Below are 57,671 nucleotides of genomic sequence, written 5' to 3'. Positions count from 1 at the left end.
ATTAACATGCAACATCTGGCGACTTACACCGCCGGTGGTCTGCCGCTGTTTATGCCGGAGAACGTCACCGATAAAGCCAGCCTGCTGAGTTATCTTCAGCAGTGGCAGCCGCAGTATGCGCCGGGCACGCAGCGGGTTTATGCCAACAGCAGCATCGGTTTATTTGCGCATCTGGCAGTGGCGGCCGGCGGCAACAGCTACGGCGAAGTTTTTCAGAAGCTTACAGCAACGCTGAAGATGCCAAACACTTATCTGCAGGTGCCTAAGGCTGCACAGGCCCAATACGCCTGGGGTTATAACGAAGGCAAGCCGGTGCATATTGGCACTGGCGTACTACTGGACGAAGCGGGCGGCGCTAAAGCCAGCGTGCGCGACTTAGCCACTTGGCTGAACGCCAACCTGCGGCCGGAACAAGTGACAGACCCATTACTGCGCGCCGGTATCGCGAAGTCGCAGCAACGTTATGCCAAATCCAAAGATATGTATCAGGGCCTGGGTTGGGAAATGCTGGATTATCCGGTGACTGTTGCGGCATTAACGGCAATGACAGCGCCTGAATTTGTCGCCGGCACTGCAGCCACTGTGTTGGCGCCACCAGCGCCTGCAGTGGCCAACAGCTGGGTACATAAAACCGGTGCTACCGGCGGTTTTGGCGCTTACGCTGCCTTTGTCCCGTCGCGTCAGGTGGGCATTGTGCTGCTTTCCAACAAGCGTTATCCAAATGCTCTGCGTGTCGAATTGGCGCACAAGGTGCTGGAAAACCTGAAATAGTCTTGGTTCCACTACCAGTTTGCCTGCCGCGGTCTGTGCCACAGTTTGTGTCACAGTGCCGCGGCAAAGTGACGGCCCAAGTGGCAACTGTTAGACTGCCGGCCATTGAATACCCGCTTCAGGAGCTGTGTGGTGACTGTATCTATGACGTTAGACGAAATTTTATTGCGCTTAAGTACCGAACAGCAGGTAGCGGCAGATTCTGAACAGTTGTTGTTCCCGGCGGAGGCTTTACTGGCCGCCAAAAGTCGGTGGGCGGAGTTCTGGCCACATATCGCCGCGTTGATGCAGCGGATGCAGGCAGACGAAGAGTTAACTGATGACGAATATCAGCTGCTGTTTTACGGCGTGATGCTATTGGCTGATATGGCAGATTTGTCAAAGGCGCCGGCTTTTATGCAGTGGGTGGACACCACAGACGGCCTGGGATCAGACCTGGAATACACCCTCGGCGATGCCATGACCGAAGATCTGCCGACTATGTTGTTTGTGCTGTCAGCCGGCCAGTCTTTGCCGTTGCAGCAACTGCTGCTCAGTGAAAAAGCCGGCATTTATGTCAAAGCGGCTGCGCTCGCGGCGTTATTTGCCCAGCTGGAACTGGCAGAGCAACAAGGCCAGACGCCCGACTCCGCAGCACTTATTCCGCTATTACAGCAAGTGATTGATGTCGCCTCCCGCCACGGCCAGAAATTTGTGCTGGGCGAACTGGCGATCTGGTGTATCAGTTTTGGCCTGCAACAACTCAAACCGGCTTTTGAGCTGCTGCTGCGGCAGAACAGAATTGATACAAAAGTGATTAGTACCCGGGAAATCAGCCGCTGGCAGCTGACCAACAGTGAAAAACCGCTGGCATCTGGCCTGGTGCGCCCAAGCTTTGACGTGATGTCATTGCAGCATTGGCTGGCGTTTCAGCCAGACAGCACCGCGGCGGCAGCTGAGCCTGAGATCCCACTCAGCACCAACAGCGCTGAAACAGCAGCTGGCACAAAAGTGTTGGCCGGTCGCAACGATGCCTGCCCTTGTGGCAGCGGTAAAAAATACAAAAAATGCTGTCTGAACTGAGCCTCCGGGCATCATGCTGACAGCACTTTTTTTATCGGCGTTGACACAGAGTACTCTGACAGTTGCTAAGGCTGGAACTGCGTCCTGTAGCAACAACATCTGCTAAAAATCACTTGACTGTGTATGTCTGTATATATACTGTATATATACGGATATGCACAGTTATGCCTGTATGAAGGGAAACGCATGACTTATGGCTTGTTTCTGTCCGCAACGGACAAGAAACCAATGTACCTGCAAATTGTGGAACAAATCACCAGCAAAGTGCTGCTGGGGGATTGGCCGGCGGATATGGCGTTGCCTTCGATCCGAGAATTGGCGGCTGCGACGCAGGTCAGTGTGATCACCGTCAAGCGCGCATACGCCGAGCTGGAACAAGCCGGCGTGATAGTAACCCAGGCAGGCCGGGGTTCTTTTGTTTCACCGCATCCGGATTTACAGCAGCAACTGAAACAGCAGGAACTGGCTCAGCTGTTGCAGGCTGCCGTGGCGCTTGCCCGCCAACTGCAGCTTACAGACGCTGAATTGGCCGCGCAGTTAGAGCAGCAACTGCAGCAGTCATCAGCACAATCATCGGCCGGTTAACCGCCTAGCAGGAAGGACCAACAGCATGCAATCATTTGCTTTTGATATGCGGGGTATCGACATCCGCTATCCACATTTTGCAATGGAAAACCTGAATTTAGCTTTGCCGCAGGGGCAAGTGATGGGGTTGGTGGGTGTTAATGGTGCCGGGAAGTCCACCACCATCCGGATGCTAATGGGGTTGGTCAAACCGGCTGCCGGTCAAATCGAAGTGCTTGGCTATCAGATGCCGGCGCAGCAAGTGCAGGCAAAATATGAGATTGGCTTTGCCTCAGACGACATGCGTTTGTACAAAAGTCAGACTTTACAATGGCATATGGATTTTGTGCACAGCATCTATCCGCAGTTTGACCAAGCCTATGCCAAAGATTTACTGAAACGCTTTGAGCTGATCGGCGAGCAGAAAATCAAAGGCCTGTCACATGGTCAGCGTGTTAAAGCCAGTTTGTTATTAGTGCTGGCCCGCCGGCCGAAATTACTGATTCTGGACGAACCCACCACCGGACTGGACCCGGTGGCGCGCGATGAAGTGATCAGTGAACTGGCGGAGGTCCTGCGCGACGATGCACGCAGTGTGTTGTTCTCGTCGCACAACACCCACGATATTGAAAAACTCTCAGATCAAATTGCCTTTTTAGATCGCGGTAAGTTATTGGCACTGCAGGATAAAGAAACTTATCTGGACAGCTGGAGCCGCTTCAGATGTCAGCTGCCGCCGGGCAGGCAGGCCGATATAACCGGAGCGGTCAGCATCCGGCAACAGGGCCAGCTGGCGGAAATTATTACCGATCAGAACAACCACGACTTCCCGCAGCGGCTGGTGCAGGCCGGTTTTACCGTGTTAGAGCAACATCGGATGTCGCTGGAAGAAATCTTTGTCGCCAACGTGAAACGCAGCAGATAGGAGCCAGCTGATGAGCAATATTTTTTCCAATGCCCGGATGATCAAACTGCTGATTGGCAAGGACTGGCAGCTGGTGAAAAAATCACTGGCGGCTTACCTGGCTGGTGGTGTGCTGGTGATTGGGCTGATGGGGATGGCTACACCGCTGTTGTTTAACACCGGCGCTATCCTGATGATCACCCTAATGATTGTGATTGGTGCCCGTTCTGCGATTGAGCTGGTGATCAATGAAAAGAAAGACCAGACGCTGGCCTTTGTGCTGAGTTTGCCGGTCACACCACAGGATTATGCCTGGGCCAAACTGGGCGCCAATCTGCTGTTGTATCTGGTGCCCTGGCTGCTGCTGGTACTGGGCATGCTGGCCGTGATTGTCAGCTCCCCGGTGTATAACGGCGTGATCCCGTTGGTGGTACTGGTCAGTGTATTTATTTTGCTTTCGTATTGCTGTTATCTGGCCACCGCTTTGCTGACCTATTCCGAAGGCTATACCACGGCCGTGATGATCATCACTAACCTTCTGCTGAACGGTTTTATTATCTGGTTGCTGCGGATGCCGGCCATTCATTTGACGCTGGAAGCGCCCACAGCCAGCTGGAACAGTACGTCGCTTGGGCTGTTAACCGGGGGCATCACATTGATAATTATCGTGTTATTGGGCACTGCTGCATTGCAACAGCGCAAAACCAGCTTTTTATAACGCTGGCGGCTAATTAAGCTGCGGACGGTAATATGATGACTGAGCCAAAACCCGGCCGCTTTGCTTATCTGGACAATCTGCGCGCTGTCGCCATGCTGGCAGGTCTGTTGTTTCATGCCGCATTGGCCTATAGCCCGAAGGCACATGGGTTTTGGCTCAGTGCCGACCCCGCGCAATATCCGTTGTTTGACGTGTTGGCCTGGGCCAGCCATTTGTTTCGTATGCCATTATTCTTCTTTATTGCCGGTTTTTTTACCGCCTTGCTGTGGCAAAAAGCCGGTGGTGTGGCCTTTGCCAAAAATCGTCTGCAACGCGTGGCATTGCCGTTATTGTTGTTTTTACCGCTGCTGACGCTGGCAATGCACGCTGTGATACACGTTGGTCTGAGTGTTGTTGAACAACCCTCTGCGTTGCTGCAGCTGATTAAACCGATGCTTGTGGCAGGCTCGCAGACCAGGCTGCCGTTGAGTACTATGCATCTGTGGTTTTTATATCATCTGCTGTTTTTGTACGTGCTGACATACTGCGCCCGGGTCTTACTGAGTGACGCGCTGCAGAAGCACTTGCTGGCGTTAAAATCTCGCAGTTTGTTATTACTACTGCTGTGCCTGCTGCTGCCGCCGCTCTGGCTGGTGCCGGCACCTGTGCCGGCGCCGGACTGGATCTTTCCGGCGCTGTGGGCTTTATGGTTTTACGGGCTGTTTTTTGCCTGCGGTTATGTGGTGTATCACCATGCCGGAGCTTTGGCCCGCTACGATGCTGACCGGCGGCTTTTGTTGATGCTAGGGGCTTTGAGCTATGCGGTGTTTTATCTGTTATTGCCAGCCGATTTGCTGGCTGCACAGCCGCTGGGCTGGGCCAAATTGCTCATGACTTTGTGCGAAGCCAGTGGTGCCCTGTGCTGGACGCTCGCCGCGTTGTTATACGCCAAACGCTATTTAAACCGCAGTAATAAAGTGCTGCGTTATCTGTCGGCGGTTAGTTATTGGGTTTATCTGGTGCATTTACCTTTGTTGTTTCTGCTGCAGTTTGGCCTCACCGATCTGTCGTGGCCGGCAGGGGTAAAGTATCTGGCGGCGGTACTGCTGACGCTCAGCGGTTGCCTGTTGAGTTATCATCTGCTCGTCGTACCGACCGTGCTTGGCAAGCTCTTCGCACCAAATCAGGGCCGTGCTGACAGCCCGGACAAGCCGTTGCACAAGCTGTTATAGTGCCAACCCAGGCTTTTAACGGCAAAACCCGATGAAAAAAATCGCTGTGTTTGTGGACGTGCAAAACATCTATTACACCTGCCGCCAGGCCTATGGCCGGCAATTTAACTACCGCCGGTTTTGGCAACAACTGCAGCATCAGGGCGATATTGTGCTGGCCACCGCTTATGCCATCGAGCGTGCCGATGACCAGCAGCGCAAGTTTCAGGACGCCCTGCGGCATATCGGTTTTCAGGTGAAATTAAAGCCTTTTATCCAGCGCAGTGACGGCAGTGCCAAAGGCGACTGGGATGTCGGCATCACCATCGACGTGCTGCAACAGGCAGAACAGGTTGATGACATTGTGCTGCTGTCCGGCGATGGCGATTTTGATTTGTTATTGCAGGCGGTGCGCCAGCGTTTTCAGTGCCGGAGTATTGTCTATGGCGTGCCCGGTCTTACTGCGCATGCGCTGATTAATAGCGCAGATCTCTATGAAAAGATTGATGAAAATTTATTGTGCTGAGTAAAAAAGCTGGCGCCTGCCGCAGGCTCTGGTGATACAGCTGGCGGTTTGCTGCGTATTGCTGTGTAACTTTCCAAGCAGATTCGAGAACTCAATGAAACTGTTATCCCTCAAAGCGCCGCTGCTGGCAGCAAGCTTGTTACTGGCCAGCTGCACCGGCATTCCGGAAGGCCTTGCACCGGTACAACCTTTTGAACTGAATCGTTATTTAGGCGAATGGCATGAAATCGCCCGTCTGGACCATTCATTTGAACGTGGCCTGACGCAAGTGACGGCCAATTACAGTCTGAACCCGGACGGCAGCGTTAAAGTACTGAACCGCGGTTTTTCGGCGCAAGAGAATGAGTGGGAAGAAGCTGAGGGCCTTGCCAAAATGAATGGCCCAGCCGACCAGGGCCGGTTAAAAGTGTCGTTTTTCGGGCCATTTTATGGCGCCTATAACATTGTGAAATTAGCGCCGGACTACAGCATGGCACTGATTGTCGGGCCGGATTTAACCTACGCCTGGCTACTGGCGCGCAGCCCCAACCCGGATAAAACTCAGTGCCAGGCCTTTTTTGATGAAGCGACCCGGATTGGCATCAAGCCGGACAGTTGGATCCGGTTGAGCCCTTGTTAACAGCGCGGCGCTGTAATTAGCTTTGCAGCGCCTGCCATTTGGCCAGGCTCACACCTTTTACCAGCATCCACAAACTGAGACTCAATTCACCGACCAGTATCGGCAAGAAAATCCATGGAAATAACAGTGGTGCAACATCAAGCGCCAGCAACATAGCGCTGCTGTTAATCAGATAACAAACGCCTGCCAGCAACAGCAGCAAGCCGATCAATCTGGGGAAAAGTTCTGATTTGATAATCAGATAACCACGGATCACACAGGCGATGCCAAAAAAGATCAGCCCGGCGGCAAAACCATAGTTATAAATCCGCACCGCCAGATAGGACCAGGCTGCCAGCTGTTCGCTGGAAAAGGCGCTGAAATAACCCGCACCGCCTAACAAAATCAGCGGCAGCAACAACACCAGTTTATTCGCTACCAGTACAGCGGTTTGGATCAGATTAAAAAATGTCGCCGCCAGATTCAGACTGGCACTGACACGCTGAAACAGCAGATACATCAGCACGATAATCGGGATATCCAGCACCTGCATCATCAGATCGGTGAAAATTCCCAAACGCCACAAAGACGCTGAAGCCTGGATATTCTGCGCTGTCGCAACTGCATCCCCACTGACAATCAAGTTGCCGCGTACATAGGACTCACCAAACAACCCCAACAGAATAATCGCCAGATAAAATAAACCGGCCAGCCGAACATAAAACTGGGGCGAACGAGCAAAAAATGCCGTCATAACAAAGCCTTGTGTAAAAAACTTAGGATGTGCAGCTTGGCTGAACCTGGCGCGAAGGAGCAGGGGAAATCCGCTCACTGCAAATTGTTGTAAATCAGCGCTGTGGCCGGTGCAAGCGGTTCTTTGTAAGCAAAAGCGCGGGACAGTGAAAGAGGCTGCGCAGAGGGGGCCGCCATAGCGTTGTTATGATGCGTTTGCAGACTCCGGCCGATACGCACAGCTGCGGATTAAGCCGCTGTAATATCAGGCAATGCCGTTAAAACAGAATCGCTGCGCGGCAGCACGTTGTGCCAGCAGGGCTTGATAAGCTTGCAAGTGTGGCAGCTGCAGGCGGTCAGTGAGCGGTGTTTGCAACCAGCGGTTCAGTGATAACCCGAGCACAATATCAGCCAGAGTGAAATCTGCCCCGCAGATATAAGCGCCGCTTTGCGCCAGTGCATTGTCCAGAATGTGCAGTTTTTGCTGCCACTGCTGAGTGCTTTGGGTAATGGCTACCGGGTCGGTGAAAGCCGAATGCTGGCGCACCAGCGCCATAAAGGCATAACGCCAGGCCGGGTTTAATTCACAAGCTTGCCAGCCCATCCATTGTTCCACTTTGGCCATTTGCTGCAAATCGCCGCCTGATAGCGTCGGATGGCCATATTTTCGCACCAGATAACGGCAAATGCTGTTGGATTCCCACAGCACAAAATCACCGTCGACCAGCACCGGCACTAAAGCATTCGGGTTGAGCTGGCGGAACTCCGCCGTATCAATAGGCGCAAAACCGCTGCCGCAGGGGATGAAGTCGGCCTCGATGTTCAGCTCAGCCAAAGTCCATAACACTTTGCGCACATTGATGGAGGTGGGTTTGCCGTAAAGTTGCATTATTGAGTTCCTCTCAGGTGCTTTTACTGGCCGGTGCCGATATTGCGCGCCGCCATATATGCCGCCAACAGTTGGCTATGCGGATCGGCGCTTTGTTGCAGCTGTTGCCAGACGCCGGCCTGCGCCGGGGCGGGTTGATGTTGCCCCAGTTTCTCTTTGCCTTGCCACTGCTGCATGTGAATCTTAAAACCGACCACGGCGTGGCGCAGTTTCTGTTGATATTCGGCGGGCATCAGCTGTTCGTCCTGCAGCAAATCCGGCTCATATTGCGCGACTAACAACGCCATAGCACGAGCGTTCTCTGTATCATCTAGCACAGTCACGGTGCCTGTCCCATGCACAGCCGCATAGTTCCAGGTTGGCACCATCGGCGCTTTGCCATACCAGCGCGGCGAAATGTAGGCATGTGGCCCAGTAAAAATCGCCAGCACTGTGCTGTGGTGCAGCGTGGCTGCCTGCGGGTTGGCGCGGGCCAGATGACCATACAAAGTGCCAAATTCGCCTTCGTTTTCATCCAGATAAAGCGGCAGGTGCGTCACCTGAAAGTCGGCACTGATTAAAGTGGCAAAACCATACCGGCGGACAAACTGCATGATGTCGGCTTGATTATGCATGGCAAAACGGCTGGGGACGTACATCGATAGTCCTTGTCTTGAAATCAATATGGCTAGCTTTACAGCATAAAGAAGCGCTTGCCGCAGATAAAGCGGCTGGCAGTAACACATTGTTTCTGCGGGGGAGGTAAATGCTTTATCAAGGATTGCTAATCTACAGGCGCTGGCTTGCCCGGGCAGGAAATAGTGGATATAACCTTCTTTCACGTCCCAGCGATCGGTACTTTTATTGCTAGTTTGTTGAAGTTGCTGCAGTTATCGGGCGTTGGGGAAAACTGGATTAGTGAGATAAAAGGGATAACGCACTGTTTAAAGCGTGGTTTTTCCTTTTGATCAATATGTTAGGCTCAATCATGAATAGAGATAATGATGTAATTCGGGCAGTGGGTTATGTGACTATTCAAGCTTCACATCTTGAAGGGGTTATCGAAGAGATTGCAGAATGGCTTGGAGCGGCTGTAGAGCGCCCTCAACATCACGAGACAGCTAGAATCAGTGAAAAAATCAAATGGTGCAAATCGGCAATAAAGCAATTGAACTCTGCAGAGCTTACTAACTTAGTGAGGTCCTTAGATAAAGCGGAAAACCTTTTCATCAAAAGAAATGAGCTTGTACATGGTAGAATTTACTTTGATGATGAGCTGCCGGAAATATTAGTTCCAACGAAGGCAGGAAAAAGAGAAAAACATATAGCTGCTCCTGAACTTTATGATTTAGCGGAAAATATTTATAACTTGCACATACGCATTCTTTCAGAAAATTCGTTTAAGTTAGTTGCAGCTTTGTCAAAAGTAATAGAAGCCTAACAAATCGCTCAAGCATAGCCACTTCGTGGCTGGACAGTTTTTAAGTCGCGCTTTTGTGGTTTTGCTACGCAAAAGTATTCCACAAAATCACAACTTAAAAACTGCCGCTTAGCTCGGCGTTATAACCCTTAAGGAGTGATATGGACATTCCCGAAAAGCTTGGTATTCCAGAGTATGAGTTTCGGCTCGTATTTGGTGTTACCAAAATTGAATATGACAAGAGCAAGGAAGATGTTAACCGAACTAAACATGGCTACTCTCTGGAAAGTGCAGTTTATTATTTTGAACGCCTGCTTTTACCTTTAAACCGTAAACCATTTATGACCAGTGATTCGTTTGTCGAAAACGGAGAGATTCGGCACATGCACATGGGCGTAGATGATTCTGGATATGTGGTACTTTTTGTAACCACGATGCGAGATGAAGAGACCGTAAGAATTATATCTTTCCGTCGCGCAAGTGAGGCTGAATGCAAAGAGTTTCATGAGCATACGGGTTATAACAAACAAATTTTATCGCCAGAAAAAAGCGCTGGCTGCGACATCAACCCGCTGCGCGGTTTTCCGCGCTAAATTTGGGCGTTATGCAAAGGAAGAAGTCTAGTGAGCGACAACATTAAACCCCTGAATGAAAATGATCTTGAGCTACTTGCAGAATATAGAAGTTGGCTCTTTGGCCATTTCGACGATCCTCAACAATATGAAGCGCTCTCATTCAAGCTAGAACTAATCCAAACCATTATTGACAATAAATGGGTTTCAAAAGAGGAAACGTTCAAGCTTCAAGCTTTAGGAATTTGTTTCGGTGATGCGCTAGAGCAAGAAATAAAAGAATTGAGTTGGGTTGCAGTAGATGATGAGTTTGGCCGTGATCCGGCTCTGCGCTTCCTCAGCACAAGCACAGTAGTTTTTCCAAGAACAGCGGTGTCAAAACGTATTGAAGACGATGTAGAAATTGATATTTATGAAATGTTTGCTGGGTTTCAAAAGGCAATAAAGATTGCGTTGGAAAATCAAGCATAACAAACGCCAGCACAACGCGCCTGCGGCGCTGGACTAGTAACAAGTTGCTCGCCGTTTAGGCGATAGTTCGAAGAGTAATCATGAATCAAACAGTATCCTTGAGGCGTTGTTTTAGAGAACCAATTCCTGAGATATTTGATGCAGCCCGGTATTTGGATGCTGCCGTTTCTGCTCATCTTAATGGTAAAAATAATCTTGCTAATGAATTATTTTTGTTGGCAAATGACCCCAAAATTTGGGAATGGACAGATTCAGTTTGGGGGAAAAGAGGTTTTTATGTAACAGTAAATAAGCTCCCAAATAAACTCGTAACAGAGAAAGTTCCGTCTCGCATGCCTACAACAAAACAAAAATATGAATTGCACAAAAGAGATGGTTATCATTGCCGCTATTGCGGCATACCAGTAATTCGTGCAGATATCAGGAAAAAATTGAAAAAGCTTTATCCTGAATCTGTTGTGTGGGAAAAAACCAATGCATCGCAACATGCTGCATTCCAATGTATGTGGGCTCAGTATGACCATGTTGTTCCGCATTCATACGGCGGAACCAATGAGCTTGAAAACCTTGTAGTTTCATGTGCAGCCTGCAATTTCGGTAAAATGGAATACTCTCTTGAAGAACTTGGCTTAATTGATCCTAGAAATTTCCCTATCGTCCAATCGTTATGGGACGGCCTTGAAAGGCTTAACTCTTAACATGTCGTTGCACCGTGCACGGTTCGCGTTTTGGACTGTATTTAAATTGCGGTTTTGTAGTTTTGCTGCGCAAAAGCCTCCTACAAGACCACAACTTAAATACTGCCGCTAAAAACTCTGCTTTAGCCCTTAACCGTTCTTCCAGTCTTCGCCGCTCTGATGTTTTTAAAATCAGTTGCCGCGATCTTTGGTTAACTTACCAGATGGTGTCCTTTGCAAACAGCTGGCTTAGCCCTGTCAGTGAATGCAGAGGAAAACGACTCGTCACTCAGTACACCACGAGCCCATAAGTATCGCCACAGCAGTATTCCAACTTTTTTGACCAGATAGTTGGTGTGTATTTCTCTGCGACTGAGTGGCTCTGATGCCGTTCAGTAAGCCCTTTTTACCATTCAGGTGATGATTTCTACAGCTCAGTGAATTGTTGCTTGAGCGAGTAGATTGCATGGGTTATGTTGCGTGCATGTAACTGCGGTGAGAAATTATGACGTTCACTTTAAAAGAAAAAATAAGCGTCACAGTGTTACTGTTTCTAACTTATTTAATTCCGGCAGTGCCTGACTGGCTCAATCATTCGTCAAATTATTTTGAAATAATCATGATTAGCGCGCCGATTTGGCTTCTTTGTTTTTATATAGGGCCGTTCTGGCTTCACTATTGGCTGATGCAATATTCATTTTTGAATAAACTGCATGTGGTGATAAAAGGCATTGTATTTGTCACCTTGATGTTCTTAGGTGCAATGCTGGTGAATGAATTACATCTTCTGGCATCTCCGTACTTTCGATTTAGTTTGGCTGAGCAAGTGACTTCTGCAGTGCTGTGGGGAGTGTTTTTCTTCTCGATGACACAGTTGTATATGATGTACCTGCGTTTGGCGCAGGAGCGCAGGTTGCGTGAACAAGTGCAATGGATAAACCTGAATAACCGTTTAAATCCGCACTTTTTATTTAATGCACTGAATACAATTTCTGCATTGATGTACCAATCAACCGAGCAAGCTGATGAGGTGCTGCATAAACTTTCTGATATTTTGCGTTACTCACTGGATAAGCAAACCGAGCAAGTGCGTTTTGATTATGAGCTGGCTATCTGTAAAACCTATTTAGCGATTGAAAAAGCGCGTTTTACCGACAACCTGGAAATTACCTGGTTATACAATGAAGCGCAGTTCAGTGCGATTAAAGTGCCACCATTGTTACTACAGCCGTTAATAGAAAACGCGATTAAACATGTAAAAATTAGGCCGATCAAAATAACCATTAGTGCTGAAGTTAAACAATCCAATTTAGTCTGTGAAGTGGCTGACAATGGTCAGGGCTTTAGCCAGCAACAGCTTGCGCCCATGCTGAGTGATAAACCAGAAACGCACCAAGGTCATGGTTTGGACATCGCAGCGCAACGGCTTTCTTTAGTGGGCGGAAGTTTAACTTTATTTAACCGTGAGGGGGCAAGATGTCAGGTGATATTGCCAATCAAAGCTTGCGAATAGTCATTGTTGAAGATGAAGCGCCAGCCAGACAGAAGCTCAAAATGCAGCTTGCCCAAGTGGCTGGAGTTGAATTAGTTGCTGAATGCGACAATCCACAAATGGCGATACAAACCATTGAACAGTACCGGCCCGATGTTGTTTTGCTTGATATTGAATTAGGTGAACTCAACGGTTTTGACGTGCTTGATGCTATCTCGCACCCTTGCCATATTATTTTTACAACCGCTTATGGCGAATACGCCATTCGGGCATTTGAAAGTCGCGCTTTAGACTACTTGCTGAAGCCATTTAATATCGCGCGTTTGCGGGAGGCATTATCGCGGGTGCAAGTCACACAACATCATCAGAATAACCCGTTCCAAATGCTCGGTGAAAAACCATTAATTTCCAAAGTTGGCGATAAAATGCGGGTATTGGATTATCACGATATTGTGTACATCACCACCAGTCATGGTATATGTCGCGCGGTGGAGGCTACTTCTGAATATCATTTAGAAGGCACGCTGGAATCTTTGCTGGCAATTTTACCTGGTCATTACCTGCGGGTTCATCGCAACTGTATTGTGAATGCAAAAAAGGTGTGGCAAATCGAAAAGTGGCAAAATGGCAGTTATTTGCTGCGCTTCAGAGATCATCCTCACCCGGTAACAACCAGCCGTAGCGGCGCTGGTTTAATTAAACAAGCATTTAATCTCTAATAATATTTAAAACTATCATTTAAAAATAACACCGTTCACTCGGTAGGGCTTTTTTCGGCCTGAATTTAGGGGAATATATGAAAATTGTACTTTTTTGTTTGTTGAATATGATAGCTGCGATGTGTTTTGCCAATGCGCAATCCCAGAGCTTTGTGTTAAACAATGTATTGTTACCCAACTTTAAAACGCAACAATTGGAAGCTGTGAATGTTGCCGTTGAAAATGGCAAGATAGCTAACATAGTGCCGCTTCATACACCTTTGCAGCATCGTGATTTCCGCGATGGGCAAGGCAAAGTGCTGATGCCTGCAATGATTGATATGCATTCGCACAGTATGGGCAATTCATCGCTTGATCGCTCGGACTATCAGTATATTGGTATCCGTGGCACAGCGAACGCCATGCTCTATGCCGGAGTGCATGGCTGGCTCGACTTATACAGTGATGAAAAGGATATCTTAAGCTACCGGGATAACCGCTATGGCAATAGCCGTAACGAAGCATTTGTATTTGCAGCCGGGCCCTGTTTTACCGTGCCTGGTGGGCATTGCGACTTTGGCGCGCGAAATCGGTTGATCAATTCACCAGAACAAGCCCGAAGCGAGTTAATTGAACTGAGTAAATCAAAGCCGAATGTGGTGAAAGTCGTGTATGACCACAACCAGAAAAAGCCAACGCTTGATGAAGCAACCTTTAAAGCATTTATCGACAAAGCAAATGAGCTTGGCATCAAGTCTGTGGTGCATGTGGGCACCTGGCAAGATATAAAAACAGCCAGTGAATTTGGTGCCAGTGCAGTGACCCATTTACCAGATGATAAAATGCCGGAGGGCATGGAAGATTTATTGGCAAAAAATGGCACCGTTGTGATCCCGGCGGTCGCAGTCATGACTGAACTTCTATATATGCACCAGGCATCTGAGCAAAAATTGCAAACTTCGGTCGTGGGTTTACCCTTGACGAAGACGCTGGTGGACGAATCGTTACTGCAGGATTATCCGGTTTCAGCACGTCATCCCCGCTTTTTAGCTTATCTGGAAAAATCAGCAGAACAGCAGCTTGAGAGCAATATGCTAGATGCCGTATTGCGGCTGCATGCACGCGGCGTGACCTTGTTAATCGGGTCAGACGCTGCCAACTTAGCCATGTTTCAGGGTGTTGGTTTTCATCGTGAGCTGTTTCATTTAGCCCGGTTTGGATTATCGCCCTGGCAATTATTCAAAGCTGCGACCTTAGATGCCTATGAATTTTTGGGGATTGACTGGCAAATCAAAGTAGGTGCGGATGCACATTTCACTTTGCAGGACCCGGCAATTTTTACCGACGTTGCCAAATCAACGGAAGTGCAGCAGGTGTATCTTTATGGGCGCTTAGTCGAGCGGGAAGCATTATTAGATTATGCAAAACCCGGTTTCATTCAATACGCCAAATTATTTTTAGGTTTTGAGCGCTAGTTTTTGTACGATTTTCTTTTTACTTAGGTTCGCATGATGTTGGTATAGTTGTTTAGCGCATCAGGTGCGGCCACTGTAGCGCCAAATCGCGACAGGCCTGGCCGCACTTGCGCTAATCACTAACAGATACTCGGTTTAAAGTGCTCGGCAGGATTAGCCGTCAATAGGGGTTGCGGGCGTGAGCTCATAGGGAGTTGTCAGGAGGATTATGCTCAGTTTAATGTTCGCGGTAATTCTATCGACAGCAAATATGGTTTATGCCGCCGTAATATATCTGTCATTACATGGTTGGCTGGTTGCACATGAACCAAGTGGTATGCAACTGCTTCTTCATTTAATCATTACCGCGCCCATTGTTGTAATAACTACTGCCTGGTTGTTTTATCTAAAAATGGCAAAAAACTACAGTCCAAATTTTTGGCGGTTGAACCTGGCCGGGCTTTTTATTCCGATACTCAGTATGCAAACAGGAGTGATCCATTTTCACTATGACAAGATTGGTCTCGTGATTTCTGTCCTGGTGGCACTTGGTTTGTCTTCGTTATTTTTTATAGCGCTTTGGCGAAACGCCCGCAGCGAAAAAGGCAATTACAATCGCTCATAAAAAGTTTGGGCTGAACTCGCTGCTGCTCGCCTTTGATTGTGGAGGGATAGATGGTGTCTGCAGTTGCCATTGCCAAGTTGTCCGCCGTTCAGGCGATAGCGAGGTCAATCATTTGATAAAAAAGCAGCAGTATTGGGTATCCGTGTATCGCCCGCATGGATTTGACCACTCCGCGTCGCTTGATGCGACTGCGCGGCATAATATAGACAAGCTGAATGACGAGATGGTCGCTGCAGGTGTGCGGGTATTTGTTGGCGGTTTGCGTCCTGTATCCGAAGCCAAATCCGTCATGTTAACTGACGATGGTACTTTTAATGTCGCAGACGGTGAATATCTGAAGGCCGACACCTACGTTGATGGTTTCTGGATTTTGAACTGCCAGGACATCGAAGAAGCCTTGGAGTGGGGACGTAAAGCAGCCGCGGCCTGCCGGGCAGCCGTCGAAGTGCGGCCATTCTATGGCTGAAAAGGACTTATGAGACCAGCTGCTTTTATTGCTTCCAGCGCTTTGCCATCATGGATTGACAGGGCGACTTCGGCATTGCCACTGGTTATTACCAAGGAAATCTTATGCTGCGCGGACTAAACCATATCACTATTGCAGTCAGTGACTTAGACCGTTCGCTGCGTTTTTACACCGATATTCTTGGCATGCAGGGCCATGTGCGCTGGGAGCGTGGTGCTTATTTGAGCCTGGGAGATGTCTGGTTTTGTCTGTCCGTTGATAAAGCCGCGCCGGCGCAGGATTATTCGCATATTGCTTTTGATATCGACGAAAGCGACTTTTTGCCATTTGCGGATAAATTAAGGACCGCAGGCGTGATGGAATGGAAGCAAAATACCAGTGAAGGGCAATCCATCTACTTTTTAGACCCGGACGGGCATCGGTTTGAAGCTCATAGCGGCAGCCTGCAAACCCGTTTAAATTCTTTAGCTCAGGCTCCATATTCAGGCTTGGTCTGGTTGTAGCTGCGTGCTGTGCAGGCGCCAGGCAAGCAGAGTCTGATAGGTATGCAGATGGTGTAATAAAAAATGTGCAGTCAGCTGTGTCTGTAATCAAGAAATTGAGAAGCAGTTTTACAGTATTTGAATAAGGTTCAAAATCAATTGGCAGGCATGAATCAATAAGTTCCTCGAAAACACACTGATTTTTGCAAAGTTTTTAGTCATATTTTTTGTCTTGTAGCAGCACAGAAGTGTTCAATAAAATCGCCACCTCACAACTAGTCGCCCAGATCGACGTAAACGTTAAATGGAGCAATATCAAGAGACTGTAAAAATTTTTGTCAGCCAAGCATAAATGTGTCAGCATTTTTTTCACTTTTTGAGCGCCCTCCCTGAAATCATCTGAAAAACATATAAAATACAGTGACTTGAGTGCGTGGCACTCTTTTTGCTAAAGCTGTGGTGTATTTAATGCTGTTATAAATTTTGGAATGGAAATGAAAAGTCTATTTGCTTGCTTACTTGTCTGTTTGTTTTCTAGCTTTGCTAGTGCTGACGTTATTACCTTTGATACTCAATCTGAGCAATATTTTGTATCCTCGGTCATAGAAGGGGATTATGTTTTTAAGAATAATTTTGACGGATTTGGCACTAATAACAACTTATTATGGCCAACTAACGGTACCCAGCATTTGATGTCGTGGACCAATAATGGTAGCTATTCCGGGTTTACCTTAACCTCTCTGGCGGGCTTATTTAACATAAAATCATTTGATTTTGTAGGTGGCTATGTAAACGGCGGAAATCCAGTATTTACTTTAAAAGTTACTGGCTGGCTAGGTGGCTCACTGATAAATTCATATATCTTTCAATCTGGTACAGATTTTTTGAACGCTACTTCCTATACGACATTGAGTACCATCTTCACTGGAATCGATTCGTTCAAAGTGGAAGCGGTTGGCAATTTGAACAGAGCTAGCTTCGATAATTTTTTGGTTAATACTGAAACAAATCCGGTACCTGAGCCAGTATCAATCGCGTTGCTTGGTCTTGGATTGGCTGGAATTAGGCTCTCGCGCTGGAAAGCAAAAGCCTAACATATGTATTGAGGTATAAATAAAAACGGGCTGTATAGCCCGTTTTTATTTTCTGGTCATGAAGGCGTTCAGTTTCACAAACAGATAATACAAGCCTGCCCCCATACTACTTCTGCAAAAGATGTCTTGCTGCCAAATCCGAACTGGGGGCTTAGACACTAGCAACTGTCATCGCCTGTTCTCTTGTGTTGTACGTTATTTAGAGCATGTTCCGCCAGACATACCGTGCCAGCGGATGCTGCCTGGCTTTTAAGTCGCGGATAAACAGCTGGGCTATCCAGCTGGCGCCTTGCACGGACAAGTGCGTGTTGTCGATTTTGCCTTCCGGGAATTGTTGGTAAAGGCCGGCTGGCACCTGGATAAAATAGGCCTGGCTGGCAGCGGCGCCAATGCGGGTTAAATCAGCGCAGCTATGTGCGTTTAAATCAAAGAGTTCTACTTTTTCACTGGCGGCAACTTTACGGGCAGCTTCGGCGTAGTCGGCGAGTTTGTTTTCGAGCACGCCTTGATCGTTAAAACTGCGCCGGCAAATTGAGGTGGCGAGCATAGGAATAGCGCCTTTGCTGCGCACTTCGCTGATAAAACGGCGTAGCAGTTGTGGGTAGGTGGAATCAACGGCGGCGTAGCGCGCCGGGTCGTCTTGTTTCTGGTCATTGTGGCCAAACTGGATCAGCACATAATCACCCTGGCCTAAATCACTGATTAATAACTGCCAGCGGCCTTCGTTGAGAAAACGTAAGGTGCTGCGGCCATTGGCGGCATGATTGATGATCGACAGTTCCGGCAACATAAAAGCGCGCAGTAACTGACCCCAGCCGCGTTCCGGATAGTTCAGGTTAGTCTTGTCGGCCATGGTGGAATCGCCGACCAGGTGCAGGCGTGGGGCCGGCATCGAGGTACTGGTGCCACTTGGAATGCCGGTGGCTTGGGTGGATACAGGCAACATCAGAAGTCCCATCAGGAAAAGAAATACAGTAGCGAATTTGGTCATTGCGGTCATCCGGTTGTTGAGTTCAAAGCAGAGGCGTTTAGCAAGTCCGTAAGGCGGCAACATTTACGGCGACGATATGTACGCCACGTGGTGGCCAGCGTGTGACGCCCAGCGGGCTTCGTTTGCCGATACCTACGCGATTTTTCTATTTGGTGTTGAGCCATTGCCGGCTGCGGGCTAATTCGGTCAGTGGTTGCCAACGCTCACCGAATACCGTTGTGCTGGCACTTTGCGCGTCAGCGTAAGCTGTAGTTTGTGCCGCATTGAAATTGTCGCTGAGCCATTGATACGCAGGCCCCTGATTTTGATAATAGAAGTTCCGGTCGCCGTAACGGTTTGGCTGGTCGCGCTGCGGCTCGTCCGGATAGGTGCGGCGGAAAATCGGCTGGTTTGCCAGCGCGCTGCTGAATCTGTTGCCAGCGAGCACAAACTGGCCATCGTAATGGCGCCGGCCGAGCTGAAAATCAGTGACGCCGTGAAAACTTGAGTTCAGCACCACCAGCTGCTGCGAGGCGGCCAGTTCGCCGTCGTGCCACAGGGTTGCCGCCTTATTGTGATTGACAAAATCACTGTCGAGTACCAGCGCGCTGCCACGTGGGCACAGCATATCGACGCGGCCGCTGAAAAAACTCTGCCGGTGCAGATACATGCCATTTTGTTTATTCCACAGGCTCATGGTATCAGCGCCGTTACTGGCAAACTGGCTTTGGTCGGTGATGATACGGGTCGCTTTGGCAAAACCGCGCACGGCAAACTGATGTTCAAACCGCGCCGGGTCATGTGGGTTTTCTAAGGCGTAGCTGTTGTGTACTGCCAAATCCAGCAATTGAATATCGCTGGCGTTGATATTGACCACCGCCGCACCCCAGTCTTTTTCCAGATCAGCACCGGAGGGGAGTGTCGCAGTCTGGCGTGCCGCCAGAAAATGCTGCCGAAGTTCCGGGTATTGGATGATAGTGCGGTTTAAACCACCGCCGGCCAGCACCACTTTATCGCGCCGAAGGAACAGCTTTTCGCGATAAAGGCCAGGTGCGATGCGGACAATGGCCCAGCGGTTGGCGTCCGGTCCTGCGGTCGGCAGGCTGTCGAGCGCCGCCTGAATAGTGCGGAAGCTATTCGGGGCGCTGCTTGCATTCACCTGCAGCCACAGCGGTGGCTCATCTGTATCTGCTGCGATAGCGCTGCTGACAAACCACAGCGCAATGCAGCAGAAAAGTACGTTATTGTAACAGCCGCGCAACTTGCACCCCGGCCATGATAAAAGGCCCGACGCCTTTGGCGTCATTGCGGATCACCGGCTCGTTTTGGTAGTAGTCATAGCTGCCGTCGCGGCCAAAACCCAGGCCAGCTACTTGCACCATTTGCGTCAGATGTGCGGTGCCGTTGGCGTCGAGCAGCACAAACTGGTTCAACAGGCCCTGATAGGCTGCAAGCGTAAAGTCTTGATAGCTTTGGTCGATCAGGCCCTGATTCAGCGCCTTGGCGTAAAAATATACAAACATACTGCTGGCGCTGGATTCCAGATAATTGCCAGCGACGCCGGGTTTATTCGGGATTTGGTACCAAACCTTGGATGCCGGGTCGACATGGGCTTTTAACGCCACCGCCAGTTCCCGTACCATTTGTTCCAGCGGCGCGCGTAAATCAGCGCGTTCGCGCGGGATATAGTCCAGCGTATCGACTACCGCCATCGCTAACCAGCCGATGCCGCGGCTCCAGAATTCTGGCGATAACCCTGTGGTTTTGTTAGCCCAGACCTGCTGCTTTTTTTCATCCCAGCCATGGAAATACAGGCCGGTAGCCGGGTCGCGTAATTTGTCGCGCACGGCGACAAATTCATGCACCACTTCTTCTAACCCCTGACCATTGTTAAACAGCTGGTTGTAGTGGGCCAGAAACGGGATGCCCATATAAACGCCGTCGAGCCAGACCTGATGCGGATAGATTTTTTTGTGCCAAAAGGCGCCATTGCTGGTTTTCGGGTGGTCTTTGAGCTGGTCGCGCAATAACGCGGCGGCTTTTTGGTATTTCGCTTCACCGGTTTGTTCATAAGCGCGCAGCAACACATTGCCGCTGTTGATGCTGTCGATGTTGAATTTTTCGCGCTGATAGCTGTGAATACTGCCATCGGCCGCGACAAAAGAGTCGGCCATTTTCAGCATGGCCTGGTTGTAGGCCGGGTTTGGCGCCAGCTGATGCAAGTCATCATAGGCCTGCAACAGCAGGCCTGTGGTGTATTCAAAAGTGGTCGGGCGTTCGCGCTCAAAATCCCAGCCGCCCCAGACATAATGCGGTGCCTGCAACTGTAAACCGGCATAGGCCAGCTGCTGGCTCCAGTACAGCGCCTGCTGCGCTGTTAACGGCTTGCTGATGGCCGCTGTGGTGGCGGCGTTGCTGATTTTGACCCGAATTGGCCGGTCGAGGATTTCCAGGTGCTGCTGTAAATAGGCGACAAAATCCGCCTGATTGGTGATGCCGTTTTTCTCGCCTTGCCAGGCAGCCAGCAGGTAATAATCCAGCTTGCGCGCCGGATTCATCTCACCCATTTTGGCAGGCGCCAGCCCGGTTAATTCCATCACCGCCACGTGGCTGTTGGCATCTGCGGTCAGTTTTTGCAGTTTGCCGCGTTTAAACACCACGGCCATGCCGAGCAAATCGTTGTTCAGGCTTTGTTTGCCATAAGTCGCGAGGTAGGTGTACTGATGACCGGAAACCTCCAGCGTGCCTTGCAAGAGTTCGGTGCCTTGGTGTTTCACCAGACCAATCGCCAGATTATCCAGAGGCTTAGCATTAGCGTCTGGCGCTTTGAGTTCCAGCTGGTTTCTCAGCAAGCGGCTGCCCGCCTGCATGCTCAAATGCGCGCGCACATCCAGCGTGCGGCCGGCGATTTGCCAGTCGTGATAATCAATGCTGAGTGAGGAAAACAACGGGCCGGACTGGTGAATCGTCGCGCTGTGGCCTTTTAACACCGACACGCCTTGTGCTGCGCTGCCGTCCCAGTAACCAAAACCACCGGCGCCTAACGACTTGCCAACTTTAAGTAAATCCAGGCCCCACGGCTGCATACTGTGATAAGAGCTGTATCCGTCCTGGCCGACCTGATGCAGCACCGGGCTGCCGGTAATATTGCCGAAAATATCAAAGCCGTTGCGCCAGTCGAGATAAATACGGTATGCCACGCGGTCCGACTCGATGCCCGGGCCTTCGTAGCGGATAAATTCTGAATGATCAGTGTATTGTGGTGGCGGCGTCAGGCTTTGTACGTTCTCAAAAGTACCGCCTTTGTAGACTTTGCCATCCCATTGCCCACCGGTTTTTTGCGAAATTTCCGCGGCAGTGCGTTTTGCGCTGGTGCTGGCCGGGGTCGGTTTCACTTGCCATTGCTGCTGCTCGCCGGCAGCAAAATCTGCCATCGCTAACAGACTGTCGAGGCTGCCATTGCCGTCGCTGTCGATGAGCTGGCTGGGGATTTCTCTGGTGCCTGACCAGACTGAGGCTGAACCAGGAATGCCAACGATGCCTAAATCAGTGAAAGTCACAGTTACCGGCGAATCTGGCCGGGCAAAAGCCGACGGATTGGTGACAGTTAAGGTTGCCAGACCGGCAGGGGCCGTTGCCATGGCTGAATTCGCAGGCGTCACTGGCTTAGCGCAGCCACTGAACAACACACCGGCACAGACGCCACCAATCAACAATGCCAATGGCTGGCGGACCAAATAAACAACTCGGGGATTTTTAAGCACAGCAAATACCGTCCAAAAAAGGCAGCGGGCAAACAGACCCGCTGCAAACATCCAGGGCGTAGGGCAACGGGAACAAGCGTCGCACCACGCCATGCCGGGAGAACTCAGGCACTGGTTTGCACCAGCGCCGTTTTTAAACATCAATACTTGTACTGCACGCCCAGGTAATACTGCCGGCCTGTCTCATGGTAATAAGTCAGGCGGTCACCGGCGCTGTCGACCCACTGGTCATCGACTTCATTGGTCAGGTTCAGCGCTTCGAAGCTGATTTTCCACTGTTCAGTGAAGGCATAACTCATCGACGCATCGACGTTGGTGGTGGCGTTGGTGCCTTCCATGTCGTTGTTTTCACGGCCAATGGCGGTGGTTAAGTACTTGTCGCGTTTGGCAAGACTTACGCGGGCATTGAGTTTTTCATGCTCGTAATACAGCGTAGCGGCAACTGTATTGCGCGACAGACCAGTCAGATCACGTGTGGCCTGCACCACACCTGCGGTGTTGATGTAGTCCATCTGCGCTGACACATGAGTCAGGTTGCCGATAAAACCAAAACGGTTCCAGAAATCCGGCAGGAAGGTAAATGGCAGCTGATAGCTGACTTCATAACCTTTTAAATCACCGCCTGGGCCGTTTAACGGCGTGGTCACGGACCAGTCGACGTTTTCGTTACAACCGGTCGCTTCACCATACCCTGGGCCTGCAGTACAGGCGGCAACGGCGGCTGATACAGGTAAGCCGGTTTCAGTGAAGGCTTTAGTTTCACGCAGCGTCTGCACGTGGCTGTCGATATCTTTCTGGAACAGTGCAATGCCAAGCATCGATTCGTCGCTGAAGTACATTTCCAGGCCTAAATCGTAAGTTTTGGCGCGGGTTGGTTCCAGGTATGGGTTACCGCCGGCGACTGAACGCGCGCTACCTGATACTGACACCGACACGTTTGGACGGATGGCTCCGAGGCCAGCACGAGCCATTACTTCGGCATAACCAAAGCGCAGCACTACATCTTCCCACGGCTCGTAGTTCAGGTTCAGCGACGGCAGCAGCTCGTCGTATTTATGCTCGACTGTGACCTGGGTTGGCGTGACGCCCACTGTGGCCCAGGCGGTGGAGCTTTGTTCGGTCTCAACGCGGCGCACACCAGCGTTACCCCAGAACGGCGCGTCGTTTAAGTAAGTGTTAAACGATGACATTAACCAGATGCCGGTGGTGTTTTCCTCAGCCGAGTAGTTGTCGTCACGGCGGAAATCTTTGCTGACAGTGAATACACCGGTATTGCTATACAGGCCATATTTGGCGTCGATGGCAGCAAAATCCGGCACCAGCCAGTTTGGATTTGGCCCTAAGCCAGAGTTATAGGTCTTGATTAAATCCGGCGTGTAGACAATGCCTGCGCCGTTTTCAGTCTGGCGACGCGCTTCGTAACTTTCAAAGCTGAAGTCTTTTTTGTGCAGACCACCTTTGATCACCCAGACGTCGTTGACGGTCCAGGTCAGATTTAATTCAGCGCTGTCGAACTGGTTTTCCGCACCGAGCGGGCGCAGGCGCACTGAGTTTGACGTCCAGCCGGTGGGTTGGAATATGCTGTCGCCGAAGGTCAGGATCGGGCTTTGCCGTGCGCCATCGCGATAGTCATAGCTAAAAGCTGCGCCGGTTTTTTCCATTACCAAAGTGGTTTGCACCGGGTTGTCGAATTTCGACACTGCAGTCCCAACCATCGCATCAAATTTTAAGCTGTCATTGATGTGGTGGGCGAAGTTCAGGTTGATCTGATGGAAGTCGGTGCCCAGTTCGTCAAAGCGGTTTTCCGCCCGCACCGTGGCGTTGTCGAACTTGCCGTACGTCATCGTATTAGTGTCGTCGATGAAATACTCCAGCACGTTCATGTTGCCGGTAGCGCCGCTCGCTGCTGTTGCAGTGGTAGGGCGGTTGGCGCCGGCGTTTAAGATGCCTTGCAGGAAAATTTCATTGCGCGTTGCATCAGTGCTGGCATACAGCATATCCAAATCGACTTTGGTGTCGTCGTTTGGCCGGTACTGGAAGGCAGCGCTGGCACCGACCCGCTCCATTTCGTGGGTGTAGGAATCGTAACGCGGCAAGCGCGGCCGGAAGGCGTTGTTGATAGTGTTCAGTTCTGTGGCGGTTTTTGAGCCTTGATAGCTGCCGAAGTCATTGACGTTGGCCCAGCGCACGGTACTGGCGCCCTGGTCTTTTAAGCTGCGCTCAGAGAACGAGCCGGAAATTAACGCACCAAATTTGCCGTCAGCGAAGTGGTCGCTGATCAGGAAGGATGCTTTCGGGTCGTTTTTCTCCGATAAATCGTTGTAGCCAAGCTGGCCGGATGCGGAGAAAGTAAAGCCGTCGTAGTCAAAAGGCCGGGCAGCGCGCAGGTCGACGGTAGAGCCTAATGAGCCTTCTTCGACGTCGGCGCTGGCGGTTTTACGTACGGTCAGCGAGCTGAATAAGTCGGATGAGAAGGTGTTAAAGTCAAAGCCCCGACCGCGGTTGGCGCCACCAATCTGGTCAGTACCGCCCGAAGTGGAGATCGCTTCCATACCGTTGATGCGGACCCGGGTAAAATCTGGGCCTAAACCGCGTACGGTGATCTGGCGTCCTTCACCGGCGGCGCGGCTGATGGCCACACCCGGAATACGCTGCAGCGATTCAGCCAGGTTTAAATCCGGAAAATCAGCGATGTCTTCCGCCATGATGGCGTCGATGGCGCTGTCAGACTGGCGTTTGACGTTCAGTGCATTGGACAGACTGTCGCGGAAGCTGCCGGTGACTTCAATGACTTCGATGTCTTTATCTGCTTTGGCTTTTTCTGCGGCGGTTTGTGGCGTGGCTTGCTGAGCGGCGTCTTGTGCGGCCAGTGCAGAAGCACTGAAGCTGCCGGTGAGTGCAATGGCCATTGCCAGAGTCAGCGGTTGCAGGCGCCATGCCTGTTTGTGAGCTGCCATGATGTCTTCCTCGTCGGGTTTGTTCTTATGGTGCCATACGACCTTCGCCGTTGACGCTTTTTTATCTGGCCCGTCTTAAAGACAAGCCCTGTTGATTCGTTTTTTGTTTTTGTCTATCGGTGGCAAAATTCGCTTGCGTTTTTTTGCCACCGATGGCAAAAAGCTAACACCAAGCCATAATCACTGTCAAACCCAGTACAAAAAAACTGCAAAAAAAATGTGGATTTGCTGGGGGGATAGGGTAAAAACGGCGGTACATATCCATAAAAATTGTTTATTTTCATATGGATAAAAATTTGTAATCGATAGTGACAACAGCACGCCAGGCCCGACAACATTAAGGCCGGCCACAGGAGAGACGGATGCAACTGCAACAATTGTTTGGCCTGACCGGCAAAAAAGCCTTAGTGACGGGTGCCAGCCGTGGCCTGGGTCAGGCTATTGCCATAGCGCTGGCCGATGCCGGTGCTGAAGTCCTGTGCGCCAGCTCCGGCAGTGGCGGCAGCGACGCGACTGTTGCGGCTATTCGCCAGCAAGGTGGCTTAGCCCAGGCGTTTTCTGCCGATTTGGCCGACAGTAATGCCGTGGTGCAGCTCGCCGAAAAAGCACTGGATTACGCCGGTCAGATAGACATTCTGGTCAACTGTGGCGGCACTATCAGTCGCACGCCGGCGGTGGATTTCGCCTTTAGCGACTGGCAACAAAATTTAGCGGTGAACCTCGACGCCACTTTCCTGCTGAGCCAACGCTTAGGCGCGGCGATGATTGAACGCAGAAGCGGCAAAATTATTAATATTGCCTCGATGCTGTCTTACAGCGGCGGTATCACAGTGCCGGCCTACACCGCCAGTAAACATGCGGTAGTTGGCCTGACGCGGGCGCTGGCCAATGAATGGGCTGGCTTTGGCGTCAATGTGAACGCCATTGCGCCGGGCTATTTTAAAACCGACAACACGGCGGCGCTGCAGGCCAACGCTGACCGCAATCAACAAATTTTAAGCCGCTTGCCGGCTGGTCGTTGGGGGGAACCGGCGGATTTGGCCGGTGCGGCGATATTCCTCGCCTCCAGCGCCAGTGACTATGTCCACGGCCATGTACTCGCCGTCGATGGCGGCTGGCTGGCGCGATAGATTAATTTCAGTCGAATTTTTTGGAGTTTTTATGAGCATTGTGTTTACCAACCGCTACGCCACCCACCCGGATGATGTGAAACATTACGATACCGACAAACTGCGTCAGCATTTTCTGCTGGATAACCTGATGCAGCCCGACACGCTGGTGCTGAACTACACCCACTATGAGCGGCTGATTGTTGGCAGCGCGGTGCCGGTCAAAGGCCCGGTGTTGCTGCAAACGGTGGATGCGCTGAAAGCCGAATATTTTTTAGAGCGGCGTGAGCTTGGCGTGATCAATACCGGCGGCGCCGGGGTGGTCGAAGTCGATGGCACGGCTTATCCGCTCAATTTTCGTGAAGCGCTGTATGTGGGTAAAGGTGCGCGCGAGGTACGCTTTATCTCCAACGACGCAGCGGTTCCTGCCAAGTTTTATCTGAATTCAACGCCGGCGCATCACCAATACCCGAACCGGCATATCACCATGGCCGACTGTAATGTGCTGCACATGGGCGCGCTGGAGACCAGCAATAAACGCGATATTTATCAGCTGATGATTAAAGGCGTGGTCGATACTTGCCAGCTGCAAATGGGCTTGACCGTGCTGCATCCGGGCAGTGTCTGGAACACGATGCCGGCACATCAGCATGACCGGCGGATGGAAGCTTACTTTTATTTTGGTCTCAGTGAAGGCCAGCAGGTTTGCCACTTTATGGGCGAGCCACAACAAACCCGGCATATTTTCACCGGCAACGATCAGGCGGTGGTGTCGCCGCCCTGGTCTATTCACAGCGGTTGCGGTACCGGCAGTTACACCTTTATCTGGGGTATGGCCGGCGAAAACCACGATTACAACGATATGGATAAATTCCCGGCCAGCGCGCTGCGTTAACTATTGATTTAGCGCTATAAACCGGTGCCGGCACCCTATAACACTACAGCCGGCGCCTTTTCTCGACAGGGGAGACAACATGAAGAGCTTGTTGCGCCGCAGCGGCGTGCTGGCGCTGAGTTTCATACTCAGTGTCCTGCTTAGCAGCTGCAGCAAACCAGAAGAACAAGTGCTGACCTTGCGCATGGCCCATACGCTGGACCAGGAGCATGTGGTGCACAAAGCGATGGTGAAACTGGCCGAACGGCTGGACCACTATTCACATGGCGCCATGAAGATCCGCATTTACAGCGGTGGCCAGCTTGGTTCTGAGCGCGAACTGATCGAGTTGCTGCAGATTGGCTCACTGGCGCTGACCAAAGTATCCGCCGCACCGCTGGAAGGTTTTGCGCCTAATATGCAGCTGTTCAGCGTGCCATATGTGTTTCGCGACGAACAGCAGCTGTGGCAGGTGCTGGAAGGTGAAATTGGTCAGCAGTTGCTGGCAGAGCTTTCGCCGGTGCGGCTTAAGGGCCTCGGTTATTACGATGCCGGCAGCCGCAGTTTTTATAGCACCAACAAAAAAATCAGCACTCCAGCCGATTTAGCCGGGCTGAAATTTCGCGTACCAAATAGCCAGACTGCCGTGCAGATGGTGCAAACCTTAGGCGGCGCTGCCACGCCGGTCGACTGGGGTGAACTGTACACCGCACTGCAACAAGGCGTGGTTGATGGTGCGGAAAACAACCCGCCAAGTTTTTACCTGTCGCGCCACTATGAATTATCCAAATATTACGTGCTGGATGAACATACCTCGGTGCCGGATGTGATTCTGATGAGTCAGCATATATGGAACACTTTAACGGCGGAGCAACAAGGCTGGTTAGAGCAGGCCTTTGCTGATTCTGTTGTCTGGCAACGCGAAGCCTGGCAGGCGCAAACCCGTGATGCGCTTGAAAAAGTCAAAGCTGCCGGTGTCGAAGTGATTTATCCGGATAAACAGCCCTTTATTGACGCGGTGCAACCGCTGCATCAGGCGTTAAAAAACACCCCGGTTGGCGCTTTGATGGTAAAAGTTGCTGCTTTGCCGCCAGTGACGGCGCCTGCAGTCGCGGTTCCGGCTGCAGAGGAGAAACCCCATGAATAAAACTGTGTTTTGGCTGGATGAGGCTTTAAAACGCCTGCTGATTGGCCTGATGGCGGCCATTGTGCTGGTGGTGTGCTGGCAGGTGGTGTCGCGTTTTATTCTTGGTGAACCAAGCTCAATGACCGAGGAAATTTCCCGCACGCTGTTGCTGTGGATTGGCATGCTCGGCGCGGCGCTGGCCTATCGTACCGGCCAGCATCTTGGCCTGGATATCGTGACATCAAAATTTACGCCGCAGTGGCAACGCCGGGTGGCTATTTTACTGACCGCATTGGTGGTGTTGTTTGCGCTGGCGGTGATGGTCGGTGGCGGTGGCGCTTTGGTGCAGCTGACCTTTGAGCTGAACCAGATGTCGGCGGCCTTAGGCATTCGCGTGGCCTGGATTTATCTGGCGATCCCGCTGGCTGGCTTTCTGATTGCTTTTTACGGCATCTGCCAACTGATTTGTTTATGGCGGGGCCAGACGCTGGCACCAACCGGAGGCTGCGAATAATGGAAATGTCTGCATTGGTGCTCCTTGGCATCTTTTTTATCCTGCTGTTTTTAAACGTACCGATTTCGTTTTGTATTGGCCTCGCCACACTCGGCACTATGTTGCTGAGCATGGATTTATTGCCGGCGTTGACCACATTGGCGCAGCGCATGGCCGGTGGCCTGAATAGTTTTGCCTTGCTCGCTATCCCGTTTTTTGTGTTGTCGGGATTATTGATGGGGCGCGGTGGCATCGCCAAGCGGCTGATTGAATGTGCGATGGCGCTGGTCGGCGCGCTGCCAGGCGGCCTCGCTTTGGTGAACGTGTTGTCCTGTATGTTATTTGGCGCCATTTCCGGTTCAGCGGTCGCTGCTACATCCGCAATCGGTAGCTTTATGCTGCCGGAGATGAAAAAACAAGGCTACGACGATTCATACAGCGCGGCGGTGACTGCAGCAGCTGCCACTACGGGCCTTTTGATCCCTCCGTCGAACATCATGATTGTCTACGCCATCGCCAGCGGCGGTGTGTCTATTGCTGCGCTTTTTGTTGCCGGTTATCTGCCTGGCATTTTGTTAGGCGCGGCGCTGATGATTGTCTGTGCCGGTTATGCCCGCAAAAAAGGTTATCCGGTTGGCGCGCGTTTACCGCTCAAATTAGTGCTCAGCAAAATCGCTGCGGCTGTGCCGAGTTTGCTGATGATAGTTGTCGTTATCGGCGGCATTATCAAAGGCGCTTTTACCGCGACCGAAGCCGGCGCTATCGCTGTGGTCTATTCGTTTGTGCTGGCGGTGCTGGTGTATAAAGAAGTGGCCTGGGCCGATTTGGGTAAAATTCTGCTGAAATCAACCGAAACCACCGCCATTGTGCTGGCGCTGATTGCCACGTCGGCGGCGATGTCGTGGATTTTGTCTTATGAAAACATCCCGCAAAGCATCAGTAGTGGTTTGATGGCCTTGAGTGAAAACCCGATTATTATCCTGCTTATCATCAACCTGATTTTGTTAGTGGTTGGCGCTTTTATGGATATGACGCCGGCTGTGCTGATCTTTACGCCGATTTTCCTGCCGGTGGCGGTGGAGCTGGGTGTATCGCCGCTGCATTTTGGCATCATGATGATCCTGAACCTGTCGATTGGTCTGGTGTCGCCGCCGGTCGGCAGCGTGCTCTTTGTCGCTTGTGCTGTGGCGAAGGTGAAGCTGGAACAGATGATCAAGCCGTTGTTACCAATGTATGCCGCGATGATTGTGGTGTTGTTGCTGGTGACTTATGTACCGGCCATCAGCGAATGGCTGCCGTCTGTTGTGGGTTTATAGCAAGGCAATTGGATGGACCAGGAACAAAGTGGGTTGGTATGGCACTTCCACCGCTTGTTCATTAGAATGGCGCTGCTGGCCCTTTGACCGCACAGGCACAGGCCGGCAGCACATCAGCTCAGACCGCCCGGGAGAACTATCATCTACACGCTCAAATCATCCACTATTAATGACGTGGCCCGCTTAGCCGGAGTGTCCAAACGCACGGTGTCGCGGGTGATTAATGGCTCGCTGGCGGTCGGTGAATCGACGCGGGTCAAAGTGGAAAAAGTGATAGCAGAGCTGAATTATTCGCCAAGCCCGCAAGCACGCGGTCTGGCGTCCAGCCGTTCTTACCTGCTCGGGCTGATTTACGACAACCCGGATGCCTTGTATCTCGATGACGTGCAGCGTGGTGTGCTGGAAGTTTGCAGCCAGCTGGGTTACGAGCTGGTAGTGCACCCGTGCCGCTATCGCAGCGAGACCCTGGTGCAGGACTGTTTTGCTTTTATCAACCGCTCTAAACTCGACGGCGTGATTTTGCTGCCGCCGGTGTCGGAGCTGGATCATCTGGCCAGCGCGCTGAAACAGGCGGAACGGCCTTATGTGCGGTTAACGTCAGTGTTACTGGATGAAACTTATCATTCGGTGGTGTCGGACGACCGCGCCGCTGCCGCCGAAATGGCGCGCTATTTTGCTCAGCTTGGCCATCAGAATATTGCTTTTATCAGCGGGCCGCAGCGCTATAAATCTTCTACCGAACGGATGGAAGGTTTTCAGCTTGGGCTGTCGGCCTACGGCATCAAACTGCGGCCGGACTGGATTGTCGAAGGTAACAACAGTTTTGAAACTGGTATCGAATGTGCGCAGCAATTGCTGAGCGGTGCAGAAAAACCGACGGCGATTTTCGCCAACAACGACCAGATGGCCGCCGGTGTACTCAAAGCCGCGCACGAGCTTGGCATCAAAGTGCCGGACCAGCTGTCGGTCGCCGGCTTTGATGACAACTTACTGGCCAGCCGGATCATTCCGGCGCTGACCACTATCCGCCGCCCGGTGCGGCAAATGGCGCAGCTCGCCGCCACCAAAATCATTATGGATATTGAAGATAATCGCCACGGCGCCGGCCATGTCGCGGCCAAAGTCGCGCCGACGCTGGTGGTGCGGGAATCGACTAAACGGCTCTGATATGTTGCGCCGACGGTTGGCGGCTTCGGGCAGCGTAGCGGTTGCTACTTTGCTTGTGGCGCCGCCCTGAGCGCTGACCAGCTGTTTTTCCTGACAAATTCCAGTTTATCCCATTTACTTCTGCTTAATTTTTCTGCAGTCTTTTTCTATGCACCTGCGGCAACACAGCAAAGGATAAGCAGCATGATGGCAGACAGAGCAAGCGGATTGTGGTTCAGCATAGCGCCGCTGTTGGCCGGCTTTGCCGTGCTGGCACTGGCGGGCGTGGCGCCGCAGCTGTATCTGGTGCAGGCCGGCAGTTTGTTCGTAGCGGCTCTGCTTATCTGGCTTGGAGCCCGCAGCGAAGGTGATGTGATGCCCGGTACTTTGCAGGCGCTGGCCTGTTTATTGGTATTGCTGCTTGGCGCGCCGTTGCTGACGGAGTTCAGCGGAGCCTCAGTAAATCAGCCGCAGCGCTGGTTGCTCTTTGGTACTCTGCAGCTTTATAGCGGTGGTTTGTTATTGCCGGCCATTCTGGTGCTGGTAGCGGTGTTGTTCCAACAACCGCAAAGCCGCGCCGCAGCCTGTGGCATCTTGCTGGCTGGCGCTTTGTTTCTGGCGTTGCAGCCGGACGCAGCGCAGCTGTTGGCGCTGACTATCGCTTTCCCCTTGTTATATTTGCAGGCCTGCCGGCCCGGTGTCAGTGCCGGCTGGTTGCCGCTAAGTTGTTTTGTGCCGTTGCTGGCCTTGTGTTATTGGGCTCTACAGCAACAAGACGGCCTGCAAAGTGTGCCTTATGTCGAAGGCGTGTTTGCGCTGGCGTTTAGTGTGGCCTGGTGGTGCGGCGCTTTAGTCATTGGCGCGGCCATTCTGTTATTACTGGTCCTTTACCGGCAAAGCCTGCTGGACCAGCCCTGGCTGGCCGCGGTGGCGGTTTATTATGCCGTGTTATACGGTGGCTCAGTCGCCGGCGCCACGCCAGCGCCGCTGTTAGGCTACGGCGCTGCACCAGTGCTGGGTTTTGGCCTGATGCTGGGGCTGTCGCTATGGTTACGGCAGCGGGTCTGACCTGCGGAGTTCCTGATGTCCCACGATTTTTTTGCTGCCAAAGCAGCTATTTATGAGCAAAACCCGCAGCGGGTCGACAATGTGGTGGCGATTGGCCAGGCCATCAAAGCGCAAGTGGCGCTGCAACGCGACATGCAACTACTCGACTTTGGCTCCGGCACAGGTTTGTTATTGCAGCAAATCGCGCCATTGGTGGCGAAAATCACTGCCGTGGATGTCTCACCCTCGATGAATGCGCAGCTGCGCGCCAAAGCGCCAGACATCGGCTGCCAGCTGGAAGTGCTGGAACAGGACCTGCTGAAAACCCCGTTAAACCGCCAGTTTGACGGCATTATCTCTTCCATGACACTGCATCATATTGCTGATATTCCGGCGTTATTGCGTGAGTTTCACCGAATGCTCAAACCCGGTGGTTTTATCGCTCTGGCCGATTTAGATATTGAGGATGGCAGTTTTCACACTGAAGACACCGGGGTATTCCATTGTGGTTTTGACCGTGCCGACATCACTGCAAAAGCGCAAGCCGCTGGTTTTACTCAGGTACAGGTGGTGGACGCCAGTGTGGTGCAAAAACCGCAGGGCCAGTATCCGGTGTTTTTGTTGACGGGTAGACGATGAGCCCAGGAAGGATGATGCAGAAACACAGTGTTACCGGTAAACCCCTCGCGTTATCGTCGCCGAAACAGCATTATCAAAGACTTTGCAGTACCTTAGTTGTGCTGATGTTGAGTGGCTGTACCTATGGCCACTTAGAATATGTAACACCACAAGGCGAACATAAAACAGGTTGTCGTACTGAATACAGCTGGGCGCCTGCGGTCGATAGGCATGCGGTTGATTATGTTTTGGCGTACTGTGCCAAAGGGGCAGTGGCACAAGGTCATCATGTGAAAGACCAGGCTTTGCTGCGTTTAGATTTAACGATTCCGGCAGCACCTGCTGGCCAGCGTTGGAGCCATCAACTCGCGGCGAGCCAACACCGGGCCGGTCATCTATCAGACCAGCAATATGGCTACATTGTCGCCTTTCTGGATTTGGGATTAGCGCAAAAACCGACAGAACAGCAGGAGCCTTAGATGAGCCAAACACCAACGCCACAAACTGACGGTCAAGTGGCCGTCGTGGCACAAGACGTCGCCCCCCGGCAAAAACCATCGATTTATCCGGCGCCTTTCGCCGCCATGATGCAGGGCCGGCAGAAGCGGGTACTTGGCGATTTGTTTGGCCTGCAAAATTTTGGCGTGAATCTGACTGAGCTGGCGCCCGGCGCGATGTCGGCGCTGCGTCATCATCACCAAACACAGGACGAATTTATTTATATCCTCGAAGGCACACCGACGCTTATCACCGATGCCGGCGAGACTTTGCTTGGGCCCGGCATGTGCGCCGGTTTTGCCGCTGGTAATGGCGATGGTCACCAGCTGATTAACCGAAGTGACGCTGTGGTGCGCTATCTGGAAGTCGGCGATCGCAGTGCCGGCGATGCTGTGACTTACCCGGATAATGATCTGCGCGCCGACTTCGTCGTCGGGCAGTGGCAGTTTAGCCACAAAGATGGCACGCCTTATTAGTTTTAAGGCAGACTGCGTTATACCCTCAGAAAAACTGATACCCCCATCTGAAATGACAATTAGACGGCGCCGGCCCGGCGCTGCACACTATGCACATCGCCGGTTCCTGTGCTGACAACTACGCGGAAACCGGCAGCAAGCTAACTGAAATCCGAATAAGGTGCCGTTGCAGGCGCCAGGAGTAACCAATGATCGCACGCAAACATACCCCTTATGTGTTCTCGTTTTTTATGTCGCTATTGATGTCGGGCATCATGTCCTTTGTCATCACGCTGCTGAATCTGGGGCCGGTCGAAGGCCTGGCCGGCATCTGGTTACATGCCTGGGGCATGGCCTTTATTGTCGCTTTCCCGACTATCGTTGCCGTCACGCCGCTGGTGCGGATGTTGGTCAATGCCGTCGTGGATAAAGAAGCTTGAAGCGATCAATAGCCACTAAGGCAGGAGATGACAATGGATACTTTATGGCAACTGACCGGCGCTGCGCTGGTGTTGGGGATAGGGGCGACGGCGCTGCTGGATCTGTGGTCGCTGCTGCTGAATAAAGGTTTTGGCATTAAATCGCTGAGTTTTTGTCTGGTCGGGCGTTGGTTTGCCCTAATGCGTCATGGCCAGTTCCGCCATAATGGCATTGGCAAAGCACCGGCGCAGAGTGGTGAATGTGCGCTCGGCTGGACAGCACATTATGCCATTGGCGTGGTATTCGCAGTGCCTTTGCTCTGGTGGCAGGGTGGACAATGGCTGGCAGCGCCAACCCTGGCACCGGCGTTAATACTGGGCGCCGCCACAGTACTGATGCCATTTCTGCTGATGCAGCCAGCTTTTGGCTTAGGGGTTGCGGCGGCTAAAACACCGGCGCCCTGGGCGGCCCGGCTGAAAAGCCTCAGTAGCCATCTGGTATTTGGTGTTGGATTGTATCTGTCGGCGTTGCTGTATCACGGCTGGTCTGTGGCCTTATTGCCGGTCTGATTTTGTTTACAGAGGACTCTGTATGGAACTCTATCAGTTAAAGATTTTTGTCACTGTTGCCAAAACTGGCGCTGTGACCAAAGCGTCTGAGCTGCTGTACTTAAGCCAGCCGGCGGTCAGTGCCCAAATCAAAGCGCTGGAGGAAGAGTTAGGCCTGACGCTGTTTGACCGCACCGTGCGCGGTATGAGCCTGACACCCCATGGCGTGGTGATCCTGAGTAAAGCTGAGCAGTTGCTGGCGCAGCAGCGCGAATTACTGGACGAAGCAAGGCGCCTGCGCGGTGGCCTCAGTGGCCGGCTGCGGCTGGGGTCGAATCGTGGGGCCAGCGCGGGGTTGCTCGGTAAGTTATTGGCACAGCTCAGCGAAAATGCGCCGGAACTGGATGTCAGCTTAGAGTTTGGCAGCCCGGCTGAAATTGCGACGGCGCTGCGCGAAGGCCGGCTCGACGCTGGTTTTTACACCGAATATGAACAGCATGAGCTGCTGTACACTGCGCCGGTGGACAGTTTTGGTATTCAGCTGGCGGTGTCGCCACAGCTGTTACCGGCGGCTTTCAGAGCGGAGCCGGAACCGGATTGGCAGTGGCTGGCATTGTTGCCGTGGATCAGCGCACCGGCTGGTAGCTGTTGTGGCCGCGCCGCGGAAATTTTGTTTCGTCAGCAGCAGTTCCGGCCAGCGAAAATGATTGAAGCCGATCAGGAGCATCTGGTGCGGGCGCTGATTAGCAGTGGTGTTGGCATCGGTCTGCTGCATACGCCCACGGCGCGGGAAGCTGCCGCCAAAGGCGAAGTGCGCTTAATCGGGCCTGTGCTGCAGCAAGTACAACTGGTGTTTGGTTGTCTGGCGCGTCGACAGCAGGAACCATTGTTAGTGCTGGTGATGCAGCTGATGGCGCAAATTGCCGACGAGACAGCGACTGGCAGCGCCAGCTAAACGGCTGCCTGGGCTTTCTGCCACACAGAAAACCCAGCTGCTGGTCTGATTTCTGTCCTGCGGTGGCAAAATTTTTTGTCTTGCTATTGCCACCGGTGGCAGCTTGTCTTATGCTGCTTTTTAATTCAGGCTGCAAATCAACCTTGGTCAAGGCTTATCTGCGGGCCGCCAGTTCAAGTAGGGGTCACCGATGCCGAATATGCCTAAACGCCAATTTCTTCAAGCTGGCCTTGCTGCCGCGCTGCCATTGGCTTTATGGCGTTGCAGTTCAACTGCAGGCACCATAGATGCCATCAGCTATCCGCCACGCACAGCGCTGGACTTGTTGTGGGATCAGGTTGATGCGATTGAACGTGATTTAGCCCGCACCAGTTTTTCTTCCAGAGTATTTAACGTCAGCGCTTTTGCTGCCCACACCGGTCAGCCCGGCGATTTAAATACTGCCCGCCACAACAGAGCCGCCTTTCAGCGTGCCATCGATGCCTGTCATCATGCCGGTGGCGGCAGGGTGTTGGTGCCGGCAGGTGTTTGGCCCTGCGGTGCATTAACGCTGAAATCCAATGTTGAACTGCATGTCGCAAAAGATGCTTTATTAGCTTTTCATCCGGCGACAGAACTCTATCTGCCGTTAGTGTTTACCCGTTGGGAAGGCATGGAGCTGATGGGCTATCAGCCACTGATTTATGCATTTGGTGCGCAGAATATTGGCCTGACCGGCGAAGGCACTATTGATGGTGGTGGCAGTAACAGCGCCTGGTGGCCATGGAAAGGGCAGTGGAAACACACGCCATGGCAGGTAGACGACAGCAAAGTGCAACATGCTGGCCGCAATTTATTAATGCAGTGGGTGGAGCAGGGCAAACCTGTGGCCGAACGGGTGTTACCGCAAAATTTCCTACGCCCGCCGCTGTTTCAGGTGTATCAGTGTAAACAAGTGCTGGTGGCAGGCCTGACGTTACAGAATTCACCGTTTTGGGTGCTCAACCCGGTGTTGTCGGAAGATGTGCTGATTAGCCGCGTGAAAGTCGTGTCACACGGGCCCAATTCCGATGGCTGCGATCCGGAATCCTGCCGCCGTGTGCTGATAGAACAATGCCTGTTTGATACCGGCGATGACTGTATCGCACTGAAATCTGGCCGCAACGCCGATGGCCGGCGCCTGAATCGTCCGGTCGAGCAGGTGCTTATTCAGGATTGCACAATGAAAGCCGGTCACGGTGGTGTGGTCATCGGCAGCGAAATCTCTGGTGGCGCTAACCATATTTTTGCGAGACGTTTGTTGATGAGTAGCCCGGAATTAGACCGTGGCCTGCGTATCAAAACCAACGCGCTGCGCGGCGGCCTGATTGATACTGTGGCACTGCGCGACATCGTCATCGGTGAAGTCAAAGACGTCATCGTCGTGAACTATTTTTACGAAGAAGGCCGGGATGGCGCGTTTTTGCCGACGGTGCGCAATATTTCTGTGCACAACTTACAGGTCGACAAGGCTGATCGGTTATTTGAATTACGCGGTTTCCCCGAAGCACAAATCGGCCCGCTGCAGTTATCCAGCGTACGGGTGAACTGCCAGAGTGTCGGTGTGCTGGACGCGGTTGGCCAGCTGGATTGTCAACAGGTGCTGGTCAATGGTCAGCCGTGGCGTTTTCAGGGCTAAAAGGCCAGACGCTGATTTTTTTACTGTCTTATTGCTACCGATAGACAGTATATGCATTTAAATGAATGAATCGGTCGCAGCTGACCCGCTGCGACTAACCAAGAACACAGGTGCTGATGCAATGGCAATCGAAGCAAACCCAAACTCAAGCTGCAGTGCGCCGCTGCTGCAAACGCCGGACATCCTGCAGTGGCAGGTACACGCGCGCGACAATGTCGCTGTCGCCTTGCAGCAGCTCGACGCAGGTCTGGTATTAAGCACCGCCAGCGGCGACATCTGCTTGCCGGCGGAAGTGCCGGCCGGTCACAAATTTGCGCTGAAGGCGTTAAAGGCCGGCGACAGCGTGATCAAATATGGTTATGCCATCGGCGTGCTGACACAGGACGTGCCGGCCGGTGGTCATATCCATAGCCATAACTTAAAAACCGCGCTGGATGGCGAACTGGCTTATCAGTACAGTGGTTTAACAACAGACAACGGCAGCTATCCTGCGGATTTACCAACCGAGTTTATGGGTTACCCACGCGCCAACGGCGATGTCGGTACCCGCAACGAGCTGTGGATTCTAAACACCGTCGGTTGTGTCAATCAGGCGGCCAGCCGCATCGCCAAAGCCGCGCAGCAGTATGTAGAAAGCGCCGGACTTGCCAATATCGACGGCGTGTTTGCTTATACCCATCCGTTTGGCTGTTCACAGCTTGGCGACGATTTAGCCCATACCCGCAGCGTATTGGCTGGCCTTGCACAAAACCCCAATGCCGGCGCCGTGCTGATCATCGGTCTTGGCTGTGAAAACAATCAGCTGGCGACCTTATTAACGGGGCTGGAGCATCTGGACCCGGCGCGCATCCGCGCATTTAACGCCCAGCAAGTGACAGACGAAGACGAAGAAGGCCACAAAGCCGCGATTGAATTGCTGCAGTTGATGGCCGGTGATAAGCGCCAGCCATGCCCCATCAGCAAACTCAGCTTTGGCATGAAATGCGGCGGCTCTGATGGCTTTTCTGGCCTGACGGCCAACCCGCTGGTCGGCCAAATCGCTGACCTTGCCGCCAGTGCCGGCGCCAAAGTCATTCTGACTGAAACGCCGGAAATGTTCGGCGCTGAACAAGTGTTAATGGCACGGGCGCGCACAGAGGAAGTATTTGGCGATATCGTCAGCTTAGTGAATGAATTTAAACAGTATTTCATCGCCAATAACCAGCCTGTGTATGAAAACCCAAGTCCCGGTAATAAAGCCGGTGGCCTGACTACGCTGGAAGAAAAATCCTTAGGCGCCATTCAAAAAGGCGGCAGTGCTGTGGTCGAGCAAGTGATTGGCTATGGCGAGCGCGCCAAAGTGCCGGGCCTGACCTTGTTACAAGGGCCGGGCAATGACGCGGTGTCGTCTACGGCCTTAACCGCCGCCGGTGCGACCTTGTTGTTATTCACGACAGGCCGCGGCACGCCACTCGGTTTTCCGGTGCCGACTGTCAAAATCAGTTCCAACACCGCCTTGTCAGTACGCAAGCCGACCTGGATTGACTATGACGCCGGCGCCATGTTGCAGCCTGGCGTGCAACCATCTGAATTTGCCAAAGAATTTTTCCGTTATCTGGTTGCGGTGGCATCCGGCGAGCGGACACGGAACGAGATTTATCAGAACAAAGAGATCGCCATCTGGAAAAACGGCGTGACGCTTTAACAGCACTTTACAGGCCGCAACGGCAGAAATTAATTGGCCCTTGAATAAATACGGGCAAACAGCGAAGAGAACAAAGATGAGCGCAGAGAGCAATATCGCATCAAGTAAAGTTTTAGCCTTACACCCCGACCGGCTGTTTGCCGCCGATCCGCTGCAACGCGATATCGCCCGGCGTTTATATGCGCGGATTAAAGATTTGCCGATCGTCAGCCCGCACGGTCACACTGACCCGCGTTGGTTTGCCGACAACCAGAACTGGGACAATGCCACCAGCCTGCTGTTGCTGCCGGACCACTATGTATTCCGCATGTTGTACAGCCAGGGCATCACGCTGGAGCAACTTGGCATCCGCCGGCGCGACGGCGTGGCGGTGGAAACTGACTACCGCAAAATCTTCCATATTTTCGCCGCGCATTATCATCTGTTCCGCGGGACACCGTCGCGGATGTGGCTGGATTCAGTATTTCATGACGTGTTTGGCCTGCGCGAAAGTCTGAGCCCGGCCACGGCGGATCTGTTTTACGACCATATCAATGCCGCACTTGCGACCGAAGCCTTTAAACCGCGTGCGCTGTTAGACCGCTTTAATATCGAAGTGATCGCCACCACCGAAGGCGCGCTGAACGACTTAAAACACCACGCCAAACTCAAAGGCACTGGTTTTGAAAAACGCGTGATCACCACGTTCCGGCCGGACGATGTGGTCGATGCCGACCGCGCTGATTTTGCCGCGAACGTGCAAAAACTGGGCGAGATCACCGGTGAAGATACAAGTAACTGGCAAGGTTACTTGCAAGCGCTTCGCATTCGCCGCGCCTTTTTCCGCGACCATGGCGCGACGGCAACAGATCACGGCCATCCAACCGCTAATACCGCAGATTTGCCGCTGGTCGAAGCCGAAGCCTTATTCGCCCGTTGCCTCAAAGGCGCCAGCGCCGCCGATGCCGAGCTGTTCCGCGGCCAGATGCTGACCGAAATGGCCGGCATGAGCCTCGAAGATGGCATGACAATGCAAATTCACCCAGGCGCGCACCGCAACCACAACGCGGTCATTTTTGAACGGTTTGGGCCAGACAAAGGCGCTGATATTCCAAGCCCGACCGAATATGTGCAGGCGTTAAAACCGCTGCTGCAAAAATACGGCAACGAAGCGCGCCTGAATATCATCCTGTTTACGCTGGACGAAACCACCTACGCCCGCGAACTAGCGCCGCTGGCCGGCCATTATCCGGCGTTAAAACTAGGCCCGGCCTGGTGGTTCCACGATTCGCCAGAAGGCATGCTGCGCTTCCGCCATCAGGTGACTGAAACCGCCGGTTTCTACAACACTTGTGGTTTTAACGACGACACACGAGCCTTTTTGTCCATTCCGGCACGGCATGACGTGGCGCGGCGTATCGACTGCCGGTTCCTCGCCCAGCTGGTGGCTGAACACCGCTTAAACGAAGACGAAGCGCACGAACTTGCCTACGACCTGACGTACCGCTTAGCAAAACAGGCGTATCAGTTATGAAGCGGTTAAATCTGGAGAATGCCGGCGCTCTGTTACCGGCTTATTTGAAAAACGGCAATAGTCCGCAAATCGGTATTGTGCATTTAGGCCCGGGCGCATTTTTCCGTGGCCATCAGGCGTTTTATACCGATGCGGCGATGGCCAAAGCCGGCGGCAATTGGCGGATTTGTGCGGTGTCGATGCGAAGCAAAGATGTGGCCGAAGCGTTGAACCCGCAGGATGGTTTGTATGCTTTGGCGGAGATGGAACAAGACACGCAGTTATCGTTGATTGGCAGCATCGCTGAAGTGCTGGTGGCGCCTGTGGATTACGCCAAAGTGCAGGCGCGCTTAACGGCAGCCAGCTGCAAATATGTGACGATGACCATCACCGAAAAAGGTTATTGCCTGAGTAGCAGCGGTGAGCTGGACTTAAATCATGCCGACATCGCCGCCGATTTGCAGCTGCCGGATGCGGTCTCACAAGCCAAATCAGCCATTGGTTTGCTGACGCAGGCGCTGTGGCTGCGTCATCGCGCCGGTTTGCCGCTGCTGACGCTGATGAGCTGCGACAACCTGACCGACAACGGCCACAAGTTAAAAGCAGCCGTGCGTAGTTTCGCTGCCAATGCTGCAGTTTTTGCCAAAGATGTCGACTTTTTACTGCAACTCACTGACCTGATTTGCCCATGTTCGATGGTCGACAGTATTACGCCAGCCACTGACGACGCGCTGCGTGATTTGGTCTCTACGCGCTTGGGTGTGCAGGACGCCTGGCCGGTCAAGCGCGAAGCCTTTTGTCAGTGGGTGGTGGAAGATATTCTGCCGGCCGACCAGCCAGCCTGGCGCGAGGTTGGGGTGATTTTCACTAAAGACGTCACTGCCTTTGAAAAGGCCAAATTACGCTTATTAAATGCGCCGCATTCAACGCTGGCCTATCTCGGCTCGCTGCTTGGCATTGAAACAGTATTTGATGCGATGGCGCAGCCACAGTTAAGTAAGCTGGTGCAGGCGCTGGTCAACAACGAAATTCTGCCGTCGGTGCCTTTGGTTGATGGCTTAAATTTGGCGCAGTACAGCGCCGATATTTTCCGCCGTTTTGAAAACCCGTCCGTGCGGCATTTGCTGGCGCAAATTGCCTGGGACGGTTCGCAAAAACTGCAAATGCGCTTGTTGCCGGTGATCCGCGACAACCTGGCCGCTGGCCGCTCTGTGCAGCTATTGGCGCTGGCGATCGCCAGCTGGCTGCAGTTTATTCGTTTACGCGCCCAGCAGGCGCAGCAGCTGGGTGAGCAGGCGCCGGCGCTGGTTGACCCGCTGGCACCGCTGTTACTGGCCACCGCCGCACAGTGCACCGGCGACGCCCGCACTGACGTGCCGCTGTGGCTGGCGCTCGACAGCATTTTTGCTGCAGACCTGATTAATCAGACCGCTTTTGTCTCTGCGCTCTGGCAGGCCTATCAGCAGCTGAGCCCATTCCTGAACGGCGCCAGCGCCGATTTATCGCAGTTTTTATCCGGAGTTGATGCATGAAGGCCTTATCGACCTTATTAAACGGCAGCCCGTTGCTGCCTATTATTCAGACCGAACAGCCGGAGCAGGCGGTCGCCATCGCCCGCGCCATGCAGGAAGGTGGTGTCAAAGCCGTCGAAGTGGTGCTGCGCACCCCCAAAGCCTTAGCCGCAATTTCCGCAATTCGGACTGCGTTGCCGGAGCTGCTGGTCGGTGCCGGTACTGTGCTTAACGCTGAACAGGCGCAAGCCTGCCAATGGGCTGGCGCGCAGTTTCTGGTGAGTCCGGCTGCGACCACTAAATTACTGGAAGCGATGTTATCGACCGGCTTGCCGTTAGCGCCAGGCGTGCAGACTGTGACTGAAATGGCTGCGGCGCATGAAATGGGCTTAAACGAGCTGAAGTTTTTCCCTGCGCATCTCAGTGGCGGCCCAGGGCTGTTGTCGGCCGTACGCACTATTCTGCCCAAAGTGCAGTTCTGCCCGACCGGCGGCATCGGTATTAACAATCTGGCCGATTATCTGGCACTGCCGAACGTATTTGTCGTCGGTGGCAGCTGGCTGACGCCGGCCGCTGCGCTGCAAAACGCTGACTATGACGCGGTGCGCCGGCTGACCGAACAGTCGCTGCAAATCGCCGCCGATGTATTAGCCGATAAACAAGCACCACAACTGAAAAAAACGGCCTGACAGGAGCCTGCTGATGGCAACAACGCAACAACAGCAATCGCAACGTGTGGTGATTTTCGGCGAATGTATGGTCGAGCTGTATCAGCTCGTGGAAAACGTCTACCACCAGAATTTTGCCGGCGACGTGTTTAACACCGCGGTGTACCTCAAACGCGTTAATCCGGCGCTTCAGGTCGATTTTTTCTCGGCGATTGGCACCGACCTTATCAGCGATAAATTGCTGGCGGCGGTGGAAAGCGAAAAACTCGGCAGCAGTTTGTTGCTGCGTAGCAAAACTGCGCGCCCTGGTTTGTACATGATCAATACCGACGCTTTTGGCGAGCGTAGTTTTGTTTATTGGCGTGACAGTTCGGCCGCCAAACAAACGCTGCAGCTGTTTCGCGCCCGCAACGACAGCAGCCCACTGACCAGTGCCGACTGGTTTTATTTCTCCGGTATTAGCCTGGCGATTTTATCTGAAGCGGATCGTGAGGACCTGTTTGCCTTGGTGGCGGAGTTAAAAGCCGCCGGCGTCAAGATTGGCTTTGACCCGAATTACCGTCCGGTGCTGTGGCAAAGCGTGCAGCAATGCCGTGACGCTTTTGAGCGTGCTTATGCACTGTCTGACATCGCCTTACCTGGTCTCGATGACCATAAAGTGCTGTTTAACGCCCAAAATTGCGACGATGTGATCACCCAGCTCAAAGCGCTTGGCACTGGCGAAATTATCGTGAAAAACGGCAAAGACGGCGCTGTGGTCTGGGCCGGCGGCGAGCGGTTTGTGATGCCGGCAGTCACAGTCAAGAAAGTAGTAGATACCACAGCCGCGGGTGATTCTTTTAATGGCGGTTACCTGGCGGCGCGGCTTGCCGGGCAATCACCTAAAGCGGCGGCACAACTGGCGGCGGCGCTGGCGGGTTTTGTCGTTGAACATACCGGCGCTATTGTCAGTATGGACAATTTTCGTGCTTTTAAGGCGCATTACAGTTTGTAAAGCACTGATTTAAAAACAAGAGCTGCGGGAAACGCAGCCAGTTTTCCTCAACCACGGACACAGCGCAATTTAATCAAAGGAGCTGTTATGTCTGAGTTAGCTTTGTTATTCCCGACCGCCGCGCAAGTCGCGGCGGAATTTCCGGCGCCGGTTTATCTGGCGCAGCGTCACTATCTGATTGATGGTGAGCTCTGCCATTGGTCCGGCGAGCTGGCGGAAGTGTTGAGTCCGGTGCAAATCCGCGCTGAAACCAGCGGCGACATCGCGCCGGCGCGGCTTGGCGCTACGCCATTATTGGACAGCGCTGCGGCACTGACTGCGCTGGATGCAGCGGTGCGCGCTTATGATTTGGGCCGTGGTGAATGGCCGACGATGCCGTTGTTTGAGCGTATCCGCCATGTCGAACAATTCCTCGCAGCAATGCAGCAAAAACGGACTGAAGTGGTGCAGCTGTTGATGTGGGAAATCGGTAAAAACGCCGCGGACGCCGCCAAAGAATTTGACCGGACCTGCGATTACATTCGCGATACGATTCAGGCGCTGAAGCAACAAGACCGCGCCGACAGCCATTTTATTACCGAACAGGGTGTGCTCGGCAAAATCCGCCGCGTACCGCTGGGTGTGGCGCTTTGTATGGGGCCTTTTAACTATCCGCTGAATGAAACCTTCACCACGCTGATCCCGGCGCTGATGATGGGCAACACTGTAGTGTTTAAGCCAGCGAAATACGGCGTGCTGTTGATTGAACCTTTGCTGGAAGCCTTTCGCACTTGTTTTCCGGCCGGTGTTATTAACGTGATTTATGGTCGTGGCCGTGAAACGGTTGGCGCATTAATGCAAAGCGGCAAAGTTGATGTGTTGGCTTTTATCGGCACTAACAAAGGCGCCAGTGATTTAAAACGACTGCACCCAAAACCGCACCGGTTAAAAGCCGTGCTGGGTCTTGATGCAAAAAACCCGGCGATAGTGCTGCCGTGCGCAGACCTTCCCGCCAGTGCCAAAGAAATTATTGCCGGCGCCTTAGCCTTTAACGGTCAGCGCTGTACCGCATTAAAAATTATCTTTGTACCACGCGCTCAGGCTACAGCTTTATTGCCGTTATTGGCAGCGCAAATCGACGCACTGAAACTGGCGATGCCGTGGCAGAGCGGCGCGCAAATCACGCCATTGCCGGAACCGGGCAAAACCGAAGCGATGGCAGCCTTGATTGCTGATGCTCGCGATCACGGTGCAAAAGTGGTCAATCCCGGCGGCGGCGATTTTGCTGGCAGTCTGATGCGCCCGGCGCTGCTGTATCCGGTATCACCCGCGATGCGGTTGTATCAGGAAGAGCAATTCGGGCCTTTAGTGCCGGTGGTGCCATATGACGATATTTCGGAAGTTATCGACTATGTCATTCACAGCAACTTCGGCCAGCAATTAAGTATTTTCGGCACCGATGGCCGCGCGATAGGCCCATTAATTGATATGTTCGCCAATCAGGTTGGTCGCATCAATATCAACAGCCAATGCCAGCGCAGCCCGGACAGTTTTCCGTTTACCGGCCGCAAAGATTCGGCGGAAGGCACTTTGTCGGTGCAGGATGCCTTGCATCAGTTTTCGATCCCGACCTTGGTCGCGACCAAAGGCAATGAAGCCGGCATTAATTTAGTGCGCGACATGGTGCAGCAACGCGATTCGGCGTTTTTGGCGACGGACTTTTTGTTCTAGGCGTTGTTTGATTTTGCCGTACCGGTTTACTGGTGATTTGCCACCGGTGGCAGTTTGCTGGACTGTCGCCTCTATCAGAATAACAGCAACACCCCGCTGCTGCAGTTGCCTGTCGCAGCAGCGGGGGAACGCAGGACGTAGAAAGAAAAAACAATATAAATCAACAAGAAAGGACGACAGGGTATGACACACAATAAAAAGAACCAATTAACACCACATTTTAACCGGCAAGCGCTTAGCCACGCCATTTGGCTGGGGCTTGGCCTAATCGCCGCGCCTGCGCTGGCACAGCAAGCGGCAACTGCAACAACCACCAGCGTCGAAACAACCAGCGCGCAAAAAGCCGATAAAGCCGGCAAAGCCGACGAGATTGAAGTGATTGAAGTCTCAGGCTTTCGCGGCAGTCTCAATGTAGCTTTGGCGGCGAAACGCGAAGCGGTCGGTAGTAAAGAAACTATTCTGGCGGAAGATTTAGGCAAATTTCCGGATTTAAATATCGCCGACAGCTTAGCGCGGGTGCCGGGTATTGCGATTGAACAGGACGCCGGCGAAGGCCGCCAAATCAGCTTGCGCGGTTTGGGCGCGACTTTTGTCAAAACGACGATTAACGGCATGGAATCAGCATCCGCCGGCGCGGCCACTGACGCCTCGGGCGGCGCCAATAAAAGCCGCGCTTTTGACTTTAACGTCTTTGCCTCCGAGTTATTTACCCAGATTGATGTGAACAAAACCGCCGCGGCAGAACTGGAAGACGGTGGTATCTCCGGTAACGTCAATCTGCAAACGGCGCGGCCATTTCAATATCAGGACGACAAGTTCGCTTATAACCTCAATGCGCGTTACAACGATGTCGCGTCTGAAGTGACGCCGCGCGCTTCGCTGATGTTCAGCAAAAACTGGGACAATACCTTTGGTTTGCTGCTCTCCGCCGCTTATTCCGAGGGCCTGGTGCAAAGCGAAGGTGCCACCACAGTGCGCTGGAGCGTGAATAACCCGTCGTGGAAAACCGGCAACGCCGGCAATAAATTAACCGCTGCGCCGGTGACGCAATTAGACCCGAAAGGTGCCTACACTAACGCCAATATGGAAGGGCTGTGGATCCCGCGTATTCCGCGGTATTCGATTTTTAATAAGCAGCAGGACCGGCTGGGCTTAACCGCCGCGGCGCAGTACCGGCCGCATGACAATCTGCTGCTGAACTTTGATCTGCTGCATGCCAAGCTCGACAGCACCATGGATGAATTCCAGTATTCAGCGTTGCTGCGCGGCAACGTCTCGAGCAAAACCAAAATCTACGCCGAAAATCTGGTGGTGGACGCCAACAATACTGTAGTGGCCGGCACTTTATCCGGAGTACCGATCCGCTCTGAAGCGCGGCAGGACGTGTCGACTTCCGACTTTAATCAGGCGACTTTTTCCGGTGACTGGCAAATCAGCGATGCCTTACAGATGACTTTCCTCGCCGGGATTGGCAAATCCGATTTGGACATCCCGTATCAGCGCACTTTTGCGTTGGATGCCAACAACTCGACCTTTGCCTATAGCTATGACAGCAATATTGACCCGATCAGCCTCATCGGTACTAAAGGCACCGCCATTGGCAGCGGTAGCATGAATATGGATATGCCGGCTTTTGCCTTTGCGCCGGGTCAGGCCTTTGGCAAAACTTATACTCAGGCCGAATTACAGGCGCTGATGCTCAATCCTGATTTATATAAAGTTGGCCTGGTTCGTAACCGTAACCAGCAAATTAACAGCGAAAACACCAATTTTACCGTCAATTTTAAGTATGAGCTGAACGACGAACTGACGTTGAAATGGGGCCTGAATCAACGCGAATTCACCACTTACAACGTGCAATATGACAACGGCTGGAAAGTGCTGAATACCGCCACCAATAAAACCAGCGGTGATGCCGCGGAATCGTTGGTGCTGGGCTTACCGGCGGCGCGCACGGCAGGTGCCTTGTATGGCATTTCACTGGATGCGGCCGGCCAGCATTTTGGCAAAGCGGCGGATGTGCCGGGGAATTCCACCCTGACCGCCGGCAGCTGGCTCACCACCGACTATCAAAAAGTGATGGCAGCCTTTTCCGGCGAAAGCTTCTTTGAAGCCAAACAACGCTATAACGCCACTTATGACATTGAAGAAAAAGTCACAGGTGCTTTTGTCCAGCTGGATTTTCGTTATGAATTAGCCGGACGTGAGCTGCGCGGGAACATTGGTGGCCGGTATATCGATAACACCAATACCTCAGGTATTGTGAATCTGGACCATATCTATGCCGATGGTTATACCGCCGGGCGTGGCGCCGGTGCTGCGTTAGCCGCCGGTCACGACTGGCGTTATACCGAAAGTAACGGCAAAGATTTCCTGCCAAGCTTAAACCTGGCTTATGACCTGACCGAAGAACTGGTCGGCCGCCTGAGCCTGTCGCGTGCCATTACCCGCCCGGCCATTGCTGATTTAGCTTCGGCGATTAAAGTGAACACGCCGGATGATAAAGATCCGACTGCCACTATTGAAATGGGCGCAGGCCCGACGCTGCGGCCTTATGAATCCGACCAGGTTGACCTTGCGCTCGAGTGGTATTTTGACGAAGAAGCGCTGCTGGCCTTAGCGGTGTTTTACAAAGACATCACCGGTCTCAGTAAAGGCTCACGGCAGGAAGTGTTAGATGCAGACCAGCTGAAGAACCTCGGCATCGACCTGGGCTCACGCGACCCGGCGACTGTGACCTGGGATGTGACCCAGCTGCTGAACACCCCGGCTGAAGGTGTGCGCGGCGCCGAGCTGATTTACCAACAGCCGTTCAGCTTTTTGCCAGCGCCATGGAACCGCTTTGGCGTCACCACCAACTTAACCTGGATTGATTACAACCGCGATGTAGCTGACCCTATGACCAAAAACGTCATTAGCCTGCTGGCGGAAGAAACCTCAAGGCTCAACTACAACTGGACGCTGTACTATGAGCACAATGATTTCAGCGCGCGCTTGTCGTACAACTTCCGCGAACGCTATATCAAAGAATATCTGGATAAATACAAAGACGAAGGTAACTGGGGCCGTGGTTATGAAGACAAAGGTCAGCTGAATATTTCGTCGCGCTACAAAATTAACAGCAATTTGTCTGTGAGCTTTGAAGCCATTAACTTAACCAATGCTGCGACTGAGCAATGGAGTGACGTGTATACGGCAAGACCAGTGGAATACCTGCTGACCGGCCGGCAATATCTGGTTGGGATCCGGGGGAATTTCTGATGCAAAAAACAGCTCTGGCTATGCTCCTGATGTGTCAGGGGCTGGCCGGCCTGTCCTTGCCGGTCGCAGCGCAGGCCGCCGCTGCGGTTGATTTCTGGCAGAGCGCGCCGCAGCAGCCGTTGAATGCGCAGTGGCAGGACTATCGGCGCCAGTCTGAGGCTGATGCGGCTTTGCTGCAGCAACAGCTTAAGGCTGAACTGAACGCCGCTGGCCTTACCAGGCCATTGCCGGCAGTCAAAGCGAAAAACTTTGGCCTGGACGGTATCAGTAATGCAGATCAGCTGCAGGCAGTGCTGAGTTACCAAACCGTGCTCGGCGGCTGGAGTAAACGCACCGATATGCAGCAACCGCGCAAACCCGGCCAGCTGGCCGGCAGTGAGCCTGCGTATATTCCGACTTTTGACAATGGCGCCACCAGCACACATATGCGCTGGCTGGCGGCTTATTATCCAAAAGCTGCAGCAGCTGATCAGGCCAGGATCCGTAGTGCGCTGACTTTGGCCGTACAGTTTGTGCTGCGGGCACAATTTCCAAATGGCGGTTTTCCACAGTCCTATCCGCTGCGTGGTAGTTACCATGATGCGGTGACGCTGAACGATAACGTGATGACCGAGCTGCTGAACCTGCTGTGGGATATCGCCAATGCGCCTGAATATCAGTGGCTGAGTGCGAACCTTCGCAGCAATGCGCAGGACGGTTTTGCCAAAGGCGTGGCCTGGCTGGTAGCGGCACAGGTCAGCGTGAATGGTCAACCTACGGTCTGGACAGCGCAACATCATCCGCTGAGCGGCGCACCGGTCGCGGCGCGCAAGTTTGAGCAAATCAGTCTGGTCAGTAGTGAAAGCGCCGCTGTGCTGCAATTGCTGCTGGATAAAGCGCCGGAACTGCCGGGAGTGCTACCGGCGCTGTGCAGTGGTGTGGCCTGGCTGCAACAGCACCAGATCCGCGACAAAGCCTGGCTCCGTGATGATACAGGTTCAACACTGGTAGAGAAAAAAGGTGCGCAAATCTGGGCACGGTTTTACAGCCTGCCCGCACAACAGCCGGTATTTTTCGACCGCGACGGCAAGGTTTACCACGACGTCAATCAGCTGTCGCTGGAACGCCAACAAGGTTATGGCTGGTATCAAAGTAACGCCAAAAGCGTACTGAAAGCCTGGAAAAAGCGGCCGGAACTGCAGGCTCAGTGCGGTAAAAACGCACACTGACGGTGATGAACAGGCCGCCGTGTCAGGCGCAGCACCAGAAGCTGCACCAGGAGCAGCCGCGTCAGGCGACGTCGCTGCTGGCGGGGGGCATATCTGCCACGCTTTGCTGCAACATCACACTGCGTACTGCCGGAATGAGCCGGCGACTGACCGGCACTTGCTGACCACTGGCCAGAATTAACACGGCGCCACTGCCGCTGTCGGTGTCTATCGTGGTGCGAAATTGCCGGACCTGATGGACATTCACCAGATAAGAACGGTGCACCCGCAGAAAAAAGCCGGGTAATTCCTGTTCCAGCGCGCGGAGTGTGCCGCTGTACAGCAGTTGACGCCCGTCCGCCAGCCAGAGGTCGCTGTAGTCGCGGGCGGCCTGGCAATACGCGATGCTGTCGGCCGGAATTCGCTGGATTTGGCCGGCACTGGTTAAGGTCAGACTGGCCTGGGGTGCAATGGCGCTGTTTTGTTGTAGTTGCAGCAGCAGCTGCAGGATCAACTGTTGGTCAGCCAGCTGTTGTTGCATTTGTTGCTGTCGTTGCTGCGCCTGCTCAATAAACAGGCCACATAACAGCAGTGTCACCAGCAAAAACGCCAAAATCTCCTGAAAAATACCATTGAGGACTATCGCCAGTATCACATAAAGCAACAACAACGCGGTGCTGGTGCCGGCACCTGCCGACTCGGCCGGCTCGGTCTTATCCGCCTGATACCAGCGCCGTCCGGCGATAAGCGCAGCTATGCCTGCTGGCAATAACGTGGCGATAGCAATGCGATCGTCAAATGCGGGCAGCCACCACAGCATCGGCAATAACAGCAGCGCAGTGACCAGGGTCCACAGTCGCCAGTACTGACGCTGATAGCGCAGTGCAGTTAACCACAATAAACACAAGCCAAAGCCAGCGGCGCATAACAAAATGCCACAGAGCCTCAGCTCGTGCATTGGATAGTGGTAACCCAGTAGCCCTCTGCTCATTTCCAGCCATAATTGCGCACCGGCGAACAGGCACAACAAGGCCAGCAAGGCTTCCTGCCCGGCAGGACCGGCTTCCGGCGTCTCATGGCGCGACGTCCGCAGTGCCAGCGCACTGAAATACAACAGGCCGGTGCATAACACACCCAGCAGGAATAAACCCAGCTCCGCGTGTTGCTGCAAATAGGTCCGCACGTCGCCATAAGGGCCAATGCCAATAAAATGGATCGGTTGTGCCAGCCTGAACCAGCCACGTTGGGCGGACATTTGCAGTACCAATTGGTTCACACCGGGGCGCAGCTGTGCCGCTGGCAAATAAATATGGCTGTCCATTTGTCCCGGAATTTCGCTGGCAGCAAGGCCTGGCTGGCCATTCTGGCCGATCTGCCGGCCGTTTAAATACACGGCACTGGAGGCTTTGGCAAAGATAAACAGCGCTAAGGGCTGCTCAGTGCCAGCGCCGGGTAAAGTAAATGACAGTTGCAGCCACAATAAGCGGCCTTGTGGATCGGCCGGCACTGCGCTGGCCTGCTGGCAGCCGGCGGCGCTGAAATCAGTTGGTAAGGTTCTGATCTGCTCTGCATCACACCAGGCGTTGATGGTTAATTGTTGCAGCTGCGGCAGCGCCGGTGGCTGCTGCAATACCAGCGTCAGACACCCCAGCAGCAAAAGCAGCAAAAACAGCGCGATCCCGCCGCGGGTGTGGCGAAACCGGTTCAGGGCAAACATCTGCATGCTTCACTCCGATGGCAATAGGGTGGCAATGGTGCTCTGCCGTTGAGCGGAAAGATCACTACCGTTCAGCGCGGTAGCCGCGATAGTCGATACCGCTGGCAGATCAATGCTCGTCAGACAGGAACAGCCTTGTTTTACTGGATTGAAGTTAACCAGGGAGAGCATGTTATGTTATTGAAATGTATCGAGACAAGTGGTTTATCACAACGCACAGCAGGGCGCAGCTGGATGCAGGCCATCAGCCTGGCTGTGCTGGTCGGTCTGAGCCCGCAAAGCCTCGCCGCGGCCGGTAAAGCCTACCCTTATGCCAATGAAACGGCATTTCGTTTCACCGCCGCCAGTGGCGAAAGTACCGACGCGTTTCGCGGTTTCTTTTTAGTGCCGGAGAATCGGCAGCGCGCCGGCAGCCGGTTGCTGAAACTGCATTATGTGCGTTTTCCGGCAACAACAGCACAACCCGGCGCGCCAATTGTCTATCTGGCGGGCGGGCCTGGTGGTTCTGGCATCCACACCGCCAAAGGCCGGCGTTATCCACTGTTTACCGGCCTGACCGCGCAGGCTGATGTGATTGCATTGGATCAGCGCGGCACCGGTTTGTCGGCAGATATGCCCGTTTGTCAGTCGAAGGTGGCAGTGCCTACTAAGCAGCGCATTGATGAGCAGCAGTTTGCTGCATTACATCGTCAGGCCGCCGCTGAGTGTCAGCAATTCTGGCAGCAACAGGGTGCAGACCTGCTGGGCTATACCACGGTGCAGAATGCGCTGGATCTGGATGCCTTACGTCAGCATCTTGGCGCCGACAAACTGACATTATGGGGCATTTCTTACGGTACCCATTTGGCGCTGGCCGCCAGTAAACTGATGCCGGAGCGGCTGGATAAATTGGTACTGGCCAGTGTTGAAGGCTTGGATCAGACGGTAAAATTGCCGGCAGAAACGGTGCTGTATCTGCAGCGTGTGCAGCAGCTGATTGCGTTGGATCCGGCGTTGCAGGCCCGCTTTGGCGATATCACGGTGTTAATGCAACAAGTGCTGACCGGGCTGGATCGCCAGCCGCTGCAGCTGCGTCTGGCACAGGCCGACGGCAGCAGTCGCAGTTTTTTATTCCAGCGGCTGCACTTACAAATCCTGACCTCGATGTCGCTGGCAGATCCGAATCCACGTCTGGGGCAATTGCTGCAGTTGTATTATGGCTTAAAAACGCAATCGGCAGAAACCAAAACTGCGCTGCTGGAACTGCTGCAAAGCGGCGTGCTGGATGGTTTCGCTGCCGGACCTATTGCGCTGCAAATGATGCCGCTGCTGACTGATATCGCCTCCGGCATCTCGGAAACACGGCTGGCGCAATACCAACAGCAGCACAGCACGGCGTTATTGGGCGGCATGCTGAATTTCCCGATGCCGCAGCTCAACAACACGGTAGCCGGCCTTGACCTTGGCGCAGCATTTCGCCAGGAAGCCACGCATGCCATCCCAACGTTAGTACTGAGCGGGACGCTGGATGGCCGGACTTATCTGGCCGAACAGCAGCAGGCCGTTGCTGGTCTCAGCGCCCGGCAGCAGGTGACAGTGCGTTATGCCGGTCACAATCTGCTGGAAAGTTCACCGCAGGTGCTGGCGACTATTCAGCAATTCCTCAGTACCGGCAAGGTCAAGCAGCCACTGATTGAACTGCCGGTGCCGCAGTTGGGCTTGTAAATACGCCAGCGCGGCTGGCCGGTGCATCCGGTGCAAACTTTGTCTGTGTTGGCTATGCTGAGGCAAACCGACCGAAGGGAATGCGCCGGATGTTATGTGTGACTTTGCTCCGCCAGTCAGTGAGGCATTACTGCACCACTTGCTTGATGTTGTTCATCTTATTGCCATTGTCGGTGTCAGCTCAGGCGATCTGGCCGGCGAAAGTCATCGCCGACGGTCAGCCACAGGACTATCAGCCACTGGTGAAGGCCGCAAAACAATGGCGGCTTTGCGCGTTGTTGCCGCACGGAAAAGATCATTATTGGTGGGGCGTGGCCTGGGGGCTGTCAGAGCAGGCAGCAGCCATCGGTGTGGAGCTGGGGATCTATGAAGCCGGCGGCTATGAGTTTGGCTGGAAGCAGCAACAACAACTGCAGCAGTGCCGGCAAAAACAAGCGGATGCTTATATCATCGCGGCTATCCACGCGACGGGCCTGAATGCCGAGATCAAAACGCTGAAAGCAGAAGGTAAGCCGGTGATTGACCTGATTAACGGCATCGACAGCCCGGATGTCACTGCGCATTCCGCTGTGTCTTTTGCCGATATGGCGCGGCTGTCCTTGCAGTTTATTCGTCAGCAAAACGTACAGCCAGGCCGGATTGGCTGGTTACCAGGCCCAAGAGGCGCTGGTTGGGTGCAGGACGCGGAGCAGGCCGTTAATCAGTTACAACAACGCTATCAGCTACAATGGTTTCACGGCGGGTATGGCCCGCCGGATGCTTTTCATCAGACCAGTCTGGCACGGGATTTAATCGAGCAGCAGCCGCAGCTGGATTGGGTGTTGGCCAATGCGGTGGCGATCCGCGCATTAGCGCAATTACAGGTGCGCACAAAGGGCCCGGTCCCGCAGCTGGTGGCTTATTACAGCAATCCGGATGTAGTGGAGTTGCTGCGGGAAGGTCGTATTGCTGCAGCGGCAACAGATTCGCCGGTGTTGCAGGCGCGGATTGCGGTAGACCTCGCGATCCGGTTGTTGCAGCAGCAACAGGTGCCTGCGCAGGTTGGGCCAAGCATTCAAATCCTGACGCCGGATAACCTGTCCCAATACAATTTACAGCAGCTGTTACCCCCGGACGAACAATGGATCATCCGGCGCGAACTGCTGCAGAAAGACACAGGCAACCAGCCATTATAAAAGCATGTCAGTTCAGCGAAATTGTCCTTGTATCGCCGCATACTTTCGATATATTAGTCCCTGATAATGTAACAAGATGCAGGGAATCGCATGATCAAATTCTGGCTGGCGTTGTTGTTGTTCTGTTGTACACAGGTCAGCGCAATCGACTGGTATGTCCGAGACTGGCCGCCGTTTAATATCCAGCAAGGGCCGGATGCCGGCCAGGGTTCTTATGATTTGATGCTGACACAACTGACAGCGGCGCTGCCGCAGTATTCGCACCAACTGCAGTTTGCCACCTTGTCGAAACGTCAGCAGCTGATGCAGCAGAATGTGCCGCATTGTTTATTCGGTGTACTGAAATCGCCGGAGCGGCAAAAAAAGATGCTGTTTTCGGATATCGCCTTTTATTCACCGGCGCTGCGGGTGGCAGCGTTGGCCGACCATCCGTTATGGCAGTCCACTCAGGCCGGCGCCAATATTGAATTAGCTGCATTGCTACAACAGGCCTGGCGCGGCATGGTCGAATACAAAAGACTGTATCCGCAGAATGTGCAGCGATATACCGGTGAACTGTTGCAAGTGTCTGATAGCTCAACAGATTTAGTCGCGATGCTGAAAGCGGGCCGGGCGGATTATGTGGTGGAATATCCGGACCGGCTGCATTATCTGGCGCAAAGCCATCCGAGAGTCGCTTTGCGGTATGCCCGCTTACAGGGCGAACCACCGGTAGTGCCGGTGTATGTCGCCTGTCAGAACACACCGGAGGCGCCGGCACAAATTCAGGCGATTAACCTGGCGCTGCAACAACTGCGCAGCAATGCGGACTATCAACAAGCCTGGCTGCATTTGCTCAGCGAGCAGTCGCGGCAGGAATTGCGGTTGTCGATGGCGCAGGACCCGTTGTTTCAGGCCGCTGCGCCACAGCAATGCAGTTTGCTGAAAACTAAGGCTTGTTGAACACTAAGGTTTGCTGAACACGAGGGTGAATCGGTCTGTCTTGCCGCGGATCGCCGGATCAAACACCATCAGGCTATGATCATCAGCGCTGTTGTGCAGCACATCACTTTGTTGTTTCAGCACAAAACCGGCAGCGGTTAATTCAGCAATCACATCCTGTTTGTCGATCCGGTGCAATTCCTGCGCGGCGCTGTGACCAGAACCAGCTTTGGCCTGATGGTCGACAATCAGCAAATAACCGCCTGGTTTTAATGCGGTTTTAATCTGGTTTAACACCTGGTCGCGTGAGACTGCCCAACCTTCGGATTTATGGTAAAAATCGTGGTAACCCATCACAAACAACACACCATCGAGACTATCCGGTGTCAGGCCCAATGCATCGGATTCACGGTCATAGCGGACGACGTTCGGTAAACGGCCGTCTTTTAAGCGCTGCGGCAGCGCGTCGCCGACAAACTTCAGATAAGCCTGATTATTGTGCAGCAGCACCTTGCCGGACGGACCAACTAACTGCGCTATCAGTTCGCTGTAATATCCATTGCCACCGAATAAATCCAGCACTTGCTGGCCTGGTTGCACAGGCAACAGCGCCAGCGTTTCAGCCGGTTTGCTGGTCAGGTCACGCTTTAAATCAGCGGCACTACGGCCACTGAGGACCAGCTCGGCGGCAGTCAGTTGCAGGCTGAGCCCTGCCAACAGACCCAGCATCATCAGTTTGCAGCGGGAGAATTTCATCGGGATATCCTTTTTAGCAGAGTGGAGGGGCATCCATCGGTTCTGATGGCAGTGCCAGATTTGGCCAGGCCGGTTCAGCACTGAGCCTGTCACAGCTGTGTCAAAACACTGCCAACTTGGGGCCAGCGGGGATAAAAGCGTTATCGGGGGCTTGACCTGCTGTCAGCCAGCCCGCTTAATACGCGTCAGCGTGAAAAACAGGGATTGGTGATGAAATTATTCGGAATATTGTTGTGCTGTTGGGTCTTTGCGGTCGGGGCGACGCCGGTATTAACCACAGTCCACAGTGGCCAAAGTCAGCACTGGACGCTGGCGCAGTTGCAACAGCAACTGCCGGTGCAGCAAGTCAGTCTGGATGACCCCTCTTATAACCAGCGCAAAAATTACCGCGGTTTCAACTTTAGCAAATTACTGGAAAAAACCGGCTTTCCGCCGCTGCAGGAGGACGACACGCTGGTGCTGACCGCCAGCGACGGCTATGCCCCAACGCTTGCCGCGGCGCAGCTGCAGCAACAGCAGGCGATGCTGGTATTTGCTGAGGCCGGCAAGCCGGACTTTGAGTTCACGCCGCTGCAGCAAGGTAAAGGTTTAATATCGCCGGCGCCGTTTTATCTGGTCTGGCCCGGTGCCGCTAAAGCCGCAGAACATTTCGCCTGGCCCTATCAGCTGGTCAAGATTGAATTAATCCGTTTTCGCGACCGGTACGCGCAGGTGATCCCGGCGGCAGGCGCGTCAGCACAGGTACAGCAGGGTTTTGCGCTGTTTAAACAACATTGTTTGAAATGCCATTCGATCAATCTGCAGGGCGGGGTGCTTGGGCCAGAACTGAACGCGCCGAAGAACGTCACTGAGTACTGGCAACAGCATGATTTAAAAGCCTTCATCAAAAAACCGGAATCCTACCGTTATCAGTCAAAAATGCCGGCCTTTCATTTTTTCAGTGACGCCGAGATTGATGCGGTGCTGGCTTATCTGCAACAGATGAAACAACAGAAGATCAGTCGCTGAAGCGAAAGTCGGGCTTTATCGTCACAGAAAACTGTGTATGCTTTGTATACAGCAAGACAATAATAAAGAGGCTGACATGTACAGGCTGGGTGTATGGTTGTTTGGGTTACTGGCGATTGCGCACAGTGCCCTGGCTGACACCATGGACTGGTTTATCCGGGATTGGCCACCGGTGAATATTCTGCAGGGACCGCAACAGGGGCAAGGCGCATATGATGTGATGCTGAACCGGCTGATTGCGGCGTTGCCACAATACGACCATCAGCTGCATATCTCGACGCTGACGATGCGTCAGCAAATGATGCAACAGCAAAAATCACATTGTTTATTTGGTTTGCTGAAAACCCCGCAGCGCCAGACGTTTTTGCAATTCTCTGAACCTGTCGCAGTGATCCCGAATCTGCAGTTGGTGGCCAGAGCTGACCACCCGTTGTGGCGTCAGCTGGAAGGGAAAAATGCGGTTGACCTGAGCTGGCTGTTTGGCCAAGCCTGGCGGGGTATGGTGGAGCAGCACCGTACTTACCCGGCACCTATTTCAGAGCATCT

The 57,671-nt window shown here is 53.1% G+C and carries 55 protein-coding genes (2 of these 55 running past the window's edge); 46 read left to right on the top strand and 9 right to left on the bottom strand.

Annotated elements, in window-relative coordinates; genetic code table 11:
* The 8 genes from ampC to Q399_RS0115000 form a co-directional block, all read left to right on the top strand.
* A protein-coding gene (gene ampC, locus Q399_RS0115035) for a class C beta-lactamase (protein ID WP_031569796.1) crosses the window boundary here: on the top strand, positions 1-771 show its 3' portion. It extends 378 nt beyond the left edge of the window; only the last 771 of its 1,149 coding nucleotides appear in the window; the start codon falls outside the window, past its left edge; it ends in the stop codon at positions 769-771.
* Positions 772-903: 132 nt separating this feature from the next.
* Positions 904-1,833: a DUF1186 domain-containing protein gene (locus tag Q399_RS0115030; protein ID WP_157836322.1), complete on the top strand. Its 930-nt coding sequence runs from the start codon at positions 904-906 to the stop codon at positions 1,831-1,833.
* A gap of 228 nt (positions 1,834-2,061) precedes the next feature.
* Complete coding sequence (locus Q399_RS0115025) at positions 2,062-2,418, top strand: GntR family transcriptional regulator (RefSeq protein WP_051686131.1); 357 nt, start codon at positions 2,062-2,064, stop codon at positions 2,416-2,418.
* A gap of 25 nt (positions 2,419-2,443) precedes the next feature.
* Entirely contained in the window at positions 2,444-3,322 is an 879-nt protein-coding gene (locus tag Q399_RS0115020) for an ABC transporter ATP-binding protein (protein ID WP_031569792.1), read from the top strand.
* 10 nt (positions 3,323-3,332) lie between these two features.
* Entirely contained in the window at positions 3,333-4,019 is a 687-nt protein-coding gene (locus Q399_RS0115015; protein ID WP_031569789.1) for an ABC-2 transporter permease, read from the top strand.
* Positions 4,020-4,051: 32 nt separating this feature from the next.
* Positions 4,052-5,230: an acyltransferase family protein gene (locus Q399_RS0115010; protein ID WP_031569787.1), complete on the top strand. Its 1,179-nt coding sequence runs from the start codon at positions 4,052-4,054 to the stop codon at positions 5,228-5,230.
* 31 nt (positions 5,231-5,261) lie between these two features.
* A complete protein-coding gene (locus Q399_RS0115005) occupies positions 5,262-5,735 on the top strand; it encodes a LabA-like NYN domain-containing protein (protein ID WP_031569785.1) in 474 nt (157 codons plus the stop codon).
* Positions 5,736-5,829: 94 nt separating this feature from the next.
* A complete protein-coding gene (locus Q399_RS0115000; RefSeq protein ID WP_031569782.1) occupies positions 5,830-6,354 on the top strand; it encodes a lipocalin family protein in 525 nt (174 codons plus the stop codon).
* 16 nt (positions 6,355-6,370) lie between these two features.
* On the opposite strand, the gene Q399_RS0114995 is transcribed toward Q399_RS0115000, so the two are convergent.
* From Q399_RS0114995 to Q399_RS0114980, 3 genes are all read right to left on the bottom strand, one after another.
* Positions 6,371-7,087, bottom strand: coding sequence for a DUF4386 domain-containing protein (locus tag Q399_RS0114995; protein ID WP_031569780.1), 717 nt, complete (start codon positions 7,085-7,087; stop codon positions 6,371-6,373).
* Between the two features lie 243 nt (positions 7,088-7,330).
* A complete protein-coding gene (locus Q399_RS0114985; protein ID WP_211253348.1) occupies positions 7,331-7,954 on the bottom strand; it encodes a glutathione S-transferase family protein in 624 nt (207 codons plus the stop codon).
* Positions 7,955-7,977: 23 nt separating this feature from the next.
* On the bottom strand, positions 7,978-8,592 hold the full coding sequence (locus Q399_RS0114980; RefSeq protein WP_031569776.1) for an FMN-binding negative transcriptional regulator: 615 nt from the start codon (positions 8,590-8,592) through the stop codon (positions 7,978-7,980).
* Positions 8,593-8,921: 329 nt separating this feature from the next.
* On the opposite strand from Q399_RS0114980, the gene Q399_RS0114975 reads away from it, so the two are divergent.
* The 11 genes from Q399_RS0114975 (at position 8,922) to Q399_RS0114915 (ending at position 17,384) form a co-directional block, all read left to right on the top strand.
* Positions 8,922-9,374 (top strand): hypothetical protein, encoded by a 453-nt coding sequence (locus tag Q399_RS0114975; protein WP_157836321.1) that lies wholly within the window; start codon positions 8,922-8,924, stop codon positions 9,372-9,374.
* Between the two features lie 140 nt (positions 9,375-9,514).
* Positions 9,515-9,946 (top strand): BrnT family toxin, encoded by a 432-nt coding sequence (locus Q399_RS0114970; RefSeq protein WP_084164377.1) that lies wholly within the window; start codon positions 9,515-9,517, stop codon positions 9,944-9,946.
* A 30-nt stretch (positions 9,947-9,976) separates the two neighbouring features.
* Positions 9,977-10,396, top strand: coding sequence for a DUF3806 domain-containing protein (locus tag Q399_RS0114965; protein ID WP_051686039.1), 420 nt, complete (start codon positions 9,977-9,979; stop codon positions 10,394-10,396).
* 80 nt (positions 10,397-10,476) lie between these two features.
* Positions 10,477-11,094 carry an HNH endonuclease gene (locus tag Q399_RS21950; RefSeq protein WP_084164373.1) on the top strand — a complete coding sequence of 206 codons (618 nt, stop codon included), beginning with the start codon at positions 10,477-10,479 and terminating at the stop codon, positions 11,092-11,094.
* Positions 11,095-11,578: 484 nt separating this feature from the next.
* On the top strand, positions 11,579-12,586 hold the full coding sequence (locus Q399_RS0114950) for a sensor histidine kinase (RefSeq protein WP_031569766.1): 1,008 nt from the start codon (positions 11,579-11,581) through the stop codon (positions 12,584-12,586).
* Positions 12,550-13,284 (top strand): LytR/AlgR family response regulator transcription factor, encoded by a 735-nt coding sequence (locus Q399_RS0114945; protein ID WP_031569764.1) that lies wholly within the window; start codon positions 12,550-12,552, stop codon positions 13,282-13,284. Before Q399_RS0114950 ends, Q399_RS0114945 begins: the two co-directional genes overlap by 37 nt.
* A gap of 77 nt (positions 13,285-13,361) precedes the next feature.
* Positions 13,362-14,738 (top strand): amidohydrolase family protein, encoded by a 1,377-nt coding sequence (locus Q399_RS0114940; protein WP_211253345.1) that lies wholly within the window; start codon positions 13,362-13,364, stop codon positions 14,736-14,738.
* A gap of 208 nt (positions 14,739-14,946) precedes the next feature.
* The gene (locus Q399_RS0114935) at positions 14,947-15,342 is read left to right on the top strand and encodes a hypothetical protein (RefSeq protein ID WP_031569761.1); all 396 of its coding nucleotides are present in this window, start codon (positions 14,947-14,949) and stop codon (positions 15,340-15,342) included.
* Positions 15,343-15,484: 142 nt separating this feature from the next.
* Positions 15,485-15,808 carry a YciI family protein gene (locus tag Q399_RS0114930; RefSeq protein ID WP_211253343.1) on the top strand — a complete coding sequence of 108 codons (324 nt, stop codon included), beginning with the start codon at positions 15,485-15,487 and terminating at the stop codon, positions 15,806-15,808.
* Between the two features lie 104 nt (positions 15,809-15,912).
* Positions 15,913-16,311, top strand: a complete 399-nt coding sequence (fos, locus tag Q399_RS0114925) for a fosfomycin resistance glutathione transferase (RefSeq protein ID WP_031569758.1) — start codon at positions 15,913-15,915, stop codon at positions 16,309-16,311.
* 473 nt (positions 16,312-16,784) lie between these two features.
* On the top strand, positions 16,785-17,384 hold the full coding sequence (locus Q399_RS0114915; protein ID WP_157836320.1) for a PEP-CTERM sorting domain-containing protein: 600 nt from the start codon (positions 16,785-16,787) through the stop codon (positions 17,382-17,384).
* 199 nt (positions 17,385-17,583) lie between these two features.
* Here the strand turns inward: Q399_RS0114915 and Q399_RS0114910 are convergent, their stop codons facing one another.
* From Q399_RS0114910 to Q399_RS0114895, 4 genes are all read right to left on the bottom strand, one after another.
* Positions 17,584-18,375, bottom strand: a complete 792-nt coding sequence (locus tag Q399_RS0114910; protein ID WP_037046158.1) for a rhamnogalacturonan acetylesterase — start codon at positions 18,373-18,375, stop codon at positions 17,584-17,586.
* A 145-nt stretch (positions 18,376-18,520) separates the two neighbouring features.
* A complete protein-coding gene (locus Q399_RS0114905) occupies positions 18,521-19,615 on the bottom strand; it encodes a pectinesterase (RefSeq protein ID WP_031569753.1) in 1,095 nt (364 codons plus the stop codon).
* Positions 19,596-21,995 carry a glycoside hydrolase family 88 protein gene (locus tag Q399_RS0114900; RefSeq protein WP_106389004.1) on the bottom strand — a complete coding sequence of 800 codons (2,400 nt, stop codon included), beginning with the start codon at positions 21,993-21,995 and terminating at the stop codon, positions 19,596-19,598. The genes Q399_RS0114905 and Q399_RS0114900 overlap by 20 nt, the downstream gene beginning before the upstream one ends.
* Positions 21,996-22,258: 263 nt before the next feature.
* A complete protein-coding gene (locus tag Q399_RS0114895) occupies positions 22,259-25,075 on the bottom strand; it encodes a TonB-dependent receptor (RefSeq protein ID WP_031569749.1) in 2,817 nt (938 codons plus the stop codon).
* A gap of 362 nt (positions 25,076-25,437) precedes the next feature.
* Here Q399_RS0114895 and Q399_RS0114890 point away from each other — a divergent pair, with 362 nt between their 5' ends.
* From Q399_RS0114890 to pelA, 22 genes are all read left to right on the top strand, one after another.
* Complete coding sequence (locus Q399_RS0114890) at positions 25,438-26,205, top strand: SDR family oxidoreductase (RefSeq protein ID WP_031569747.1); 768 nt, start codon at positions 25,438-25,440, stop codon at positions 26,203-26,205.
* A 31-nt stretch (positions 26,206-26,236) separates the two neighbouring features.
* Positions 26,237-27,079 (top strand): 5-dehydro-4-deoxy-D-glucuronate isomerase, encoded by an 843-nt coding sequence (gene kduI, locus Q399_RS0114885; RefSeq protein ID WP_031569745.1) that lies wholly within the window; start codon positions 26,237-26,239, stop codon positions 27,077-27,079.
* A gap of 79 nt (positions 27,080-27,158) precedes the next feature.
* On the top strand, positions 27,159-28,205 hold the full coding sequence (locus Q399_RS0114880; RefSeq protein ID WP_051686038.1) for a TRAP transporter substrate-binding protein: 1,047 nt from the start codon (positions 27,159-27,161) through the stop codon (positions 28,203-28,205).
* Positions 28,198-28,698 carry a TRAP transporter small permease gene (locus tag Q399_RS0114875; RefSeq protein WP_051686037.1) on the top strand — a complete coding sequence of 167 codons (501 nt, stop codon included), beginning with the start codon at positions 28,198-28,200 and terminating at the stop codon, positions 28,696-28,698. Before Q399_RS0114880 ends, Q399_RS0114875 begins: the two co-directional genes overlap by 8 nt.
* Entirely contained in the window at positions 28,698-29,993 is a 1,296-nt protein-coding gene (locus Q399_RS0114870; RefSeq protein ID WP_031569739.1) for a TRAP transporter large permease, read from the top strand. Before Q399_RS0114875 ends, Q399_RS0114870 begins: the two co-directional genes overlap by 1 nt.
* Before the next feature lie 174 nt (positions 29,994-30,167).
* A complete protein-coding gene (locus Q399_RS0114865) occupies positions 30,168-31,160 on the top strand; it encodes a LacI family DNA-binding transcriptional regulator (protein ID WP_281172249.1) in 993 nt (330 codons plus the stop codon).
* Between the two features lie 183 nt (positions 31,161-31,343).
* Positions 31,344-32,207, top strand: coding sequence for a hypothetical protein (locus Q399_RS0114860; RefSeq protein ID WP_051686036.1), 864 nt, complete (start codon positions 31,344-31,346; stop codon positions 32,205-32,207).
* Between the two features lie 15 nt (positions 32,208-32,222).
* The gene (locus Q399_RS0114855; RefSeq protein WP_031569734.1) at positions 32,223-32,825 is read left to right on the top strand and encodes a class I SAM-dependent methyltransferase; all 603 of its coding nucleotides are present in this window, start codon (positions 32,223-32,225) and stop codon (positions 32,823-32,825) included.
* A gap of 14 nt (positions 32,826-32,839) precedes the next feature.
* Positions 32,840-33,283, top strand: coding sequence for a hypothetical protein (locus Q399_RS0114850; RefSeq protein WP_051686035.1), 444 nt, complete (start codon positions 32,840-32,842; stop codon positions 33,281-33,283).
* Positions 33,284-33,778 (top strand): cupin domain-containing protein, encoded by a 495-nt coding sequence (locus Q399_RS0114845; protein WP_031569730.1) that lies wholly within the window; start codon positions 33,284-33,286, stop codon positions 33,776-33,778.
* Between the two features lie 188 nt (positions 33,779-33,966).
* Positions 33,967-34,197, top strand: coding sequence for a DUF2798 domain-containing protein (locus Q399_RS0114840; protein WP_031569728.1), 231 nt, complete (start codon positions 33,967-33,969; stop codon positions 34,195-34,197).
* A gap of 33 nt (positions 34,198-34,230) precedes the next feature.
* Positions 34,231-34,746 (top strand): DUF2938 family protein, encoded by a 516-nt coding sequence (locus Q399_RS0114835; protein WP_031569726.1) that lies wholly within the window; start codon positions 34,231-34,233, stop codon positions 34,744-34,746.
* Positions 34,747-34,768: 22 nt separating this feature from the next.
* Positions 34,769-35,680 (top strand): LysR family transcriptional regulator, encoded by a 912-nt coding sequence (locus Q399_RS0114830; RefSeq protein ID WP_031569724.1) that lies wholly within the window; start codon positions 34,769-34,771, stop codon positions 35,678-35,680.
* Positions 35,681-35,870: 190 nt separating this feature from the next.
* Positions 35,871-37,337 carry a glycoside hydrolase family 28 protein gene (locus tag Q399_RS0114825; protein ID WP_031569722.1) on the top strand — a complete coding sequence of 489 codons (1,467 nt, stop codon included), beginning with the start codon at positions 35,871-35,873 and terminating at the stop codon, positions 37,335-37,337.
* Between the two features lie 121 nt (positions 37,338-37,458).
* Entirely contained in the window at positions 37,459-39,021 is a 1,563-nt protein-coding gene (locus Q399_RS0114820) for a UxaA family hydrolase (protein ID WP_084164366.1), read from the top strand.
* Positions 39,022-39,097: 76 nt separating this feature from the next.
* Entirely contained in the window at positions 39,098-40,534 is a 1,437-nt protein-coding gene (gene uxaC, locus Q399_RS0114815) for a glucuronate isomerase (RefSeq protein ID WP_245612895.1), read from the top strand.
* Entirely contained in the window at positions 40,531-42,045 is a 1,515-nt protein-coding gene (locus Q399_RS0114810; RefSeq protein WP_031569716.1) for a mannitol dehydrogenase family protein, read from the top strand. The genes uxaC and Q399_RS0114810 overlap by 4 nt, the downstream gene beginning before the upstream one ends.
* Positions 42,042-42,713: a bifunctional 4-hydroxy-2-oxoglutarate aldolase/2-dehydro-3-deoxy-phosphogluconate aldolase gene (locus Q399_RS0114805; RefSeq protein WP_031569714.1), complete on the top strand. Its 672-nt coding sequence runs from the start codon at positions 42,042-42,044 to the stop codon at positions 42,711-42,713. The genes Q399_RS0114810 and Q399_RS0114805 overlap by 4 nt, the downstream gene beginning before the upstream one ends.
* A gap of 13 nt (positions 42,714-42,726) precedes the next feature.
* Positions 42,727-43,686, top strand: coding sequence for a sugar kinase (locus tag Q399_RS0114800; RefSeq protein ID WP_031569712.1), 960 nt, complete (start codon positions 42,727-42,729; stop codon positions 43,684-43,686).
* Positions 43,687-43,773: 87 nt separating this feature from the next.
* Positions 43,774-45,396 carry an NADP-dependent glyceraldehyde-3-phosphate dehydrogenase gene (locus tag Q399_RS0114795; RefSeq protein ID WP_031569710.1) on the top strand — a complete coding sequence of 541 codons (1,623 nt, stop codon included), beginning with the start codon at positions 43,774-43,776 and terminating at the stop codon, positions 45,394-45,396.
* Between the two features lie 183 nt (positions 45,397-45,579).
* Entirely contained in the window at positions 45,580-48,657 is a 3,078-nt protein-coding gene (locus Q399_RS0114790; RefSeq protein WP_051686034.1) for a TonB-dependent receptor, read from the top strand.
* Positions 48,657-49,865 (top strand): pectate lyase, encoded by a 1,209-nt coding sequence (pelA, locus tag Q399_RS0114785; protein WP_051686033.1) that lies wholly within the window; start codon positions 48,657-48,659, stop codon positions 49,863-49,865. The genes Q399_RS0114790 and pelA overlap by 1 nt, the downstream gene beginning before the upstream one ends.
* A gap of 61 nt (positions 49,866-49,926) precedes the next feature.
* Here the strand turns inward: pelA and Q399_RS0114780 are convergent, their stop codons facing one another.
* Positions 49,927-51,567 (bottom strand): LytR/AlgR family response regulator transcription factor, encoded by a 1,641-nt coding sequence (locus Q399_RS0114780; protein WP_031569705.1) that lies wholly within the window; start codon positions 51,565-51,567, stop codon positions 49,927-49,929.
* A 168-nt stretch (positions 51,568-51,735) separates the two neighbouring features.
* Here Q399_RS0114780 and Q399_RS0114775 point away from each other — a divergent pair, with 168 nt between their 5' ends.
* From Q399_RS0114775 to Q399_RS0114765, 3 genes are all read left to right on the top strand, one after another.
* Positions 51,736-53,265 carry an alpha/beta fold hydrolase gene (locus tag Q399_RS0114775; protein ID WP_211253341.1) on the top strand — a complete coding sequence of 510 codons (1,530 nt, stop codon included), beginning with the start codon at positions 51,736-51,738 and terminating at the stop codon, positions 53,263-53,265.
* A gap of 146 nt (positions 53,266-53,411) precedes the next feature.
* Positions 53,412-54,440, top strand: coding sequence for a TMAO reductase system periplasmic protein TorT (gene torT, locus Q399_RS0114770; RefSeq protein WP_031569701.1), 1,029 nt, complete (start codon positions 53,412-53,414; stop codon positions 54,438-54,440).
* A gap of 90 nt (positions 54,441-54,530) precedes the next feature.
* Positions 54,531-55,382, top strand: coding sequence for a transporter substrate-binding domain-containing protein (locus tag Q399_RS0114765; RefSeq protein WP_031569700.1), 852 nt, complete (start codon positions 54,531-54,533; stop codon positions 55,380-55,382).
* Between the two features lie 3 nt (positions 55,383-55,385).
* Here the strand turns inward: Q399_RS0114765 and Q399_RS0114760 are convergent, their stop codons facing one another.
* On the bottom strand, positions 55,386-56,117 hold the full coding sequence (locus Q399_RS0114760) for a class I SAM-dependent methyltransferase (RefSeq protein WP_031569698.1): 732 nt from the start codon (positions 56,115-56,117) through the stop codon (positions 55,386-55,388).
* Between the two features lie 210 nt (positions 56,118-56,327).
* Between Q399_RS0114760 and Q399_RS21695 the strand changes: the two genes are divergently transcribed.
* Both Q399_RS21695 and Q399_RS0114750 read left to right on the top strand, forming a co-directional pair.
* Positions 56,328-57,125 carry a c-type cytochrome gene (locus Q399_RS21695; RefSeq protein WP_051686031.1) on the top strand — a complete coding sequence of 266 codons (798 nt, stop codon included), beginning with the start codon at positions 56,328-56,330 and terminating at the stop codon, positions 57,123-57,125.
* A gap of 76 nt (positions 57,126-57,201) precedes the next feature.
* Positions 57,202-57,671 carry the 5' portion of a TIGR02285 family protein gene (locus Q399_RS0114750; protein WP_157836319.1) on the top strand. 403 nt of this gene lie beyond the right edge of the window, so only the first 470 of its 873 coding nucleotides appear in the window; the start codon lies at positions 57,202-57,204; its stop codon lies beyond the right edge, outside the window.

Origin of the sequence: Rheinheimera texasensis DSM 17496, assembly GCF_000711985.1 — a bacterium.
In the GTDB taxonomy this organism is placed as follows: Bacteria; Pseudomonadota; Gammaproteobacteria; order Enterobacterales; family Alteromonadaceae; genus Pararheinheimera; species Pararheinheimera texasensis.
This window is presented reverse-complemented; position numbering and strand designations above follow the sequence as displayed.

Excerpts from the sequence above, each read along its gene's own strand:
- Q399_RS0115025 (WP_051686131.1), top strand. The coding sequence starts at position 2,062 with ATGTACCTGCAAATTGTGGAACAAATCACCAGCAAAGTGCTGCTGGGG.
- Q399_RS0115020 (WP_031569792.1), top strand. The coding sequence starts at position 2,444 with ATGCAATCATTTGCTTTTGATATGCGGGGTATCGACATCCGCTATCCA.
- Q399_RS0115015 (WP_031569789.1), top strand. The coding sequence starts at position 3,333 with ATGAGCAATATTTTTTCCAATGCCCGGATGATCAAACTGCTGATTGGC.
- Q399_RS0115010 (WP_031569787.1), top strand. The coding sequence starts at position 4,052 with ATGATGACTGAGCCAAAACCCGGCCGCTTTGCTTATCTGGACAATCTG.
- Q399_RS0115005 (WP_031569785.1), top strand. The coding sequence starts at position 5,262 with ATGAAAAAAATCGCTGTGTTTGTGGACGTGCAAAACATCTATTACACC.
- Q399_RS0115000 (WP_031569782.1), top strand. The coding sequence starts at position 5,830 with ATGAAACTGTTATCCCTCAAAGCGCCGCTGCTGGCAGCAAGCTTGTTA.
- Q399_RS0114995 (WP_031569780.1), bottom strand. The coding sequence starts at position 7,087 with ATGACGGCATTTTTTGCTCGTTCGCCCCAGTTTTATGTTCGGCTGGCC.
- Q399_RS0114985 (WP_211253348.1), bottom strand. The coding sequence starts at position 7,954 with ATGCAACTTTACGGCAAACCCACCTCCATCAATGTGCGCAAAGTGTTA.
- Q399_RS0114980 (WP_031569776.1), bottom strand. The coding sequence starts at position 8,592 with ATGTACGTCCCCAGCCGTTTTGCCATGCATAATCAAGCCGACATCATG.
- Q399_RS0114975 (WP_157836321.1), top strand. The coding sequence starts at position 8,922 with ATGAATAGAGATAATGATGTAATTCGGGCAGTGGGTTATGTGACTATT.
- Q399_RS0114970 (WP_084164377.1), top strand. The coding sequence starts at position 9,515 with ATGGACATTCCCGAAAAGCTTGGTATTCCAGAGTATGAGTTTCGGCTC.
- Q399_RS21950 (WP_084164373.1), top strand. The coding sequence starts at position 10,477 with ATGAATCAAACAGTATCCTTGAGGCGTTGTTTTAGAGAACCAATTCCT.
- Q399_RS0114950 (WP_031569766.1), top strand. The coding sequence starts at position 11,579 with ATGACGTTCACTTTAAAAGAAAAAATAAGCGTCACAGTGTTACTGTTT.
- Q399_RS0114945 (WP_031569764.1), top strand. The coding sequence starts at position 12,550 with ATGTCAGGTGATATTGCCAATCAAAGCTTGCGAATAGTCATTGTTGAA.
- Q399_RS0114940 (WP_211253345.1), top strand. The coding sequence starts at position 13,362 with ATGAAAATTGTACTTTTTTGTTTGTTGAATATGATAGCTGCGATGTGT.
- Q399_RS0114935 (WP_031569761.1), top strand. The coding sequence starts at position 14,947 with ATGCTCAGTTTAATGTTCGCGGTAATTCTATCGACAGCAAATATGGTT.
- fos (WP_031569758.1), top strand. The coding sequence starts at position 15,913 with ATGCTGCGCGGACTAAACCATATCACTATTGCAGTCAGTGACTTAGAC.
- Q399_RS0114915 (WP_157836320.1), top strand. The coding sequence starts at position 16,785 with ATGAAAAGTCTATTTGCTTGCTTACTTGTCTGTTTGTTTTCTAGCTTT.
- Q399_RS0114910 (WP_037046158.1), bottom strand. The coding sequence starts at position 18,375 with ATGACCAAATTCGCTACTGTATTTCTTTTCCTGATGGGACTTCTGATG.
- Q399_RS0114900 (WP_106389004.1), bottom strand. The coding sequence starts at position 21,995 with ATGGCAACGGCCCCTGCCGGTCTGGCAACCTTAACTGTCACCAATCCG.
- Q399_RS0114895 (WP_031569749.1), bottom strand. The coding sequence starts at position 25,075 with ATGGCAGCTCACAAACAGGCATGGCGCCTGCAACCGCTGACTCTGGCA.
- Q399_RS0114890 (WP_031569747.1), top strand. The coding sequence starts at position 25,438 with ATGCAACTGCAACAATTGTTTGGCCTGACCGGCAAAAAAGCCTTAGTG.
- kduI (WP_031569745.1), top strand. The coding sequence starts at position 26,237 with ATGAGCATTGTGTTTACCAACCGCTACGCCACCCACCCGGATGATGTG.
- Q399_RS0114880 (WP_051686038.1), top strand. The coding sequence starts at position 27,159 with ATGAAGAGCTTGTTGCGCCGCAGCGGCGTGCTGGCGCTGAGTTTCATA.
- Q399_RS0114875 (WP_051686037.1), top strand. The coding sequence starts at position 28,198 with ATGAATAAAACTGTGTTTTGGCTGGATGAGGCTTTAAAACGCCTGCTG.
- Q399_RS0114870 (WP_031569739.1), top strand. The coding sequence starts at position 28,698 with ATGGAAATGTCTGCATTGGTGCTCCTTGGCATCTTTTTTATCCTGCTG.
- Q399_RS0114860 (WP_051686036.1), top strand. The coding sequence starts at position 31,344 with ATGATGGCAGACAGAGCAAGCGGATTGTGGTTCAGCATAGCGCCGCTG.
- Q399_RS0114855 (WP_031569734.1), top strand. The coding sequence starts at position 32,223 with ATGTCCCACGATTTTTTTGCTGCCAAAGCAGCTATTTATGAGCAAAAC.
- Q399_RS0114850 (WP_051686035.1), top strand. The coding sequence starts at position 32,840 with ATGCAGAAACACAGTGTTACCGGTAAACCCCTCGCGTTATCGTCGCCG.
- Q399_RS0114845 (WP_031569730.1), top strand. The coding sequence starts at position 33,284 with ATGAGCCAAACACCAACGCCACAAACTGACGGTCAAGTGGCCGTCGTG.
- Q399_RS0114840 (WP_031569728.1), top strand. The coding sequence starts at position 33,967 with ATGATCGCACGCAAACATACCCCTTATGTGTTCTCGTTTTTTATGTCG.
- Q399_RS0114835 (WP_031569726.1), top strand. The coding sequence starts at position 34,231 with ATGGATACTTTATGGCAACTGACCGGCGCTGCGCTGGTGTTGGGGATA.
- Q399_RS0114830 (WP_031569724.1), top strand. The coding sequence starts at position 34,769 with ATGGAACTCTATCAGTTAAAGATTTTTGTCACTGTTGCCAAAACTGGC.
- Q399_RS0114825 (WP_031569722.1), top strand. The coding sequence starts at position 35,871 with ATGCCGAATATGCCTAAACGCCAATTTCTTCAAGCTGGCCTTGCTGCC.
- Q399_RS0114820 (WP_084164366.1), top strand. The coding sequence starts at position 37,459 with ATGGCAATCGAAGCAAACCCAAACTCAAGCTGCAGTGCGCCGCTGCTG.
- uxaC (WP_245612895.1), top strand. The coding sequence starts at position 39,098 with ATGAGCGCAGAGAGCAATATCGCATCAAGTAAAGTTTTAGCCTTACAC.
- Q399_RS0114810 (WP_031569716.1), top strand. The coding sequence starts at position 40,531 with ATGAAGCGGTTAAATCTGGAGAATGCCGGCGCTCTGTTACCGGCTTAT.
- Q399_RS0114805 (WP_031569714.1), top strand. The coding sequence starts at position 42,042 with ATGAAGGCCTTATCGACCTTATTAAACGGCAGCCCGTTGCTGCCTATT.
- Q399_RS0114800 (WP_031569712.1), top strand. The coding sequence starts at position 42,727 with ATGGCAACAACGCAACAACAGCAATCGCAACGTGTGGTGATTTTCGGC.
- Q399_RS0114795 (WP_031569710.1), top strand. The coding sequence starts at position 43,774 with ATGTCTGAGTTAGCTTTGTTATTCCCGACCGCCGCGCAAGTCGCGGCG.
- Q399_RS0114790 (WP_051686034.1), top strand. The coding sequence starts at position 45,580 with ATGACACACAATAAAAAGAACCAATTAACACCACATTTTAACCGGCAA.
- pelA (WP_051686033.1), top strand. The coding sequence starts at position 48,657 with ATGCAAAAAACAGCTCTGGCTATGCTCCTGATGTGTCAGGGGCTGGCC.
- Q399_RS0114780 (WP_031569705.1), bottom strand. The coding sequence starts at position 51,567 with ATGCAGATGTTTGCCCTGAACCGGTTTCGCCACACCCGCGGCGGGATC.
- Q399_RS0114775 (WP_211253341.1), top strand. The coding sequence starts at position 51,736 with ATGTTATTGAAATGTATCGAGACAAGTGGTTTATCACAACGCACAGCA.
- torT (WP_031569701.1), top strand. The coding sequence starts at position 53,412 with ATGTTGTTCATCTTATTGCCATTGTCGGTGTCAGCTCAGGCGATCTGG.
- Q399_RS0114765 (WP_031569700.1), top strand. The coding sequence starts at position 54,531 with ATGATCAAATTCTGGCTGGCGTTGTTGTTGTTCTGTTGTACACAGGTC.
- Q399_RS0114760 (WP_031569698.1), bottom strand. The coding sequence starts at position 56,117 with ATGAAATTCTCCCGCTGCAAACTGATGATGCTGGGTCTGTTGGCAGGG.
- Q399_RS21695 (WP_051686031.1), top strand. The coding sequence starts at position 56,328 with ATGAAATTATTCGGAATATTGTTGTGCTGTTGGGTCTTTGCGGTCGGG.